Origin of the sequence: Brevundimonas sp. (assembly GCF_016463295.1) — a bacterium.
GTDB lineage: Bacteria > Pseudomonadota > Alphaproteobacteria > Caulobacterales > Caulobacteraceae > Brevundimonas.
Window position 1 is genome coordinate 1 of sequence record NZ_JAEMRO010000012.1, and the last position, 47,096, is coordinate 47,096.

Consider the following 47,096-nt stretch of genomic DNA (forward strand, 5'->3'; position numbering starts at 1 on the left):
ATGAGGAGAAGGTGGAGACCGCGACCCGAAGGGGAATTCGTTGTGGCTGCTGCCTTCCGGCCCTGACCAGATTGGCGAAACCTTCGCCCGCGATCTCCATCTCCAATATCGCGATTTCCGATGGTGGATGCAAGCGCCGCGCGGCTAAAAGGTCCGCATGCCCCTGACCGCGCTCAACACCTTCGCCGGCAATCCGCTCGATCGGGCGGGGGATCGGCGTAACGACCCGGACTGGCTGGTTGAGCAGGGCGCGCGCGACGACGCCCTGGCCCTGGTCTTGTGGGAGGGGCGGCCGCTGCTGGAGGCGGGCGATGAACCACGGCTGGCCTGGCTGGCGCTGTCGCACGCCCGGGCCGTAGTGCCGGATAGGGAGCTCTTCCTGGGGCTGTGGAAGGACGCGCCGGTCTTTGCCGTCGAGGTCGAGGGCTCGATCGATCCGACCCACGGGCCGCTGCAGGGGTTGGGGACCTTCCACGAGATGCGCGAGGCGGCGGGTCTGCTCAGCGGGCCTGACGCGGCCATGGCGGGAACGGCCAAGAGCCTGTTCGACTGGCGCAGGCGTCATGGTTTCTGCGCCGCCTGCGGAACCGAAAGCGAGAACGCCTGCGGCGGCTGGAAGCGCGTCTGCCCGGCGTGTGGCACCGAGCATTTCCCGCGTGTCGATCCGGTGACCATCATGCTGCCCGTCTACCGCGGCGGTGCCGAGCCGATCTGCCTGCTGGGCCGTCAGGCGGCCTGGCCCGAGGGGCGGATGTCGGCGCTCGCCGGGTTTCTGGAGCCCGGCGAAACCATCGAAGAGGCCTGCGCCCGCGAGATCGAGGAGGAGGCGGGCCTGACCGTGACGGCGGTTCGCTACCACTCCAGTCAGCCTTGGCCGTTCCCGTCGCAGCTCATGATAGGCCTGATCGCCGAGGTCGATTCGGACGACGCGCGTCCGGATCAGACGGAGCTGGAAGCGGTGGCCTGGCTGACGCGGTCAGAGGCCGCCGAGGTGCTGGCCGGGCGGCATCCCGCCATCAAGGCCCCGCCCCCCATCGCGATCGCGCGGACGCTGCTCCAGGCCTGGGTGGACGGGTTCGAGGTTTAGACCCTGCTGGCGGCGATCGCCCGCGCCGCCGCCAGATCATCCGGATTGTCCACCGACAGCGGAGCCTCCTCGATCACGCTGGCCCAGATCTGCAGGCCCATTTCCAGCGCCCTGAGCTGCTCTAGCTTTTCGCGCGTTTCCAGCGGCGAGGGCGGCGCGGCGCAGAAGCGCTCCAAGGCCTCGCGCCGATATCCGTACAGACCGATATGCCGCCAGACAGGCGCGTCGCCGTACAGGGTCGAGCGGGTGAAATACAGGGCGCGGCCATGATGGTGGCCCGGCGTCAGGGCGACGACGGCCTTGACCACATCCGGATTGCTGCGATCCGAAGCGTCAGCCTCCGGCGCGATCAGGGTGGCGATGTCGCAGGACGGCTCACCATGCAGCAGGGCGGCGCAGGCGGTGGCCAGACCGGGATCGGCGAAGGGCATGTCGCCTTGCAGGTTGATCACCGCGTCATGGGCACCGTCAGGATCGAGCACATTCAGGGCTGCGCGAATGCGGTCGGAGCCGCTGGGCAGGGCCGGATCGGTCAGGACGGCGGTGCCACCCGCGGCCTCGATCACGTCCACGATGGCCTGATCTCCGGCCGCCACGGCGACGGGCAGGCCGGACAGCATGGCCTGCTCCCAGGCCCGCACGATCATGGACTTGCCCCCGATGTCGGCCAGAGGCTTGTCGGGCAGGCGGGTCGCCGACATGCGAGCGGGAATCAATATCAGGGGATTCATCGGCCTGGCCCTCTGGTCTGCGCTATCGGGTCGCTTCAAAACCGGCTTTGCGCCCGTTGCGAAGGCGGCGCTAGCGTGTCAGAGACGGCCACGCAAGAATACGCCGGATCGCATGCGCCCTCCGGCCGTTGTCAGAACGTCTAAAAACAGGATGCGACCCCACGCATGAGCGGCAATCTGGAGTGGAACAAGATCTTTGGTGCCGGTCTGGCGACCGCCCTGGTCATCATCGCGGTGCCGCAGATCGCGGGCGCGATCTATCATCAGGAAGCGCCCGAGAAGATGGGCTATTTCGTCGATGCGCCGGAAGAGGTCGCGGGCGGAGCCGAAGAAGCCGAGCTGCCGCCGGATTGGGGTACCGTCCTGCCGACGGCCGATCTGGCCGCCGGTGAGGCCGCCTTCGCGCGCTGCCAGGCGTGTCACACGATCGCATCGGGCGGTGCTGACGGCATCGGTCCGAACCTGTGGGGCGTCTTGGGCGGCCCGGTCATGCACCGCGCAGGCTTCGCCTATTCCGATGCCATGGCCGCACACAAGGCCGAGGCCCCGACCTGGGGCTATGACGAGATGGATCAGTTCCTGACCGCCCCGGCCCGCTATGTGCCTGGCACCAAGATGTCGTTTGCCGGTCTGCGCGATACCCCGACCCGTATCAATCTGATCGCCTATCTGCGCTCGCAGGGTTCCAGCCTGGGCATCCCGGCCCCCGATCCCTCGCGTCAGCCGGGTGCGGCGGTGCCAGCCGACGGCGCGGCCCCTGCCGAGGGCGAAGCGTCGCCGGCGACAGGCGCCGATGCCGCGACGGGCGCTCCCGTGACGGGCGCTGCTGCCCAGCCGACCACAGAGGCCACGCCTGCCGCACCGCCCGCCGCGACCAGCGAGCCTCCCGGCAACTGAGCCGGACAGCGTAGAAAGACATGAGGCCGCCGGGCAGATCGCCCGGCGGCCTCTTTCGTTATGGGTGGATGCTTTCGCCGTGCTGGGTGTAGTCCAGCCCCTCGATCTCGTCCTCGCGGCTGACGCGCAGGCCGGTCGTGAACTTGCAGATCATCAGGATGATCCAGGTGCCGATGCCGCTCCAGGCGATGACGGCAACCAGGCCGATGGCCTGATTGAGGATGTTGGCCCCTTCGCCGACTGGGTTGATCGCGGCCGAGGCGAAGACGCCGGTCAGCAGGGCCCCGACGATGCCGCCGACGCCATGCACACCGAAGGCATCCAGGCTGTCGTCATATTTCAGCGCCCGCTTCAGCCAGACCGCACCGGCATAGCAGGCCGGGCCCGACAGGATGCCGATCAGGAAGGCGCCCTTGGGATCGACGAATCCTGCCGCCGGCGTGATGCCGACCAGGCCCGCCACGATGCCGGACAGCATGCCGAGCAGGGTGGGACGCTTGTGGTCGAACCATTCGATCGCGGTCCACCCGATGGCCGCCGCCGCCGCCGCCAGTAGGGTGTTGAAGGCCGCCACCGCCGCGATCCCGTCCGCCGCCCAGGCCGAGCCGCCATTGAAACCAAGCCAGCCGACCAGCAGCAGGCCTGTGCCGATGGCGGTAAAGGCCAGATTATGCGGAGCCATATTGTCCCGCCCGAACCCTTGGCGCGGCCCCAGCACCAGGGCGCAGACCAGCCCCGCGATGCCCGCATTGACGTGCACCACCGCTCCGCCCGCGAAATCCAGCACGCCCAACGACCCCATCCAGCCGCCGCCCCAGACCTGGTGACAGATCGGCGCATAGACGATCAGGTGCCACAGCACGAAGAACAGGATGGTCGCCGAAAACTTCATCCGCTCGGCAAAGGCCCCGGCGATCAGGGCCGGGGTGATAATGGCGAACGTCAGCTGATAGGCAATCCAGAGAAACTCCGGCAGGCCAGGGGCGAGGCTGTGCGCCGTGCCGGTGCCGACACCGTTCAGCAGCACCGCCTGAAAGCCGCCGACAAAACCGTTGGTCGCTTCCGGCCCCGTACCGAACGAGAGGCTGTAGCCGACAGCGAACCAGAGCACCGTCACGATGGCCAGGGCGGCCGTGGACTGGGCGATGGTGGAGATGACGTTCTTGCGCCGCACCATGCCGCCGTAGAACAGAGCCAGCCCCGGCAGAGTCATCAGAAGGACTAGTGCCGTCGAGGTCAGGATCCACGCCGACGACGCCTCGTTCAGTACGAGCGGGGCCTGGTGGTTCAGCAGGGGCGCGGCCACGGCAGGCGAGGCGAAGGCCGCAGTTCCAACGAGAGCCAGACAAAGGGTGCGAGGATTGATGATCGGCATGCGCGTGTCCGGACGGTTTGGAGCGACGTGGATGCGCCCCGAACCGCGTTCGTGGCCGCGGGTAAGGATAGGAGCCTATCGCAGCGCAACAGGCAAATCATTTCGTGTGCGGCGCAATAATCTGTGCGCGATTGCAATAGAGCCGTCCGCCTGCGCTATTGGCGCATGATCGCACCTGATGGGTTCGCGGCTGCGTGAGCGTGGTCGGCGACATTACGAAACTGCAACAATTACAGTCTTGCGCGGACGGTCGTCGCGGTTACCACTTCCGCACCGCGTTCTTTCAGATCGGGCCACAGGGGATCATTTTCATGCGCAAAACCCATCGTTTCACCTTGCTGGGCGGCGTCGCTGCCGGCGTCATCCTGGCGGCCGGCGCCGTTTCGGCTCAGACCCTGCCCGCCAGCGCCGCCGTCGCCGCGCCTCAGTCGCGTGGCCAACTGGCCCCTCTGCCCGATGTGGACATTCCCTACACCCGCTATGTGCTGGACAACGGCCTGACCCTGATCGTGCACGAGGACCGCAAGGCCCCGATCGTGGCGGTCAACATCTGGTACCACGTCGGTTCGGCGCTGGAGCCCGAGGGCCGCTCCGGCTTCGCCCACCTGTTCGAACACCTGATGTTCAATGGGTCGGAAAACTTCAACACCGACTTCTTCAAGGGCACGGAGCTGTTGGGCGCGACCGATCAGAACGGCACCACCAACACCGACCGCACCAACTATTTCCAGAACGTGCCGACGACGGCGCTGGACTCCTTGCTCTGGCTGGAAAGCGACCGGATGGGCCATCTGCTGGGCGCCATCGACCAGGCGCGTCTGGATGAGCAGCGCGGCGTGGTCCAGAACGAGAAGCGTCAGGGTGAGAACCAGCCCTATGGCCGCGTCTTCAACGCCATCACCGACGCCACCTGGCCCGACGAGCACCCCTATGGCCACACGGTCATCGGCTCGATGGACGATCTGAACGCCGCCGATCTGCCCACCGTGCAGCAGTGGTTCCGCGACTACTACGGTGCCGCCAATGCCGTGATCGTCCTGGCGGGCGACATCAGCCCCGAAGAGGCCAAGGCGAAGGTCGAACGCTATTTCGGCGACATCCCATCTGGTCCGCCCGTCACCCAGCCCCGCCGCATGATCGTGCCGATGGTCGGCGAGCAGCGCGAGGTCATGTTCGACCGCGTTGGCCAGCCGCGCCTGTACAAGGTCTGGAACACCACGCCGGTGGGTGACGCCGACAGCGACTATCTGAGCATGCTGGGCGACGTCCTGTCCTCGGGCCGCTCCTCGCGTCTGTACAAGCGTCTGGTCATCGACGAGCAACTGGCTACCAACGTCTCGGCCAGCCAAGGCAGCCGTCAGATCGCCGGTCAGTTCCTCGTCGTCGCCACGGCCAAGGCCGGTGGCGACCTTGAACGGATCGAGGCCATCATCGACGAGGAAATGGCCCGCCTGCTGCGCGATGGTCCGACCGCTGAGGAGCTGGAGCGTGTCCGCACCCAGACGGCCGCCGGCTATATTCGCGGTCTGGAGCGGATCGGTGGATTCGGCGGCAAGTCCGACCGTCTGGCCGCCTCGCAGGTCTTTCTCGGCGACCCCGGGGCCTGGCGCGAAAGCTATCAGCGCGTGGTCGCCGCACGACCCGCCAATCTGACCGAGGCCGGCCAGCGCTGGCTGACCGACGGCAGCTATTCGCTGGAGGTCCAGCCCTTCCCCGACTTCACAACGGCCCAAACGGGCGTAGACCGCTCCGCCGGCGTGCCGCCTGCACCGCCCGCGCCTGCCGCCGTCTTCCCGACGGTCGAGCGGGCCCAGCTGTCCAACGGTCTGAAGATCATGTTCGTGCGCCGCGACAGCGTGCCGACGGTGACCATGAATCTGGTCCTCGACGCCGGGGCCGTGGTCGATACGGACGCTCAGGCCGGTCTGGCCCAGCTGACGCCGCAGGTCATGACCAACGGCACCGATGACCTGACGGCCATCGAGATCAGCGACCGGCTGCAGCTGCTGGGCGCGACCCTGGGGGCCGGATCGGGCACCAATGCCACGACAGTGTCGATGACGGCCCTGTCCTCGCGTCTGGACCCGTCGCTGGACCTCTATGCCGACGTCATCCTGAACCCGGCCTTCCGTCAGGAGGACTTCCAGCGCTCCAAGGTCATGCAGGTCGCCGGCATCCAGCAGGCGAACCGCAACCCCGGCGCCATCGCCTCGCGCATCCTGTCGCAACAGCTTCAGGGGCCGGGCAGCCCCTATGGTCGTCCCGCCTCGGGTACGGAGGCGACGGTCAACACTCTGACCCCCGCCGATGCCGAGGCCTGGCACAGCACCTGGGTCCGTCCTGACAATGCCACCCTGGTGGTCGTCGGCGACACGACCCTGGCCGAGCTGACGCCCAAGCTGGAGCGGGCCTTCGCCGACTGGCGCGCGCCCTCCACGCCGATGCCCGCCAAGCCGGGACCGGCCGATGCGCCCGAGCCGGGCCAGCCACGCATCCTCATCGTGGACCGCGCCGGCCCGCAATCGACGATCCTGGGCGGCCGCATCGTTCCGGCCTTCGATGCCGCGACCGAACCGGCCATCGAGACGATGAACACGGCGCTGGGCGGCTCCTTCACCAGCCGGATCAATATGAACCTGCGTGAAGACAAGGGCTGGTCCTATGGGGCGGGCGGCGGCGTGCCCTATGCCCGCGGCGAGCGCATCTATTCCGTCAGCGCGGGCGTCCAGTCCGACAAGACGGCCGAGAGCCTGGCCGAACTGCGTCGCGAACTGACCGAGGTCGTGGGGTCGCGTCCGCTCACCGACGCGGAAATCTCGGCGGCCCGCTCAAACATGGTTCAGGGCATGGCCGGCAACTGGGAAACCAATGCCGCCATCGCCGGCGAGCTTCAGAGCATGGTCGTCTGGGGCGTGCCGGAAAACTACTACGAAACCTACGGCCAGCGGGTCGGGTCGATGACGGCGGCCGAGGCAGCCCGGGCAGCTCAAGGCATCGTCGGCGACGGCCCCGATCTGTGGGTCGTGGTCGGCGACAGGGCGACGATTGAGCCCAAGATCCGTGCCCTCGGTTTTGCCGACGTTCAGGTGGTAACGCCGGAAGGTGTGCCGGTCACCCAGTGACCGGTCTGTCGATGTGAAGGCTAACGGGGCGGTGTCGGCGACGGCACCGCCCTCTTTATTGGCCTCAGACGCCGTAGAAGTCGCGGTACCAGTCCACGAAGCGGCCGACCCCGACCTCGATGGGCGTGGAAGGCGCATAGCCCAGGGTGGCGCGCGTCTCGGTCACATCGGCCTCGGTACGGCTGACGTCGCCGTCCTGGACCGGCATCAGGTTCAGTGTCGCCTTCACACCCAGTGCCTCTTCCAGCACCGCGATATAGCGCATCAGCGGCTCACGCCGCCCGGCCCCCAGATTCAGGACGCGCCAGGGTGCGACTCCGGAGGTCGAGGGGTTGGGGCTTTCGGCCTGCCAATCGGGATCGACCGCCGCAGGACGATCCAACGCCGCGATCACGCCCGCGACGATGTCGTCCACATAGGTGAAGTCGCGCTCCATCTGGCCGTGGCCATAGACGTCGATAGGCTGGCCCTCGAGCATGGCCTTGGTGAACTTGAATAGGGCCATGTCCGGGCGTCCCCACGGCCCATAGACCGTGAAGAAGCGCAGGGCCGTCGAGGCAAAGCCGAACAGGTGGGAATAGCTGTGCGCCATCGCCTCATTGGCGATCTTGGTCGCGGCATAGACGGTCAGGGGGTGGGCCACGCCCTGACGCACCGAAAAGGGCAGGGTCCCGTTGGCCCCGAAGGCCGAACTGGTCGAGGCATAGACCAGATGCTCGGCGCCGACCGCCCTGGCACCTTCCAAGATGGTCAGGAAGCCGACGACGTTGGAATCGACATAGCTTTCGGGGTTCTCGAGGCTGTAACGCACGCCCGCCTGGGCCCCCAAGTGGACGATTCGACGCGGCGTGTATTCTGCAAACAGGGCAGCCACGCCCTCGCGATCAGCCAGATCGAGAGTGTGATGACGATAGCCGGGAAGGGCCTGCAACCTCACCAGCCGTGCCTGTTTCAGCGCCGGATCGTAATAGGCATTCAGGTTGTCCACCCCGATCACCTGCTCGCCACGCGCCAGCAACTGCCGCGCGGTATGAAAGCCGATGAAGCCGGCGGAGCCGGTGACGAGGACGGGGCCTTTGGCGCTCATGGTCCAGCGATAGCGCCGACGGTCGGGGACCGCCACACCCGAATCAAACGCCTCAGCGGCCGGCCTGACGTTCAGAGGGTTGTCCGGCCTTTTCGAGCAGGGCAGCGCAGACGGCGAACAGTACGGCCAGGGTCGCGGTACGTAAGGGATAGTCGACCGCCGAATGGGCCAGCATCATCAGTATGCCGACGGAGGCCGCGCGTTGCAGGTCGCGTTCACGTGAGGTTCCGGCCCTCCAAGCCGCCCATGTGCGCCGCCCGTACCAGATCAGAAAAGCGATCAGCAGGGCCGCCGCGGGCCATCCAGCTTCGAGCCAAAGTTCCAGGTAGTCGTTGTGCGCGTGGTTGAAGAAGGTGGGGTCCAACGTTTCGAGTGGCTCCACAGAACGGAAGACGGCGTCGAAACTTCCAATCCCGGAACCCAGCGGCAGATAGGCATCGGAGGCACCGGCCACAATCGGCCAGTTCTCGAATCGACCCTCGGGAGCCGATTGACTGTCGAATCTCTCGAGGATCGGAGGCAGGGCGACAATTGAGACTGCACCGATAGCGACCACAAAGGCTGCCGCCAGGCCGATCAGGGCCGGACCTGGCCGTCCGCGACCGGCTGCGATCCAGCCCGCCAGCAGGCTGAGCACGATCGACGGGCCCAGAAGGATGACACCGGCACGTGACCGGATCGCGGCCAGGCCGATGACGACGATGCCGATGAAAACCGCGCCGAACCAGAGCGGCAGGCGACGGTCGTCGTGCCGACGTCTCAAAGAGGCGGCCCCCATGGCGACCGCGAAGGGCAGCATCACGACCAGCAGGGTCGCCAGATGGTTGCGGTTGGCAAACAGCCCATTGACGGATCCCGCTGCTGTGGTGGCCCAGACATAGAGTTGCTGACCTCCGCTGGCCAGTTGCGCTGCGCCCAGGAGAACGCTGAGAACAGCGGCGATCAGGTATACGGCAATGATGCGTGTCGCTGTTGCCTGGTTGAGAGACAGCATGCCGACAAAGGCGGCGATCGGTGGCAGCAGGGCGAGGAAGGCCTGCCAGGTCAGGTCCGGGCTGAGCGTCACAGGCGCTAGCCCGGGCTGAAGCCCCGCCAATTCCAGAGCCAGCACCATCTCCGACCGACCTGCAAGCCCGGTCCAGATGGCGGGTGGTAGCGGAATGAGCTGAACAAGAGGCACGGCCGCGATAAGCGCCGTCAGTCCAAGAGCGAACCGGTGATTGCGCCATTGGCCTGTGGTCAGCAGTCGAGAGAGACCAATGACGAGAAGGGGGAGGGCTGCGAGCTCCACCATCGCCAACCTCAAGGCATGCTCGCGGCTGGCTCCTCCGAAAACAAAAGAAAAAGCCAGCAGAACAAGCGCTGCAATCGCAACGCCGTCCCACTGGCCTTTCAAAACCCTATTTGTCACGCGAACGTCGGCTATTCAGCTGTCGTGCGCGATCCCGTCCGGATTTAGTCGCTTTCCGAATCGTCGTCCGTGGCAACCACGACGGTCGCGACGATGACGGCTGCGCCGATCAGCAGGACCGGCAGCGGAATGCCGGCGAACTCCGAGCCGGCGTCGGCACGAGCGCCCACGCGGTCACCAACGCGGGCAGCGGCGGTGTTGTTGGCGGCGGCGGCTTGGCCGGCGACGAGCAGCAGGCCGGCGGTGACGGCGGCGATGGTTTTACGCATGGATAATCCCCTTATGTACTCGTTTATGCAGGCGAACCCGCGTGGCACGTGTAACTCGTATAGTCGCCGGAAGTTGCCAAATCAATACGATTTCGGCTTTCAGGAGAAACTGTCACAAATCAAACAGAGCAGATTCCGCTTACGGAACAATGCGAGAGATCGCCAGACGATCGAACCATGTGGTCGTATTGGACCGGCGCTCGTCGGGCACGGATTGCAACGTCAGCCACTGTCCGCGACAGTCTGCGGGGACGGTGAACTGGGCTGCACCGGCCGTCCAGACATCGGCTTGTGCAGGTGCGGCGGGGGCATTGAGCACCCGTCGGTCCCCAGGGACGCAGACGACCGACCATCTCAGAGATCGGGATGCATCGCCGGTTTCGTTGCGCGCTTCAAAGGCCAGGCGATAACGTCCAGGTGAGAGAAACAGCAACTGCTCGGCAATCGTCTCTTCGGTGTACCCGTCGAACGAAACCCTCAGCGCCGGATCGTCGGCTCTGACGTCGTCGTTCAAAATCTCGGCCACGATTCCGGCACCTTGCGCGATTCGCCATTGGAACGGCTCGGGCGACGAGGCGTCGTCGAAACTGCCGTTCGCAACGGCGGCGCTCATAGCGGGTCGGTTCAGGCGCTCGCGCACGGTGCGGGCACCATCCAGCAGGCCTCGATCGACCAGATAGAGGTAGAGCTGCCTAAGCTCTGCGTTGGTTAGCGGTGCGTCACCGGCCTCCAGAACGATGGCCAGGTTGATTGCGACCCGTAGTCCCTCATCGCTGGCGTACAGACTGTCGAGATAGTCCTGTCTCCAAGGTGGTTTGGCCGCCAGCAGACTGGCGATGACGGGCAGGGCGCGTTGGGTGTCCGCCGTCGCGGCTGTCGTGAACAGCCGGAAGATGCCGGGTCTCAGTGCTTCCCGGCGACGGGCCAGGGTATCGGCATGGGCGAAGGACGAGACATAGTCGCCACGTCGCAGACGATAGTCCACCAGCCAGGCATGGGACGGATCGTCTCTCAATGACCAGTTTCCAGCCAGAGTCAGCAACTCGTCCGCTTGGGCTTCCCGCCCTGCCCTTGCCTCGCTCAGACCCACGACACGCAGCGAAGCCGCATTGAACGGGGCTCTGGCCAAAGCGTCCCGGCCCAGGACGCCGGCATCCTCATTGGCCCGGGCGATCGCTTCGGTCGTCTGACCTGCCCGGTCCGCTGCCATCTGCCGGGCCTCGGCGGCACGGCGCATGACCGTCGGCGAGCCGGGTGCGACCCGGATGGCCAGCTCCGGCGGTGCGCGTTGGATCACCGGCTGCAACACCACCTGCCAGCCCAGCCAGACCGCGCCGACTGTCAGTGCGTACGGCAACCACCCGCCAGTCTTGTCACCTCGTCGCGAGCGTGCGCGAGGTGCAGGCGACGGCGCGGCCACCCCGTCCCTCAAGGACGCTTGTCCTTGGAGGGCCTAGCGTCACCCTCTGCGGAATTACCGCCGTAGTTGTAATCGTAGGCGTAATCGTATCCGCCGTAGACCGTAGCCTTGGTATTGAACTTGGTCAGCACGGCTCCCAGCAGGCGGGCGCGGCCGACGCGCAGACGCTTCAGGGCACCGCGCGCCTGCCCACGCCGGGTCCCGCGCGACTCCAGGACGAACAGCGCCCCACCGACATTCGCGGCCAACAAGGGGGCATCGGCAAAGCCGAGGACTGGAGGACCGTCGATCACCACATGGTCAAAGCTCTGGGCGCATTCGGCCAGGAACTCACGGACACGATCGCCGCCCCACAGTTCGGCCGGATTGGGCGGCAGGGGTCCGCAGGGGATGAAGAACAGCGTGTCCTGGCGGGTGCGTTGCACCACCGAGGCCAGATCGGCGGAACCCGACAGCAGGTTGCTCATGCCCTTTTCGTTGTCCACGCCGACGACCCTGTGCATGGACGGATTGCGCAGATCGCCGTCAACCAGCAGCACGCGCTTGCCGACCCGCGCGAGATTGAGCGCGGTGGCATAGGCGGTCGTGGACTTGCCCTCGGCCGGACGGGCGCTGGACACCATGATGCTGGTCGGAGCGCCATCCGGGGTGGAGAACTGCAGCGCCGTTCGCAACGAATAATAGGCCTCGGAGAATCCGGATCGGATATCGGCCATGGCGGCGGCCGGCGTTTCGCCCTTGGCCAGCAGGGGCACGACGCCCAGCACCGGCACGCCCAGCTTGCGTTCCACATCGTCCGGCGTGGCCACGGTCTCGTCCAGGGCTTCCAGGGCGATGACGGCAACGGCACCCAGGCCGATCCCGAACAGGGCCGCCAGCGCCAGATTGATCAGTAGATCCGGCTTGGACGGCTTTGTCGGGGGCACAGCGGTGTCGATGATGGAGATGTTGTTGGCGGTGATGTCGCCGGTGATCCCCACCTCCTTGTACCGCTGCAACAGCCCCTCATACAGGGTGCGGGTCGTGTCCAGCTCGCGCTGGAGAATATTGTACTGAATCGACCGGTCGCGAAGGTCCAAGACGTCGGTCTTCAGGCCGTTGACCTGAGCCTGCAGCGCGCGCTCGTTGTTTAGCGCGACGGTGTATTCATTCTGGATCGATGCCCGAATGCTGTTCGCGATCGACTGCAGTTGACCATCCGCTTCGGCGATCTGGGCCCTTAAACGCACCATTTCAGGATAGTCGGGCTGAAACTGACCCAGCTTCTGTTGATACTCCGCGGTCAGCGCAGCCCTTTGCTCGAACAGGCGCTGAGCGGAATTGTTGGCCAGAACCTGCGGCAGGTTCAGAACCGGGGTGGAGCTGGCGGTGCGCCAGCGCTGTTCAGCGGCAGTGCGGGCCGCCTTGGCCTGAGCCAGGGCATTGTTGATCGCCACAAGGTCGTTTGACGCCAGCGACTGGGTCGCGCCTGTACCCGAGCCGTCCTCATTGTCGCCGACGTTGATGATCTGTTCTGCGGTTGCATAATCGACCAACTGACGCTCGGCATCTTCCAGCCGCTCCTTGGTCTGGGCAATCCGCTCTTCCAGGAATTCGCGCGCGTAGGACGAGCTCTCATATTTGCGATCCAGATTGGCCTGGATGAAGTTTTCCGCAAAGCCGTTGGCGATCCGGGCGGCGACCTCGGGGTTGGGGCTGTCATAGCCGACCGCAACCAGGCGCGAGCCGCGAATAGGGGAGACGCTGAGGTTCTGCTGGATCGTACGAATAGCCAGTTCACGCCTGGCACGGGCCCGTTCCGCAGCGGTTCCGTCACCATCGGGCAACGAGACATAGAGGCTGGTCAGAGCTGCGTCCGAACTGGCCAGGCCTAGACTATCGACCACGCGCTCCGTTAGCGACCGACTGCGCAGCAGGCCGTACTGGGTCTGATAGAAGTCCTCACCTTGTGTCATGGTTTCGCGCGGGGTGACGTCTTCGGAGTTGAAGACCCGGGCCGCTTCACGGTCGATCTGCAGGGTCGCTTGAGCCGTGTAGATAGGCGTCATCAGCAGCGTGAGGGCCGTACCGACCGCCAGTGCACCCAGGAAACAGGCGATCAGCAGGATGCGGTGCTTCTGCGCCAGACGCCAGTAGGCGGCCAGGTCGAAGACCGGCGCGCTATCTTCGTCGGCCGACCATCCCCCCTGATCAAGGGACGGCGCGCCTGCGGGGGCGAAACCGGCCGGGCCACGAGATGTATTGCTGATGCGCTCGTCAACGAACGGGTTGTCGGCCGGCATGGGCTATCCGCTTACACTGGCGCGATCGTCGACCGCGCATTGAAACTGTCGGGCTGATAGCCCAAGGACGCTCGCCGCGCACACGAAATTCGTTCTTTGGGCGTTCGCGCGAGGCGAGCGACTTGTGCGGCAGTGCCGACGGGATGACAAGACGCCGACCCTCTACGTGGTATCGGGCCGCAGAGAAATGGCAGGTATGAGCTGATGTCTCTGAAGATTCCGCGCGTTGATCATCGACTTTTTCGCCTGGCAGCTGTGGCCGCCGGCTTGATCGTGGGCTGGTTCGCTTTCAGACCGGCCATGGAGGCCGAGGGCGGTCTGCCATGGGACAAGGCCAATCACGCCCTGGCGTTCCTGATACTGACGGTTCTGACTGGGCTGGGATGGTCACGGATGTCGTGGCCCTGGCTGATGGGGCTGATGTTGATGTCGGGTGTGGGAGTGGAACTGATCCAAGGGCTCGAAGAAATCGGGCGCGACGCGGATGCGATGGACGTGGTCGCGGATGGCGTCGGCATTCTTGCTGGCCTGGCCATCCTCCGCGTTCAGGGGATCAACGGCTCACGCGCCGCCTGACGTCGGGCGATGTCGGCGATGACCGGCTCCAGGGCGCGACGGCGGTCAGGGATGGACCGATAGACGCCCCGCAGATTGACTTGGGGGTAACGCGACCCCGGCGCGGTTGCCTCATAGGCGCTCAGGAATTGAACCGCGCGGCCGGGGTCGAAACCGGCGCGCGCCAGCAGATACAGACCTAATGTGTCTGCATCGCCCTCAGAGGAAGACGACAGTCCCCGTCGCAGGCTTAGCTGCGCATTGGCTTCACCCCGCCCGCCTTGCACATCCGGCACGGTCGCATGCTCCAGCACCGCATGCGCCAGTTCATGCGCGAGCAGGAAGGCCAGCTGGTCGTCGTCCTGCGCGATATCGACCAGGCGGGCCGAAACGAAGATCGTGCGTCCGTCAGAGAGCGCCCGCAGGTCATCCCGAACCTCGACCTGGGTGTCATAGGCGCATGTTCTTTCCGGGGTCACGGTAACCGATCGCTCGATGCCGTCACGGCGCACCGTCAGGGCCATCGGACCCAAGGTGGCCGCGCTGTTCAGGCGATCGATATTGGCCTGGAGTCCGTCGTAGGTCTGGTCGCGCGCGCGTGCGGCGATGCCGGTGCTCAGAGGCTGGCCATCGACGGCCACAATGACATCGCCGGGACGCAACCCCGCTTGTTGAGCAGGACTGGCGGCGGGGGCCGAGAGGATGCCGGGCAGATCGCCCTGCAAGCCATAGGTTCGTTCGGCGACGGGTCGCAGTTCTGTGCCGTACTGGCTCGCGGCGTGCAGGGTCCAGCCCGCCTTGAGCCGCGTCGCGGGGCAAAGGTCGGCATTGTCGACTGTCAGCCGCCAGGCGACGGCGGCGACCCTCTGATCCTTGGCCACCAGGGCTGTCAGGCGAGCCTCGGCATTATTCTCGGCCACGCGGCCCGTGTCGGCCGGTGTGGCAGCGGGATGGCTACAGCCCGCCAGTCCGGCGGCGATCAGGCCGGCGGCCACCGGGACGCAGAGGCGGCGGGACAGCCGCATCATGCCTCAGTAGGGGCGGAAGACGGACAGGCCGGGCAGGGCGGCGATGACGTCACGCATGAACACACTCATCTGCGAGGTATCGACCACGATGATGTCGTCGCCTCGGACCGCCGGATCGTCGGCGCGACCCTGACGGATGGCTCCCAGATCGAACAGGGCCACGGAACGCTGGCCGTCGACGGTGCGGAACACGGCGACCTTGCTCAGGTCGGCGACGCGGGTCGGACCCTCGGCCATGGCCACGGCCTGAAGCAGGGACGTCGTGCCGCGCATCTCGTAGACACCGGGCTTGGTGACGGCACCATCGATGGTGATCTTCTGGCTGGCGGCTTCCAGAACCACCACGCTGACCTGCGGATTGCGCAGATACTGTGTGCCGAGACGACCGGCGATGTCCGTCGACAGTTCGTTGGGCGTGCGACCGGCCGCGCGGACTGTTCCAATCAGGGGCATCTGGATTTCGCCAGAGGTGTCGACCACGATTTCCTTGAAAGACAGATCCTCGACCTGAAACACACGTACGTCCAGCTTGTCCCCCGGCCCGATGCGATACTCATTGGCCTGACCCAGCGGAGAGAACAGCGCCGCCTCCACGGGTTGGGCCGCCGTCATCTGCGAGATATCCATCTTGGGCCCGCCACCGCAGGCGGACAGCATGACGGCGGTCAGAGACAGAACCAGCGGGAGCGCACGCAGCATGGGAGACATGACGTAGAAACCTCAGGCGGCCTTGAACAGCCGTTTGAAAAAGCCCGCGCGAGGGGCCGGGCGCGCCTGTCCTACAGCAGCCAGGACAGAAGCGGGAGAGGCGTTTTCCAGCACGGCCCGGGGCCGCGTCAATACCATGTCGTCGGCGGCCGGCTGGCCCAGTCGTTGCGCGACGGCATGGACGGCCTCGGACAGAACCGGTGCCCGACTACGCAGATTATGGGCGTCGGTCGCCAGAATATGCACCAGGCCCTCATCCAGCATTCGCTCGGCCCAATACTGGGTCCGCTTGCCGAAGCGACCGGTGACCGAGCCAGCGGTCAGCTGCATCCAGGCCCCCGCCTCGACCAGTTGACCCACCAGGGCATAGTGTTCCTCGATCCAGCGCAGGCGCTCCGGGTGGGTGATGATCGGGTGGAAACCGGCGGCCATGCAGTCGAAGACCGCCTCGGCCATACGCGGCGGGGCGGTGTTGTGGGGCGGTTCGAAGAGAAAATAGCGCGTATCGGCCAACGTCAGACGCTCGTCGCGTTTCAACGCACCGGCCAGCCCCGTAATCAGATGAACGTCGGCCCCCGTGACCAGGCACAGGGGGATCTCGGCCTTTACAAGCTCGGCCTGCAAGGCTTCGACGGCTGTGCGGACACCCTCGGACGTATTGTCGTAATAGCCTGGCATCATGTGCGGCGTGCAGGCTGTCACAGTGATGCCGTCGTTGACCGCGATCCGCGCCATCGCCAGCGATGTCTCGAGGTCTGGTGCACCGTCGTCGATGCCGGGCAGGATATGGCAATGCAGATCGATCAAGGATGTAGTCCCGACAGCCAACGACGACGGCTTAGAGCCTGATTTTGGGGCGCAAGCGTGGCTTGGCGGCGCCGGACGTCAAACGCGCCACATCGGCCCAGGTTCAGCTCAGGTCACCGCAGGCGTCGTCCAGCAGACCGTTCCGGGAAGCCGCCGCGACCTCGTCCAGTGCGCCCATGATGTGGTACAACGAACTGGCCGGGGCGGGTTCGGGCAGAAAGCGACCGTGTTCGTCCAGCTTGTCGCGCCATGTGCCGTTTGGTGACAGATACCGACGCAGGGCCCGTAGGGCTTTCGCGGCATCGTCCATACGCAGTTCGCGCGTTTCGCCCTCGCTCATCGCCGCCATGTTCAGTGCGGCCCGCAGCCATTCCGACTGGGGCCACAGGCGTGCCCGCCCCGTCGCCATGGTCAGGTCCGCATTCAGCGCATCGACGGCAACCAGACGGCGAGGATCGACACCGCGCATGCCATGGTCGTAGAGCACCCGAGCCGCCGCGATGGCCCGCGCGTCGCCCCGCGTCCGCCCGTGTTGTGACAGAAGCCAGGACCATTCGAACTGATGTCCCGGTTCGATCAGTCGTCCGTCCTCGCCGGCCGCGGGTTTCCAGTCGACATCGAAGAACTCGTGAAGCGCCCCTGTCTTCGGATCGATCAGGGTCGTCAGGGCCAGGTCGGCGATATGGTCGGTGATCCGGCTCCAGCGCGGATCGACACCGCGCGCCTCCCAGGCCTGGGCCGCCTCGAAGAGATGCATATTGGCATTGGACTGCCACGGATGGTTGCCGACCTCGGTCCAGCCCCGGCCGGCCGGCGGCTGACTGGCCAGCAAAGCCTCCAGCATGATGGCCGCCTGCGCCTGGCAGCGCTCGGCCATCACGTCGGCTTCGTGCGCGGCGGCCAGGCTCAGCAGACCGAATGCCTGCTCATACAGGGGCGCGCTGTCGTCAAGCACCGACCCGTCCAGCTCCAGCATGTTGCGAATGGCCCCGTCGGGTCGGACATAGGCCTCGAACAGGCGGTTCAGGCCCGCCTCGACCCGCGCCCTCCACGGCCCGGTCCAGCCCAGTTGCCCTGCGCGGCAGAAGACGAAAATCTGGCGGGTCTGAACGCGCGCCCGTCGCTTCATTTGGGCGGCTCGACCCTCCAGATCGAGGGCCTCGACGAAGCCGCCGCGATCGTCCACGCCCAAAGTCGACCACAGGGGCAGGGCGGCGGTCCGCATCCAGTCGGCGAATCGCACATAGGGTCGGCCCTCGCGCAGGTCGGGCGCATCGGCATGGTGCGGGGCCTCGGCCTTGATCCGTTCGACCAGGCTCTTGATGTCCTGCGACCGGCCCAGATCGGCGACCAGGACGGCGTCCGGCTCGACGATGACCGCCAGGTTTTGCAACCCGATGGTGGCCACGACCATCCCTTCGGGCGCGCGCACCAGGCAGGTTTCGCTGTCTATGCCGATATGGAGGCCCGCTGCGCCCGACCCTGTGGCAAGCACCGAATCCCAGGCCCCGAGATCGGACCAGGCGAAGCTGACCGGCAGCACGCTGGTTCGGTCGCTTTTCTCCATCACCGCATAGTCGATGGACAAACGCGGGGCCGCGCGGAAAGCTTCTGTCAGGCGCACGGTCTCATGATCGGGCTCGGGCGGTAGCGAAGCCCGCGCGGCGGCGACCATCTCGGGCGCATGGATCTCCAGCTCAGCCAGCAACGTCCGTGCACTGACGATGAAGTTACCACTGTTCCAGAGGTAGCCCTCTGAGACATAACGGGCGGCGGTCTCGGCATCCGGCTTTTCAACGAACCGCTCGACCGGGGCCAGTCCGGGCCTGGAAGGGCTGATGTAGCCATAGGCCGAGGACGGCTCTGTCGGTGCGATGCCCAGCGTCACGATCCGGCCTGATGCGGCCTCCTTTGCAGCAGTTTCCAGAGCCGCTCGGAACGCCTGATCGTCCGGAATGTGATGGTCCGAGGCGATGATGGCCATGATCCCGTCGGGATCGCGCCGGGCGACCAGCGCCGCCGCCGCCGCCATCGCGGGCCCTGAATCGCGCGGCTCCGGTTCCAGCAACAGGGTCGCCGAAGTTTCGAGTTCGGCCAGCTGTGCGGCAATGGCATCTGCATAGCCGGTGCCCGCCACCACGATCAGCCGACGGGCATCCTGGCCCTGTGCGATCATCGGGGCGACGCGCAGAACGGTTTCCTGAAACAGCGACCGGCTGCCGGCCAGTGCGAGAAACTGCTTGGGCCGTCGGGGACGGGACGCCGGCCACAGACGCGAGCCCGCGCCGCCGCACATGATCACTGGATAGAAGGTCATCGGCACTCCACGCCCGTTCACGCGGATGTCTCTAGACCATAACTGTTTCAGCTCGAATCCCGGGCGGGAAAAAAGTTACGGTTCTTGGCCGCCGACACCTTGAAGGCGGCAAGTGACACTGTGCCGCGAACGCACTAGAAGGCCGGTTGGCTGGCCGCGCTTATACCGGGGCGTATCGGGCCGCCATCGCCGTAACGACGACCGGAAGACCGTATCTTGAGTAAGTTGTCTCTCCTGCTCCTTCGCGGCCTCAAGATCGGTGCGCGGGCTGCGATCCGCTTCGCCGCGGTGGTCGGCGGCTATATGATCGCCTCGGGTCATGCCTTCAGCATCGTCACGACCCTGAACGCCTTGCAGGATGCGGCGCTCTATGCCGGTCTGTTCGCCGTCCTGGGCTTTGCGCTCGACAATCTGTTTCGTACCGACAAGGCCTTGTGGCGCTATGTGTCCATCGTCGATGTCGGGCCGATTATCCGCACGTCGGTGCTGTCCACCCTGATCTTTCTGGCCCTGACCTTCCTGCTGGATCGTGGCGAGGCGCTGCCGCGTTCGACGCTGCTGTTCGTTCCCGTGCTGGACGTGGGCATGACCCTGGCACTCGTCCTGGTGAGACGCATGATCCACGACAAGGAGGCGCTGGTCGCCATCGCGCCCTTCCTCAGCGGTGCGTCCCGGCGGACGCCGCTGATCGTGCTGGGCCACATGGGGCGGGCCGACACCTTCCTGCGTGAGCTGGCGCGGGGCGAACAGACCTATCAGCCCATCGGCATCGTGACTCGCACGCCGGGTGCCGCCACACGACAATTGCGTGGCGTACGGGTGCTGGACTCGGTCGAGGTCGCGGCGGACCTTATGGACGACATGCTGGGGCACGGCTTGACCCCCGCCATGATCTTTGTCGACGACCAGCTTCAGCCGTCCGATTTCGGAGCCGAGCGGCTGGGGCAACTGCGTCTTCAGGGCGTCAAGCTGCTGAAGGTTTCCAGCCTGGTCGAGGTCGGCGGCTCGGGCGAGGAGACCGCCCTGCGCGAATTCGCGCTGGAAGAACTGCTGGCCCGCCCGCCGGTCCAGCTGGACGATGCCCCCTTGCGGGCGCTGGTTTCGGGTCGGCGCGTGCTGGTCACGGGCGCGGGGGGTTCGATCGGCTCGGAGGTCTGTCGTCAGGTCGCCGGCCTGGGCTGCGCCCATCTGGCGCTGCTGGACAATGCGGAGTTCAGCCTGTTCTCGATCGATCAGGAAATCGGTCATCGCTGGCCGGAGCTGTCGCGGGCCGAATATCTGCATGACGTCCGTAATGCGGCCTTGCTGACCTCCTGTTTCGCAGCCGAGAAGCCCGACATCGTCTTCCACGCAGCCGCCCTGAAGCACGTGCCGATGATGGAGCGGCATCCGTGCGAAAGTGTGCTGACCAATGTCGTCGGCACCTGGAATGTTGCCGAGGCGGCCAATGCCGCCGGCGTCCAGCACATGGTCTTCATCTCCACCGACAAGGCCGTTGATCCGCCAAACGTCATGGGGGCCACCAAACGCCTGGCCGAGGGTGTGATCCGGGCGCAGCAGACGGGCGCGGGCAACACCCGGTTCAGTGTCGTCCGCTTCGGCAATGTTCTGGGTTCGGCCGGTTCGGTGGTGCCGACGTTCCGGGCCCAGATCGAGCGCGGGGGCCCTGTTACCCTGACCCATGCCGAGATCGAGCGCTACTTCATGACCATCCCCGAGGCGGTGCAGCTGGTCCTGCACGCGACGGCGCATTCGGCGCAGCAGCCGGATGGTCCGCTGGGGGTGTTCGTGCTGGACATGGGCAAGCCTGTGAAGATCATCGACCTGGCCCGCCAGCTGATCGGCCTCTACGGCAAGGTAGCGGACAAGGACATCGCCATCCAGATCACCGGCCTGCGGCCCGGCGAAAAGCTGTTCGAGGAACTGGTCGATTCCAGTGAGGTATCAGAAGCTGCCGGTCCCAGTCTGATGCGGGTCACAGACCGCATCGCCGGTGCCAGAATGACCGAAGCGACGGTGCGGGCGCTGGAGCAGGCCGCACGATCCGGCGACAATGCCGCCGCCCGGGCCCTCGTGTTCGACGTCCTGGCGAAGGTGCGGGCGGTGGAGACAGGATCTGTCTCGCCTGCACAAGAGCCGGTCATAGGAGCCTGAGGCGCAGACCTTCGATGCCGAAGGCCTAGTGCGATATGTCTTTGGCGTGGATCACCTTGCCGATGGTCATCCAGAGGATCCGGATGTCCAGGCCAAGCGTCCAGCGCTGCAGATAATAGATGTCCAGCACCACCTTGTCCGGAATGGGCAACTCGTCGCGACCGTTGACCTGGGCCCAGCCGGTCAGGCCGGGGCGCAGTCGGTGGACACCATGCTCGGTCCGCAGTGCAATCAGGTCGTCCTGGTTAAAAAGGGCGGGACGGGGACCGACGACGGACATGTCGCCGACCAGTATGCTCCAGAGCTGCGGGAGTTCGTCCAGGCTGGACTTGCGCAGAAAGCCGCCGATAGGGGTCAACCACGACGTGGTGTCGGCGAGCAGATGGGTCGCCACCGCAGGCGTATCGATCCGCATCGACCTGAACTTCGGCATGCGAAACAAGCGATTGTCGCGTCCAACCCGGTCCGACCAGTAGAGCGCCGGTCCCGGCGACGTCAGCCGCACGGCCAGGGCGATGATCAGCATCGGGATGGCGAAGACCAGCAATGCTCCGCTTGCGAGCAGCAGATCGAACAACCGCTTCATGGCTTAGCGGCCCTTCAGAATGCCGCGCATGACATCAATGATCCGCGCGATCTCGGCAGGGCTCATGTTTGAGCCGGACGGCATGCAAAGTCCGGCATCGAAAATCTGGTCGGCAACCGACGTGTTGCCGTGCGCGAAATGGCGGCAGCCTGCGAAGACAGGTTGCTGATGCATGGGCTTCCATACCGGGCGGGCCTCGATCATCTCTTCGGCCAGTCGGGCGATGACCTGATTGGCCGATATGCCTGCCACCGCCGGATCGATCGTCAGGGCGGATAGCCAGCGGGTCGAATAGCTCCAGTCCGGTTCTGGCATCCATTCCAAGCCGGGGATATCCGCCAGACCGTCGCGGTAGGCCTCAAACACACCACGCCTCGCCTCGACGCGGTCACCCAGTACCTGAAGCTGTCCTCGCCCGACCCCGGCCAGGATGTTGGACATCCGATAGTTGAAGCCGATCTGGCTGTGCTGATAGTGTGGGGCGGGATCGCGCGCCTGGGTCGCCAGGAACCGCGCCTGCTTGATCAGATCCTCGTCGTCGGACACCAGCATGCCGCCGCCCGACGTGGTGATGATCTTGTTGCCGTTGAACGAAAAGATCCCCATCCTACCAAAGATACCGGACGGTTTGCCCTTGTATCGTGCGCCCAGACTCTCGGCGGCATCCTCGATCACCGGAACGCCATGGCGGTCGCAGATTTCGACTAGGGCATCCATATCGGCGCTCTGGCCGTACAGGTTCACCACAATGACGGCACGCGGCATCCAGCTCTCTGCCTGCGCTGCATCGAAAGCTCTTTCCAGCGCGACGGGCGACATGTTCCAGCTGCCCGGCTCGCTGTCGATGAACACCGGCTCGCCGCCTTCGTAGACGATCGGATTGGCCGAGGCCGCGAACGTCAGGGTCGAGCAGAAGACCCTGTCCCCCGGCTTCACGCCCAGCATGCGAACGGCCAGATGAATGGCGGCGGTGCCGGACGACAGGGCGGCCGCATGGCCGACGCCGACCAGATCGGCGACTTCCCGCTCGAACGCATCGACGTTGGGGCCCAAGGGCGCGATCCAATTGGTGCGGAACGCTTCCTCGACGAAATGCAGTTCTGCCTCGCCCATATGTGGCGTGGACAACAGGATGGGGGTGCCGATGTCGCGTCGGTTCAACACGCGGACAATCCGACCGTCGGCGTCGATCAGCGGAAGATGATTGATCTCGTGCTGATCCATCACCGCCAATGCAGCCTTGCGACTGATACCGTCGGGTGCGGTAATCGAAGCGAGGGGAGGCAGCTGTGCCAGGGTGTCGCCCATCTCCGCGCCGTTCAACAGAAGGCGACGCAGGTCGCCGTCGGTCACGGTCCGCTCGAACCGGTCCTGGGCATCGACCAGCAACAACATCTGCATGCCCGAGGCGTTGATGGTCTCCATCGCCTGCCGCAACGTCGTCGAGGCGCGGGCATAGAATTCCTTCACGTCGATCATCATTTCAGTACCGGTTGACCTTCATCAGCAGGTCGTTGTCGATGACGACCTCGGCCAAATGAGCCGCCACGCGGTTCGCGGCCGTACCCTCTGGCAGGCTGTATACATTGCCCGCCGGATAGCGGCCACGGGACAGCAGATCCTGGACGCCCGCCGCGATCGCGTTCGGCTCGATTTCGACGTCGGTCGTATTGGCGTTTCGTTCGCGCAGGTTCTGACGTCGCCCGACATTTAGCACCGGTGTGCCGAAACTGGCTGCCTCGGTGATGCCTGAGCTGGAGTTACCGACCATCAGATCGGCGATGGCTAGCACGTCCAGAAAATCCTCGCGCGGCAGATGGGTGCGCAGCTGGACATCGGTCTGCCCCACGGCTTGTTTCAGCGCCTTCAGCACGCCGTCGCTGCCCGCATCCGCATTGGGGGCCAGAGCCACGATCTGGCATCCGGCCGCAAGCAAGGTGTCGATCAGCAGCATCGTGTCCGCCTCGGCCCGCGCTGCTTCCTGCAGGACCGGGTGATAGACCATCAGGGCGATGGGCCTGGCAGGATGCAGCCCGTGTCGGGCGGCGACCAGCACGCGATCCGCCAATGGCCTGTCGTCCAGTCCGTCCAATCCGGGGGCTCCCACGACACAGACGTGTTCCGGGGCCTCACCCATGCGGATAAGCCGCTCGCGGGCCCCCTCGGTTGCCGTGAAATGCAGATGTGACAGCTTGGAAATGGCATGGCGCACCGGTTCGTCCACCGTCCCCGACCGCTCACCGCCGCAGACATGCGCCACCGGGATGTTCAGGTGGATGGCGGCCAACGCCCCTGCCAGCATCTCTCCACGATCACCCAGCACCAGCAGGATATCGGGTCGGTCCGCCTCGAGCGCGTCGACAAACGCCCCGATCATGATGCCGATCCCACGCGCCATGGTCGCCCCCGTCGCGGGTTCCAGCGCAACGGGAACGCGAGCGGAAATCGCCAAACCGGCCGCTTCGATCTCTCGCACCGTGTCGCCGTGCATGGGCGACAGATGCATTCCGGTGGCGATCACCGACACCTCCAGGGCCGCATGATCGCGGATGGCCTGAAGCGTGCGCCGCATCAGACCGAAGTCTGCCCGGGTGCCGCTGATGTAGCGCACGCGCCGCACGGTCAGTTCAAGTCCGACCATTGCAGGGGCTGGCCTGCGGGAATGGCCGTCTTGATGACGCGCCCCACCACCTCGTCCAACTGCTTGGCCGGAATGCCGCTGGCGGGACGCAACAGCATCAGGTCGGCCTCGCTCAGGGTCTCGCCGACGGCCAGATCACGGCCCGCAGTCACGGACCGGCGCACCACAGCACGCACGGGGATTTCGGAGGCGGTCGGGGCCTTGATCGGTGAGCCGAGCGCTGCCTCCACATCGCGGATCTGGCGCACCAAGGCGGTCAGTTCGGCTACGTCCAGCGAGGCAGTGTGGTCCGGCCCGCTCAGGCTTTTGTCCAGGGTGAAGTGCTTCTCGATCACCACCGCCCCCATCGCCACCGCCGCTGTCGAGACCGCGATCCCCAATGTGTGGTCCGAATACCCGACAGGCAGCCGGATCGCGTTGGCGATGGTCTGCATCGCCCGCAGATTCACGTCCGCACATGCGGCGGGATAGTTGGAGGTGCAGTGCAGGACCGTAACGCGCTCGGCCACCGGCGTGGTCAGGCCCAGGCTGGCGCGCGTCTCGGCGATGAAGGCGACGGCCTCTTCGACCTCCTGCAGGGTCGCCATGCCGGTCGAGACAATCAGCGGCAGGTCCTGTTTCACCAGATAGCGCAGGAACGGGAAGTTGGTGATTTCGCCCGAGGGCACCTTCATCCTCTTCATGCCCAACCGGACCAGCAGGTCGACCGAGCCGTTATCGAATGGCGTCGACATGAATTCGATGCCCCGCTGAAAGCAGCGCTCGACCAGCCGCTCGTGATCGGTGTCTGACAACTCCAACGGTCGAACCATATCCCGCTGGGTTCCTTCGCCGGTTTCGCGTTTCTGGTACTCGGCCTTGCCTGCGGTTGGACCGATCACAAGATCGGTGGAGAAGGTCTGAAACTTGACCGCGTCAGCTCCGGCGGCGGCGGCGGCATCCACCATCGCCAAGGCCCGCTCGGCGTCGCCGTTATGATTGACGCCAGCCTCGGCGATGATGAAGACGCTCAATGGGTATTCCTCGTTCTCGGACCCAGACCCGGCCCGGTCGATGCCGCCTGACCTAACCCATCGCGCCTGTGTGCGGAAGGCTTGTGGGATGCCAGTTCAGGGTCCGACGCGTATGGGCAATGTCCAGTTCTAGGTCGCCCAGCAGTTGCGACCGCATCGCCGTCCTGCCGAGCGCGCGCAAACCGAGATCTAGCAGGAGGGGCGGCATCGGCCACAGCTTCGCGCGTCGGCCCTGCCGCGCGGCCATGTCGACCAGCAGTTGGCGGGTCGAAACAGGTCGGCCATCGCTGATCAGAAAGGTCTGCCCCCTCGCGGCCGGATGATCCAGGCAGACGCCGATCAGATCGACCAGGGTTTCACGCGACACCAGATCGCGCCGGTTCCCGGTGACCAGACCCAAGGGTAGCGGAATGCCCCGGTCGATCCAGCGCGCCAATGTGCCCAGATTGCCCTTGGCATCCGGTCCCGTGACCAGCGGCGGACGAATGACGACCAGCTCCATCATCCCGTCGGCAGCTATCTCTGCCAGCGCCAGTTCAGCCTCATACTTGGACACCGCATAAGGGGACTGCGGACGGGGCGCGTCATGGGCCGTGAAGGGTTTGCCGGTCGTCTCGCTGCCATTCACACCAATGGAGGAAATGAAGACCAGCCGTTGCACGCCGGCCGCTTTCGCCTGCCGGGCCAAGGCCGCCGCCCCTTCGGTATTGGCCCGACGAAACGCGGCCAGCGGATCGTCCGCGGTCTCCCTGAGCACATGGGCGCGGGCGGCGCAGTGGACGATCACCTCCACATCCCGCAAGGCCAGTGACCAGTCCGTGTCGGGCCCCAGCTCACCGACGCGGACCACCTCTACCCCGGGGTGCCAGTTACCCGGGTCGTGACGCACAGCCGCCCGTACGCTCCGGCCCTGGGTCGCCAAGGCGCGCACTACGGCCTCGCCCAGAAACCCGGTCGCCCCGGTGACCAGCACGCGTTCCCCGCCTTGCGTCATTTGAAGGATCCGTCCTGTTCCGATGCGCGATGGCCGACAGCCTATTGGCCGGATCGCGCGGTCCGTGCAAATGTCCGACGATGAAGATCGCGATCTATGGACCCGGCGGCTTTGGTCGCGAACTGGTGCAGGCGGCGCGGGATGCCGCAGGCGACCATGGCGATGTCGTCTTCGTTTCCGACAATCCCGGCGAAGTGGGTCAGGTCATCTGCGGCGTGCCGGTGATCGGGCCGGACGCATTGGACTGCCCGGCCGTGATCACCATCGGCGATGCTGCCATCCGGCGCCGGATCGCGGATCGAATCACCGGGGGGCATCTGGCAGCCCGGACCCATCTGCGCGGGCCGGACGTGACGGTGGGCGAGGGCTCGGTGTTCTGCGACTTCACCGTGGTCACGGCGTCGGCCACCATCGGCCGGCATTTCCACTGCAACATCTATTCCTATGTCGCCCATGACTGCGTGATCGGCGACTTCGTCACCTTCGCCCCCCAAGTTGCCTGCAACGGCAATGTTCATATTGAGGACGACGTCTACGTCGGCACTGGTGCCATCCTGCGTCAGGGCACACCGGGCAAGCCGCTGCGCATCGGTAAGGGCGCTGTGATCGGCATGGGGGCGGTCGTGACTCGCGATGTGCCGCCCGGCGTCACGGTGATCGGTAACCCGGCCCGGCCGATGGAGCCCCGAAGATAAAGCCTTCAGGCTACTTTCAGATAGCTGTCGATCTGCTCGGCGCTAAAATAACCCTTGTCGCGACGCAGGGGCGAATCGAACGGCACGAAGACCAGGTCGACCTGGGCCAGGGCATTGTCCAAAGCGCGATAATGGCCCTCGAGCGTCTCGTAGCAGGCAAAGCCCAGCTCCTGCATGCGGACGACGATTTCGTTGAACTCCGGTGCGCCGTGGCGGAACTGGTGGAACGAGCATTCCAGGATAATCACATCGATCTGGTCCAGAATACCGGATGCTCCCTCAAGCACCAGCAGCTCAGCCCCTTGCGTGTCGACCTTCAGCAGGCAGGGGCGGGCGATCGGCTGGTCGATGATGCTGTCCAGGCGCCGCACCGGTACCTCGACCGTCTGGCCATCGAGCCGAGCGCCTTCCCACTGATCGAAGGTGGAAGAGCCGGAAATGTCGCTGTGAACGTTGAAGCGGATCAGACCATCGGTTGCCCCCGCCGCGACGTTGAAGGTTTTGGCCCCCAGCGTCCGCTCATACTCCGCCAGGATGGGTGCACAGGCCGGCACCGGCTCGACGAGATAAAGCTGCGCTCCTTTGGTGGACTTGTAGAGGCCCGGTGTGCCGTGGGCGACACCGACATCGACCACGGTCTTGAAGGTGCACCCCAGCCGCCCGAGGTGTGCCACGAACGCCTCGAAATCACGGTTGGGTGTGCTGGCCGGAACCAGCTTCAGCGCCGCGAGACCGAGCACACCATTGATCAGCGGCAGGATGCGCGTGCGGACGTATTCTTTAAATCGCATGATGTCTTTCGGGCCTTGCTGGGGGGCCAAGCCTTAGCAATCTTGGAGGGGCAGGGCAGCCCTTTTCGGAAGTGTTGTTCAGAACCAGCGTCGAGGGCTTGCCGCTACCGCCACAACCGGACGCACTCTGACGTTGACCGTGCACAGAACGCCGATCAGCCATAGGTGCGTGATCAGCCCATTGGAAAAGCCGACAGGCGTGCCGATAATGCTGAACAATATGCCTACGACGACGAAGGGGACAGCCAGAACCCAGCGAGGGTCCCGGCCCAGCTTGACGAGGCCATACACCTTGCCCGTCAGCCAGCCCCAGATCAGGCAGGGGATGAGGCCCAGGAACTTCAGGTCAACATACAGTGTCCCGAATGCGGACGGCAGGAAGCCATAGACGTTGATGGCCCCGAGATGAGCATAGCCATTGGCGACGAACTCGCCGTTAAGGCGTCGCATCACGGCTGAGATCAGATCGACACCGTAAACCCCATACAGCATGGGCCCGTCATAGCTGGTGAAGAGTGTGTTCGACATCACCAAGCCCTGAAGAAGATACCAGAAGCTTACGAACATCAGGTAAGCACCCTCGGAACCCAGGAGCTGGAAGATGGTGTTGGAGCCGGGACCGTTGAAGTTGACCCCCCACGACTGACCCGCGACCCCGAACATTGCGTCCACACCGCCTGAAATTTCGGCTCGCGTCAGGAACACCTGCATGAAGTAAACGAACATGACCGCGCCGAGAACGCCGATCACGGCCTTGCCGGGGGCTCCCAGCTTGAATGGGCGCCGCGCTGGGCGCCGCACGTGTCCCATCGTGCGCTGAACCGCTAGGCCCGCCGGTCGGGCCGCTGGTTTGGCTTTGGGATGCAACTGCTTTCGCAGATTGAAAGCGTAGATCATCATGACCAACGCATAGAGCAGCGGCGAACGGCCCCCCATGGCCAGAGCCGCCATGAGGACAGGCAACAGGCCGAATATGCCGATACGCCAAGGTACGGGGCGCGGTCGGAAAGCGATTTCACGTACCAGATACACATAGCCGGCGGGGTAGGTCAGGAAAGCAAGCTGGAACCAGATAGTACTGGCGGATTCGCCGCCGCTCATCAGAGCTCCGGCGGTTTCGGACCGCGCTTTGTAGGCATCAGCCAGGTCGAAGAGGTTGCGCCCTTGCGTATCCATGAAGGAGGCGAAAATGGCGATGAGCGCCGCCGCGATCAGCAGGCGGTCCGCCAGGCGAAAGTCGACGACGATGTCCGTCCGTCTGGGTTGCTGCCGCTGTGGCCGGGCGGCCATCATGGCTCCGAAGCAGAAGACCCCGATGAACAGGAACAGGATCAGGTAGCCATACAGGCTCATCACCCGGTTCTCGAGCTGGAACGGCAGGATGAAAAAGGCGACCACGCAGGTCAGCCAGACCATCAGCATCAGGGCGGCGGGATGAAATCTCACCCGATCACGCAGGTGATGACGCGGCGCTCGCCCTCGACGACCATGCCGCCGCGGTGGATGCCCTTGGTGTCGAACAGGACGATGGACCCTTTGGGGGCCTGGATGGCCCATAGTCCGGCGTTGATGTCAGCGCTGATCGGCGATGCCGGGGTCAGGTCGTTGCCAAAGGCCCCCTTTTGCCGCAGCCGGGCGGGCAGGGCGGCGAACTTGCGGCGTGCCTGAGGATCTGTGGTGCCAAGGCCGTTGCTGTCATTGACCTCGCAGATCAGATCATCCAGTCGCGAGATGCGCATGCGGTTCGACCCCAGGACATAGCTGAATGGCCCGTTCCGCTCGCCTACGTCGCTCAAATAGATAATGGCCTTCAGGTCGCCGCCAGAAGCGTCACGGTGGCAATAGGCCGTGGCTGGAAGCTGGTCGGCGCTGATGTCCGGAAAGATGTCGCGCCAGAAGCTGTCGGTGACGTCGTTGATCTGTGGATTGACGTCGATCAGTCGGGCTGGCCGACCCAGATAGGCGTCTGACGCCGCCATTACCCCAGCATCGCGCAACAAAGTCTCGATCTGTTCGAAAAGGGCCTGGGCCTCGGCGCGGCTGGCCTGCCCGCGGGACTCTTCGAAGGCGCGCTTGCCGTTGGACTGTCCTCGCCGTGCTGCCAAGGCCGCGAACTGGGGTGCGGAGGTCTGTTCCAACTGGGTGACGCGGTCTTCGGGAACCGCCACCACCATGACGCCATGCCGGTCCAGGCGGCTGCCGTCGGCCGAGGTCGTCGCGCTGGCGTGGCGCTTGCGCATGGACCCGGCTGCCATGTTCCGCAGCGCGGCACCCACAAACCGCAGGCGGCCGCTGAGCGAGCGGTCGCTGCGGATATCATACGGAATCATCTCGTAGCGGATGGTTCGTTTCAGCAGCAGCTTGGCCATGCCGGTCGCGAATGTCGTCCCGGCGCTCAGCCGCGTCTTGAGATCGACCGTCTGTGCCAGGTCGCGATAGGCCTCGTGCTTGTCGTAATCGACCATGGACGGATGCCAGGCCACATCGGGCATGGCCCGAAGGTCGGGCCCCGGGTCCAGGATCACATAGCCGGGCGACGTCATCGGACAGGCCTGTCTTTCTGCTGCGCGAGACCGCTTGCTGGCCCAAAAACGCGGGCGATACCAGACCCGTCTCCTATCCAAGCCGACCCCGTCAGGTCAAGCAAACCCGCCCCGTGGTGCGCGTCAGCGCAGGGGTGACCCGTCATGTCCACCCCCGCCCCTGGGCATGTGCCGACCGTGCCAATTCTCGCCGTCTGGCCCCAGCAGCCTCAGCCGCGCGCCCAACTGACGACCCAGTTCGGCGGTGGTCTCGTCAGGTGATCGGTCGTCGAACCCCTGGAAGCAGAAAAAGTCCGCGTCGAAACTGCCCTGCAGCAGCCGGGCAACAATCCTGGCCTGACGGCCATACAGATCGGCAGGCAGCATGGTTTCGTGCAGACGATGCGGTAGGACGCTCAGGCCGTGCCAGGTTTTCAGGACGATGAAATCCTGTTCGTTCGGTACATAATAGGCCTCCGCTGTGACCGACTTCAGGCCCAGAAGAGCTGCCTGAAGACCCAGGGTACCGGTCGCGGTCAGGCTGACGCCACATGTCGCCAGCATCTCGTTGCCGCTGACCTCATAAGGCGCAATGACGACGTTCGGCAGGGCGCTTAGGCGGCTCAGAAGCTCAGTCTGGCGAAAGCCGAATTGCAGAGGGTGATCCTTCACCACCACGATGAAGCCGTCAACGACCAGGTGTCGGGCCGCCTCGACAAGCATGTCCTCGTGGCGCACCATGGCCAGGTCGTCGACCCAGTAGTCTATGGCCGCCTCGGGCAACAGTTGCAGGCCGAACAGGACGCGGCGGTCCCGGGGAAAGGTCTGGACCCTGGCTTTCCAGTCCGCCTGGACCATGTCGATGACGCGGATGTCCGAAAGCTGCGGCTTGTGCCCCAGGCTGGACTGGGCATCCAGGTAATGCAGATTCAACGGATCACGTTTCAACCACGACACGGCCTTGAAAACCCACCCTCTAAGCCGAAACCGCCAGAAGGTCCTCAGAAACCGCGCCCGCGTGAAGGGGGCCTGGTTCTGCACATAGGTGGGGGTAAAGACCGGCGCGGCGATCTCGCGGATGCGGGTTTCGACGGCCCCCGCATCAGCCTCGACATCGCTGTTGATCAGCCGGCCGCGGTGCATCAGCATGCACATACCGGGCAAGGCGCTGGCCGTGACCTCGAAGTAGGGAATGCCTCGGGCTCGTGCGCGGCGGGCCAGTACGTCGGAAACATAGCTGTCGATCGGAAAGCCGGTGACGACGGTGGGCCGAACCGTGTCCAGCACCCTCTCCATAGCTGTCGCCATGGCCTGCGCCATCGCCGTCGCTTGATCGGTAGGCAGCCAGCGCAGAACGCGACAGCGGGCAATGATGTCGGTGATCTCGGCAGGGGCCAGCAACGCGTCCCGCGCGCCGCTATTTGTCCGAAAGTTCTCGTAGGCGGCGTAGAAATCGTCCGTCACCCACCGATCGCCCTTGCCGCGTCGGTCGGTCAGAACCACCGCATGATCGAACCCCATGTGGTCACCGATATGCCGCCACCAGCCTTCCATGCGGTGGATGGCATAGATCAGAACCGTTCCGGTCATCGCGTCTCTCCGGTCGTCCGGTCCTGTGCGATCAACCAGTCGGCGGTCCGGCGAACACCCTCGGCCATGCTGATCGTCGGTGGTCCGGCGATGGTGTCGATCGGAGTGGTGTCGTAGACATAGTCGGTCATCATATTGTCCAGCCGCCGCGAGGTCAGAGGCGTCTTCAGTCCGGTGGCGGCAGCCAGATCGCCCATCACGCCCAGCAACCGAGCCAGGGGCTCGGGCAATGTGTAAAGCCGCCGCCCGAACTGTGCCGCGAACGCGTCCGACCAGGCCCGCAAATCCACCGGCGGGCTATCGGCCAGATACATGACACGACCCGCGATTTCGGCTTCAGCGACAGTGCCGAGTGCCTCCAGCTGGGCCGTCAGGGTGTCGATGTAGGAATAGGATTTCAGACGCGGGGTCCTGCCGACATGGAAATACAGTCCCCGACGTATCAGCCGCAATATGCCCAGATAGTGCTCGCTCATGCCCGGACCCCAGATGGTGGTCGAGCGCGCGATGACCCAGGTCTTGCCGCCCCCGTTCGCCGCTCGGACGCGCCGCTCGCCCTCGGCCTTGCTGGCTCCATAGCCCCCGTCCGGATCGAAGTGAGTATCCGATGATGGCGGGCGTCCGGGACGATTGACCAATTGGGACGACATCCAGATCACGCGCTGCACGGATGGTGCGTTTGCGACCGCCTCCAGCAGGTGACCCACTCCGGCGGTGTTGGCCGCATAGCCGTTCTTTGGCGGCCCCTTCAGGTCCGTCTCGGCAGCAAGATTGTAGATCACGTCAGGCTGAAAGGTAATGAGGGCTTCGCGGATTGAGGTGGGATCCAGCAGGTCGCCTCGCAGCGTATCGTCTCCGCCCTGACGGCTGAAACCGCTGACATGATGCCCGCTATCGACCAGCCGTCGCATCAGGGCAGCTCCCACGAAGCCCCGGCTGCCGGTGATCAGGACCTTCATGCCCGGACACCTTTTCCAGTCAGGCGAAACACCCGTTTAGCGACCAATACGAGATACAGTCCGGACGTGATGACCAAGGCCGTTGCCGCGCCATAAACCCCGAACTTCCATGTCAGTATGGCCAGCACCACGGCACCGACGGCGAAGGCCATCGTTTGATAGCGGAGCACTACGCGTTCGCGATGCAGGGCGTTCAGGATCAGGGCGTTGAAGTCCGCTGCAGCCCGCAGAACAAAACCTCCCAGCATAATCGCGATCAACGGCAAACTGAGATCAAACCGCTCGGCATAGATGCCGTCTGTCAGGGTGTCGGCCAGCCAGAGTAAACCCAGCAGCAGAGGTGCTCCGATCAGGGTCTTGCCGTATTCGCCCATCACTCGCCACCGCAGGTGGGCCACATCGTGCGTATGGGCTGCGGCGAAAATGGCGGGCGTAATGCGGTTGAACGAAACGACGTTGAACAGTTGATAAGCCAGGGACACCAGTACCGTGTGCCGGAAATACAGCCCGACCTGATCCAGCGGCATCAGAGCCCCGACCGCCAGCCGATCGTACTGAAGGATCACCAGAGCGATGAGCCCCAACATGAAATGCACCCCGGACGCCCGGTGTTGACCCAGGATGTCGACGGCGAAATGAAACGGCCTTTCACGTGGCGCAGCGATACGTATGCGCAGCCACATCAGCGCCAGGGCTGCCGTGCACAGGACGGCGCCCGCCGCCCACACCGCCAGGACGAAGCCAAGGTCCAGCCCGGTCCCCGACAGCAGGGCCTGGTAAAGCACCACCCCGACCAGCACCAGATTCTTCGCCGCCACCAGCAGCAGCAGTGGATAGTAGCGGGTTGAAATCAGGGCGAAGAAATACGCCTGGTTCGACAGATGCTCGCCGATCACGATGACCACGGCGAACGCGATCAGTTCCGGGCTGACCTGGGCCAGCAGGACGATCGCGCCGATGAACAGCGGCACCATCAGAACCCAGTTGAAGGCGAAGAACCCCAGCGCCGAGGAGACATAGCGGTCAAACACCTCATAAGGCTGACCGGCGGTGCGCCTCTGGATGTCGATGTGGCGCTCGAAGTTGAATCCGAAGGCGAACAGGCCGACCAGGGTCGTCAATAGCCCGAACTGCCCCGCCTGGCTGATGGGCAGGGCATAGGTCGCGGCCAGGATGAAGCCTGCGCGTGCCGCTACATCCAGCAGCTTGACCACGATCAGATACAGTTGGCCCCGCCTTTGGTCTGTAATCACCAGGCGGTCCATCCGCCGTCGACCATCAGCACATGGCCGGTGACATAGCTGGAGGCTTCGCTGGCGAGGAACAGCAGCGGCGGCACCATCTCTTCGGCTCGCGCCATCCGGCCCATCGGTACCCGTGCGGAATACAGATCGTTGAATACACCATTCTGACCGCTGGAAACGCCACCGGGCACGATGCAATTGACCCTAATGCCCTTGTCGGCCCAGTAGGTGGCCAACCATTTGGTAAATCCGACCACGGCCGCCTTTGATGCTGAGTAGACCGCCGGCGTATTGATCGGCCCGCCCAGATAGGACGAGCCTTCATAGATGCGATTGTCGGGGCCCACGACCCCGTAGATGGAGGCCGTCTGGACGATCCGGCCCTTGATGCCGCCCGCCAGCATGGTCTTTCCGACCGCCTGGGCCATCAGGAACATGCCGTCGATATTGACCGACATGATCTCCCGCCAGGTCTCAATGGAATAGTCCTCGAAAGGAGCCATACAGGCGCGCACGTCATCGGTTTTGGTCGCAGCGTTGTTGATCAGGATGTCGATCCGCCCGAACCGTTCCATCACTGCCGCAACGCAAGCTTTAACCGAGGCGGCATCGGACACGTCGCAGGCAAATCCCGCCGCGCTTGCGCCCAGTTCGGCGGCGGCCTCACCGGCGGCGTCGCCGAACAGGTCCACGACCGCGACGCTGGCCCCGGCCTCAGCCAGTCCCTCGCAGAAGCGTCGACCCAGAATGCCCGCGCCTCCGGTCACCAGCGCCACCTGGCCATCCAGTCGCGAGACGTCAGCCATCAGTTGTGGGTCCTGAAGACGGGCTTGATGACGTGATCGTCTTTGTAGCGATCCAGGCCTTCGTCCAGCGCGGCGGCATAGACTTTCAGGGCACCATCCAGCGCCTCCAGCGTCATCTGAAGCTCGGTCTCGCCGTGCGCCTGACAGGTGCCGAGCCAGGGCATCATGACGCCGCGCGCGATCATCTCTTGCGACAGCAGCGTCCGCATGGCCAGCGACGGCTGTCCGTCCCGGTCGCGGGTAACGTAGTTCATCAGAATCTCGGGACCCTCGGTGACGAAGTGGTCCTGCAATCCGCGGGCAGCGGCGACCTGGGCAAACCCGGCCCTCAACTTGCGTCCGTAGGCCCACAGGCCCAGCGGCACCTCCTCTTCAGCATTGATGCGGGTCGCTTCGACAAAGGCGCCCAGCGCGGGCATTTCGCCGCCATGGGTGGTGGACAACAGGAAGGTGCGTTCCATGCCGGGCTGATCGGTCGCGCCGACCTGCATGTATTCGCGCTTGCCCACTACAGCGGCCAAGGCAAAGCCGTTGGCCATGGCCTTGCCGAAGGTGGCGATGTCCGGTTCGATCCCAAAAAGGTAAGACGCCCCTTTCAGATGCCAGCGAAAGCCGGTGATCATTTCGTCCAAGATGAACAAGGCCCCGCCCGCATGGGCTACGGCCTTGGCTTGATGTAGAAAATTGCTCTTGTTGTTCGGGCAGGCCGAGCACGGTGTGGCAGGCCAGTCGGCCTGCATCGGGCAGGTGCCGCAGGGGGTGATGTGCGTCGCGGGCTCCAGCATCACCGCCGCGATCTGGCCGGGATAGGCGTCGAAATGCGCTTGTAGCGAGGCGACGTCGTTATAGTCGAACAGCAGCGTAGACTCCGCGTGGTCCGGCAAGGTGCCGCGCTTGACGGCGGTCGAGCCGATAAACCAGTCGTCGAAAGAGAAAAACGGATGCTGGCGCGGCACGCAGACGTAGCGGCGGCCGGTATAGGCGCGTGCGATCTTGACGGCGGCGCTGGTTGCGTTCGAGCCATTCTTGGCGAACTTGACCATCTCGGCACAAGGCACGGTATCGCAGATCAGTTCGGCGGCCTGAAGCTCGATCTCGGACGCGCGGGTCAGATTCACGCCGTTCTCGATCTGACGGATGGCGGCAGCGTTCACCCTGTCGTCCGCATAACCTATCGATATGGCCCGCAAGGCCATGCCATAGTCGAGGTAGCGGGTGCCGTGCGTGTCCCAGACATATGCCCCTTTCCCCCGCGCCAGCACCGGCGGTGCATTGGTTGGAAATTGGTCATCGCCGCGCGAATAGGTGTGCGCTCCACCCGGAATCGCCTTGTGCAGCCTCAGCCGCAGAGCGGCGAAATCCGCCGCCGAGTTCGAGGCGATCTTCAGGTCGTCAGGCATGATCTCAGGCTCCGTGGGTCCGCCAGATCGGCAAGGGGCCGTCTTGACGTCGAACGATGGCGGTCTTCGGGCCTCCAATATAGAGGCTGTTGTCCGGCAGGTCGCGGTCCAGAACCAACGATTCCGTGGCGATGTGGCAATAGTCGCCAATGACGCATCGCCCCAGCACAGCGCTGCCAGGCCGCAGCGTCACGTGCCGGCCAAAGGTCGGGTAGAGGTCCCGGTTCGACCCGACGCCGCACCGCTGATAGGCGATGAAATAGTCACTGTAGGTGCCACGCCCCAGAACCGTCCCCAGCGGGTGCACCAAAAGGAAGATGTCGGGCAACTGCACTTCGTAGAAGGCGTCCAGCCCGTGCAGGGCCTTGTTCAACAGGAACAGTTTAGAGCAGACCGAGGCGGGCCCATCCTGGCGATGCAGTTCATTGGCCAGCAGATACAGCCACATGGCGTATTGATCGCCGTGCAGATGGTTGAACACGACCTGTTCGCCGTCGAAGAAATAGCGATTTTCAACATGGCTGAAGCAATGTTCAAGCCGAGCCAACGCGACCTGAACCGCAGGCATCAGCGTGTCGAGGCCGACCGTTTCGCCATCGGGAAAGCTGGCATTGCACTGAGCGGCGGCATAGGCGGCCAGGCCCCTGGCGTCCAGACTGGCGCGAACCCTCAGGCTCACGAGCGGCTTCCTTTCTGGCTGCGGACATTGACGCCGTTGGTGCTCAGATAGGTCCGCACCTTGATCGGGCTGTGGTCGGTGAAGATAAACATCGACGAGATGGTGATCGCCGATGCCCCGGCGTTCAAGGCCCTGATACAGTCGTCCAGACTGCCCGCGCCTGAGGACGCGATCAGGGGAATGTCCAACCGATCCGACAGGGCCGCGATCATGTCCAGGTCATAGCCGTCCATCATCCCGTCGTGGTCGATGGACGTCATCAGGATCTCGCCCGCATGCAGGTCCTGCATGCGCAGGGCGAACTCCACCGGATTGTGGGTCGTAGCGACACGGCCGCCGTGTCCGAAGACCCGTTTGCGACCGAATTCGTCAGCGCGATAGTCGATGGAGACGACGATGCACTGGTCCCCGAACCGGCTCGCGGCCTGGGTGATGAAGTCGGGGTCGTCGATAGCTGCGGAGTTGATGCTGACCTTGTCCGCCCCGCTTTTCAGCAGGGCCTCGATCTGCGCCAGGGTCCGTACGCCACCGCCGGCGGTCAGGGGCACAAAGACCTCCTCGGCCACGCGCTCGATGATCGGTCCGGCCACCGTGCGGCCTTCAGCAGAGGCGTCGATGTCGACGAAGATCAGCTCGTCCACGCCATAGCTGTCGTAAACCTTGGCGGTCGAAACGGGGTTGCCCGCCTCGCGCTGATCGTCGTGAAAGCGGCGCATCTTCACCAGACGGCCGTTCCGTATAAGGAATTTTGGGATGATCCGTTTCTTGAGCATCAGAAGTCGTGCGCCAGCCAGTTCTGCAGAAGCTGCAGCCCGTTGTCTTGGCTCTTTTCCGGGTGGAACTGCGTCGCGGTCAGGTTTCCACGCCGCACTGCAGCCGTCACGACACCCCCGTGATCGGTGGTAGCGATCAGGTCCTGCGGGTCCCGACAGGCCATGTGGAATGAGTGCACGAAGTAATAGTCGCTCTCGCCCGACGGCAGGCCGGCGAACAGCCATTCGTCCGGCGCGAACGAGACGGCATTCCAGCCCACGTGCGGCACCTTGGCCGGCGGGGCCACATCCAGCGGCAGGATTTCCGCATCCAGCCAGCCCAGGCCCCGATGCGTGCCGTGCTCATGGCTGACCCGGGCGAATAGCTGCATCCCCAGGCACACACCCAGCACCGGCTTCTTCTCCTCCAGCGCCAGCCTGTCCAGCGCATGTCTCAAGCCCGGCTTGGCTTCGATCGCCTTCATTGCATCGCCGAAAGCGCCTACACCGGGCAGGACCAGCCGATCGGCAGCCTCTAGTTCATCGACGTCGGCAGTCACCACCGCGTCCTCGCCGATGTACTCGAAGACGTTCATCAGCGAGCGGACGTTGCCCATGCCGTAATCGACGATAGCGATGGTCATCGCTTCCGTCCCTACTCGACCTTGGCCTTCGGCGGCCCCACTGGAATGTGGCTCAGGTCCGTGCGGTCCCATTTGTCGAAGTCCGGCATGACCGGCCCGGTTTCCATATTCTTGCGGTCGAACTTCCAGGGATGGACCTGATGCGGTTCCAGATAGGCGTAGAACTCGTCCTCGGTCATCTGGATCTGTTCCAGAAACCAGTCCATCGAGGCGGGGCGCTTGCCGTCGTATTTGGCCTCGATCTCCAGCGCTTGCTCACGCGTCTTGCGACCGTTGCGGATGTCGATCGACAGCAGGTGGTTGGCCCGGCCATAGCCGCGCTTCACGAATTTGGACCAGTCGCGCATGCCCTGGAAGGTGCATTCGATTTTTTCGTAGTCATATTCGGGAGGCACGCCCTCGACCGGTTGGCCTTTCCAGCCCAGTTCCTTCTCGATCAGGGCGACGTTGTTCTTGGTGTCCCACTCGATGTAGTTGCCCAGGCAAATGGAGCGAACCTTTAGCTTCAACAGGTCCTTGCGCTTGGGATAGTCGAACATCCACAGGTCGCGGCGTTCCACCCGCCCCTGCAGGAATTCATACATGTCGTCGGCGGTGATGCCCTGGTTCATCAGGCGGTTGAACCGTTTCTCGTCGACCTCCTCCATCTCTTCGAAGGTGTACCAGCTATGGTATTCCGCCGAGGTCTCGCCCCAGAATATCAAGGGGATGCCAAATCGCACAGCCATATGCATGACGCCGGAATAGATGCCGGTGTGGCAATGCCAGCAGAAATCGCCCCGTCGCTTGAAGCTCTCCAGCATCAGCTCACGCACGACGTGGAAGTTCGGCGTGAATTCGACGACATCGACGCCCAGCTGCTTGAATACCGAGGTGTTGTTTTCCTCCACCTTGGGCCGATAACCCCAGTGGTTGTAGCGGACCACGAGCGGCTTCAGCTTCAGCGTCTTGACGATGTAGTAAAGTTGAAAGACCGAGTCCTTGCCGCCTGAATAAGGCACGATGCAGTCGTAAAGGTCCTTGTCCTTGTATTCGGCGATTATATCATCCAGCTGCCGCTGACGGTCAGCCCAGTCGATCTTGTCCTTTTTTGCTTCTATCTGGCGACAGACCGAGCAGACGCCTTCTTCATCGAAGGTGATGGTATCGACGGTCTCCGGGACCAGGCATTTGGTGCACTTACGCATATTCTATCTCTCGCTGGACGGTATGGTCCGGCTTTCTTCTTTCAAGATGGCGTCCAAATTCTCGCTGATCGCCTCGATGCAGATGAAGTCGATCAGATCGTCCACCTCATAAGCCTTATGGCGGGCGGTACGGTACCCAAGCGTGCGGCTGTGGCAGAAGCCCAGCTCGCGGCGCAGCGCATCCACGCTGGATATATACAGGCTGCCGTCCAGGCTGAAAACTGGTTCCAGGTCCTGTCGGCGCGGCATGGCGGCGAACCCGCCGGGTTGCAACGGATGGATCGTTCCATCGGTCGCCTGCCGAACCGCATAGGCCGGATGGGTCGTCTCCAGCAGGGCGATGCCGACGATCGCATCCGCCTGATCGCCCGCCTGGATCAGCTGCGTCAGCGCCGCATCGACGTCGCTGCCTTCTGTCAGCGGTGAGGTCGGCTCCAGGAGGACGATATAGTCATAGACTTCGCCGCCCTCGGCCAGGGTGTCCACCGCATGCAGAATGAAGCCCAGGCTGGGTGCGGTATCGCTGGCCAGCTCGGCCGGTCGCAGGAATGGTGCGTCGGCTCCGTGCGCCACGGCTATCTCGGCAAAGTCCTGGTCATCGGTCGAGATGATGACACGGTCCACATGGGCCGAGGCTTTCGCCGCCGCGATCGGCCAGGCCAGCAGGGGCTTGCCGGCCAGGGGGCGGATGTTCTTCAGCGGCAGGCCCTTGGAGCCCTTGCGCGCCGGGACGATGGCCAGAACCCGCTTGCCGTCGATCATCTCGACCCTGCCTGGTCGGCGATCAGATCGGGAACCTTGACGAAGGGGGCGCGCGCTCTCTGGATCGAACGGTCCACCACCTTATGTGCCAGGAACAGGGCCTTGGGATAGTTCAGTCCGTGGGCCATCTGGCTGGCGCGGATTTCGTCGTTCTGGCGCATGATGCTGGAGGCCGATCCTCCCGTCGCGCCACCAGACCGCATCCGCACCCAGATGTGAGGCAGATAGACCGACTTCACCCTGGCCACATAGAAGGTGCGCAGCAGGAAGTCATAGTCCGCAGCCAGTCGGTAGGTCGTATCGAATGTGCCGACCTTGTCATAGACGGACCGCCGCAGGAACACCGTGGGGTGGGCGGGAATGAAGCCGCGGCGCAGGTTCTCGATCGTTGCCGGCCGCGACTTCCAGTGGCGCTCGATCTTGGCGGTGTCTTCGGGGCTGACATAGACCAGATCGGCGTGGACCGCCTCGACGGACGGGTCTTCGAAGGCCGCCATCACCTGCTCCAGCACATCAGGCGAGCAGTAATAGTCGTCGGAGTTGATGAAGCCGATGATGTCGCCGGTCGCCCGCGCCAGGCCCTTGTTATAGGCGTCATAAATGCCCTTGTCGGGCTCGGAAATGGCCGAGGTCACACGCGCGCCGTCGCGCGCAACGATCGCCATCGTATCGTCCTTGGACCCGCCGTCGACGATCAGATATTCGAAGTCAGCCAGGGTCTGGGCGTTCACGGATTGCAGCGTGTCGGCAATCGTTTTCGCGCTGTTCCAGCAGGCGGTGATCAGCGAAAGCCTGGTCATGCGACGCCTCTTGCGGAAGACAGGGGTGGGGCCGCGCGGTCCTTGTCGGACAGGATAACAGTCGTCACGCCCAAAAGCTCTGGCAGCCGGTCGGCGATGGACCAGGCCTGCTCCGAGGCCTCATCATACCCGCCGTCGCAGGCATATTCGAACACCGTGTCCTCCAGGGCGTAGAAGCCGTGGGCATATTGCGCCTCGATCCGAACCCAGCCATCGGCGGGCGTCAGTGTGGTCGTCTTCAGTTCGAGCGCAGGATCAGCCACGTCCACGACCACGTCGATGATGCTGCCGGATACCACGCGAATGACCTTGGTCTGGGCCGAGGGGGCCATCTGCACATGAAGCCCCCGAAACACGCCCTTCCTCGAGAACGAGCGCTTCAGGACCATGCTGTCGCTTTCGTACAGCACCTCCAGCCAGCCGCGATTGTCTTCGCGGCGATGGGCCGTCTGATCCAGGCGAACGAACGGGTCCACGATGATCAGCCCCAGTCCGCGTTCTTCAGCAAGACGGCCTTGCGGGCCGCCAGCAGATCGGCCTCCATCATCTCGTCGACCATGGCCTCGAAGGTGATTTCTGGCTCCCAACCCAGCCTGGCCTTGGCCTTGGCCGGATTGCCCAGCAGGGTCTCGACCTCGGTCGGACGGAAGTAGCGGGGATCGACACGCACGATGGTCGCGCCGGCCTTGATCGCCGGACAACGGACCTCGGCATGGGCCGGATCAACGGCCTCGACGATGCCGACCTCATCGACCCCCGTGCCTTCCCAGCGCAAGGTCACGCCGATACGGGCCGCCGACACCTCCACGAATTGGCGCACGCTGTACTGCTTGCCGGTGGCGATGACATAGTCCTCGGGCTCGTCCTGCTGCAGCATCAGCCACTGCATGCGGACGTAGTCCTTGGCGTGACCCCAGTCGCGCAGGGCGTCCATATTGCCAAGGTAAAGACAGTCGCTGAGGCCCTGCGCAATCTCGCCCAGACCCCGGGTGATCTTGCGGGTCACGAACGTCTCGCCCCGCCGCTCGCTCTCGTGATTGAACAGGATGCCGTTGCAGGCGAAGATTCCGTAGGCCTCGCGGTAGTTCACGCACATCCAGTAAGCGAACATCTTGGATACCGCATAGGGGCTGCGCGGATAGAAGGGTGTGGTCTCCGACTGGATCGGTTCCTGCACCAGGCCGTACAACTCGGATGTCGAGGCCTGATAGAATTTCGTCTTCTTCTCCAGCCCCAGGAGCCGGATCGCCTCCAGCAGCCGGAGCGTCCCGAGGGCGTCGACGTCGGCGGTATATTCAGGAGTCTCGAAACTGACTGCCACGTGGCTCTGGGCACCCAGATTGTAGATCTCGTCCGGCTGAACTTCTTGGATGATGCGCACCAGATTGGAAGTGTCGGTCAGGTCGCCGAAATGCATCTGAAAGCGCACGTCGCCCTCGTGCAGGTCCTGATAGATGTGATCCACACGATCGGTATTGAACAGCGACGAACGACGCTTGATGCCGTGAACGTGATAGCCCTTGTCCAGCAGAAATTCGGCCAGATAGGAGCCGTCCTGGCCGGTGACGCCAGTGATCAGCGCGGTCTTGGTCATACGGGTCTCCAGCACCGAAACAGGCCGTCGCTCAAGGAAATAGCCAGATCGGCCCGGGGTCAGGCGCGATTGGACGACCGGCGCGTGGTCCTATCGCACGCGGCCCATCCTCGACAAGGGCGCATGCGGCCAGCGTCGCACATAGCACGGTTACGCTTGTCGCCCGTCACCGGCACGCTAGTGTGCCGTCGACGAATTTCAACGGGGACGACCAATGTTCGACACCTTTGCCTCCAGCCGCTTCGCCACGCTGGACGATACGCTCTCTGAAACCGGCTCCGGCGGAGGGTCCGGACGGTTCCGCGAAGGTGACGGACCGGCGACCAATCCGTCCTTCGGGGCGATCGCCAGCTATCAGATCTGCGGATGCTGCGGCGTGTTCCGCGGACCAACCGACGGGTCAGACGGCGGCGGTCAGGGCATCATCCTGAACGGCGATGATCGTGGCGACGTCGGCAGCAATGGCAAGATCTCGCTGCTGACGGGCGACGCCGGTGCGCAGATCACCCGCTCGAACCAGAGCTGGGCGACCGCCCTGGGTACCGCAGCGACGGTGACCTATTCCTTCCGGGCTTCGGCTGCGACCATGCCGACCGATACCCAGGGCTTTACCCAGTTCAGCGCGGGACAAATCGCCGCCACCTTGCAGGCTCTGGCCGCCTGGTCCGATGTGGCCAACATCACCTTCACGCGTGTCAATGACGCGGGGTCGGAATATTCCAACAACGCCACCATCGTCCTGGGCAACTACAGCTCGGGTCAACAGGGCGCTGCAGCCTTTGCCTATCTGCCGGGCGGACAGCCGGGTGCAACCGGTGCAAACGCGGTCCAGGGCGATGTCTGGATCAACAGCTCGCTCAACTATAATGCCAATCCGGTTCAGCAGGGTTATGGTCAGTTGACCCTGCTTCATGAGATCGGCCACGCCATCGGCCTCAGCCACCCGGCGGCCTACAACGCGTCCGCAGGCTCCTCGATCACCTACGCCAACAACGCGGTCTATTTCGAGGACTCGCTGCAGTACAGCGTGATGAGCTATTTCGAGGAGACGCAGACGGGGGCCAACTACCGCGTCAATAACGTAGGCTCGACGCGCTACGCCTCTGTGCCGCAACTCGACGACATTTCGGCGGCGCAGCGTCTGTACGGCGCGAACATGAGCACGCGCACGGGTGATACGACCTACGGCTTCAACTCCAATGCGGGCCAGGTCTGGTTCAGCGCCTCGAGCGCCAGCTCTGCCTTGATCTTCGCCGTTTGGGATGCGGGCGGTGTCGATACGTTCGACTTCTCCGGTTACACCTCCAACAGCGTCATTGATCTGCGCCAGGCGGCCTTCTCCAGCGTCGGCGGTATGGTCGGCAATGTGTCAATTGCTCTGGGGGCCGTGATCGAGAACGCCATCGGAGGCACGGGATCGGACACAATCCGCGGCAACTCGGGCGACAACCGCATCACAGGCGGCGGGGGCAACGACACGATCGACGGCGGGCTGGGGACCGACACCGTCGTCTTCTCCGGTGCCCGCTCCAGCTATACCATCACCTGGAATGGCCAGACCGGAACCGTGACGGGACCAGGCGGCACCGTCACGGTCCGCAACGTCGAATTCCTGGCCTTCTCCGACGGTACCATTGCCGCAGCACCGACCGGTGGACTGAGTGTCGCTGGTGATATCACCAATGAGACCATCAGTGGTTCGGCTCTGGGCGACCTGATCGGTGGTCTCGGCGGCAATGACACCATCAACGGCCTGGATGGAAACGACACGCTGGACGGCGGCTCGGGTGCCGACATCCTGAACGGCGGTAACGGCGACGATATCCTGGTCGGCGGGCTGGGCAATGACACGCTGAGCGGCGGAGCCGGAATCGACACCGCAGACTATTCGGGAGCGGCCGTCGGCGTCGCCGTCGATCTTTTCGACGGAGTCGCATCTGGGGGAGCTGGCGTCGATACGCTGACCTCCATCGAATCCGTCACTGGTACAGCGCTGGCCGACACGATCACGGGAGATGCCAACGCCAACATCCTGCGCGGTGGCGGAGGCATCGACGTCCTTAGCGGCGGCGGCGGCGACGATCAGCTCTTCGCCGGAGCGCCGGGCCTCTCCAGCGCGGCCCCCGACATCGTCAAGGGCCCCACCACGGCGAACAGCACGATCGCCACGGCGGTTTCACTTAATGGCGCATTCGACCTGCTTCCGAACGCGGATATCGCCAACGCCACGACTATTCCGCATGCCACCGTCGTCGCCACGACGCATGGAGGTGTCGAATATTATGCCATCACGGTCCAGGCAGGCGAAACCGTGGCCTTCGATATCGACGGTGCCTCTTTCGATACCACGCTCAGGCTGTTCGACGCTGCGGGCAACGAACTGACGTCGAACGATGACTCGTCGGCGGATGCAGGGGCCGCAGGAACAGATTCGGCCCTGACCTTTTCGTTCGGCGCTGCCGGCACCTATTATATCCAGGTTGCCGAATGGGCCGCCAATGGCGGCGGCACTTTTACGTCCAAGGCTCCTGCAATCGGCGGGCGTTATACCCTTCACATCTCGTCACCGGATCAACCGGCCGCTCCGACGATACAGACGGGATCGACGTTGAACGGCGGCACCGGTGCAGACCGACTGGAAGGGGGAGCCGGCGTCGATACGATGAATGGGGGTGCCGACAATGACACCATCATTGGTGCAGGCGGAAACGACGTAATCGACGGTGGTGCCGGTACCGACACGGCTGTCTTCACCGGCAATTTCTCGGCCTATACGATCACCACGACCAACGGCGTCACCACGGTCACTGGCGCGGACGGAACGGACCGGCTGACCAATGTCGAACAGCTTCAGTTCGCGGACGGCCTGCGTGACATCAACGGCAACACCATCGTGGGTGGCGGGCCGATCAATGGCACCTCCGGTAACGACACCCTGTCCGGTACGACGGCTGGGGACACCATCAACGGCGGTGCCGGCGACGACGTCATCACAGGTCTGAGTGGGAACGACACGATCGACGGGGGCGAGGGCACGGACACGGCCGTCTTCAGCGGCACGATCACCACCTCGACCGTCAGCACGGTGAACGGCGTGACCACGGTCACCGGTCCGGACGGTACCGACACCCTGACCGGCGTCGAACGCCTGCAGTTTGCAGACGGCACGCTGATTGTCGGGGCTGGCGGCGGGCAGTACTTCGGTGGCACCGGGGCCAACGACATCACGAATGGGACGGCATTTGCGGACGAGCTGTTTGGCCAGGCCGGCGACGACATTCTGAATGCTCTGGCAGGGAACGACCTGATCCGCGGTGGTGACGGCAACGACCGGATCAATGCCGGAACGGGCGTGGATCAGATCTACGGTGACGCGGGAGACGATACCCTGGTGGTAACGTCTATTGCCTCTGGCCAGCCCTTTTCCACCTTCGATGGTGGGACAGGCTCCGACACCTTCGATGCAAGCGCGATCTCTACAGCCATGAGCGTCTCGGCCACACCGGCAGGCGGCTTGCAGGTTGGCAACTACACAGCTTCCAGCGTCGAACGCATAATCGGAGGCAGCGGTAATGACACTTTCAACCTCAGTGCAGCGGTTGGGGGTGTCGAAGTGTCGGGTGGTGCCGGCAACGATGCCATTCAGGGCGGTAACGGTATTGACCGTCTGAATGGAGGTGAAGGCGACGATCTCATCACCGGTCTGGCTGGTGATCAGTTGTTCGGAGATAATGGCGACGACACTCTGGTCTTCGTCGCGGGTGCCAATGTTGCAGGCACCCTTATTGCAGGTGGGGCCGGTACCGACACGGCGATTCTCAGGGGCAGCTCAGCTTCGGTCGATCTTGCGCAAGGGACGGCTTCGGTCGGATCGAATTCGGCAGGAATTTTCGCTGTCGAGAACGTCGTCGTAGAGGGTATGGGCGCAGGCCTGCGCACTGTTCTCGGCAATGGTGGCGACAACAGGTTGGAAGTGGGCAACCTCGGCAATGATGGCAGCTTCGGTGTCAACTTCGATGGCCGCACCGGCAATGACACCCTCTTGGGCGGGCGCGGTTCCGACACTCTGAATGGTGGAGACGGCAACGACGTCCTGCGCGGAGGAGCCGGCAGTGACACCCTGATCGGCGGTGCCGGGGTCGACACGGCGGACTATGGCGGCGCGGCGGGTGGCGTGGTGGCCAGTC

General features: G+C 64.4%; 39 protein-coding genes and 1 other RNA gene. 7 read left to right on the forward strand and 33 right to left on the reverse strand.

The genetic code is table 11. The features are described from left to right. Positions 1 to 6: 6 nt before the first annotated feature. An RNA gene (ffs, locus tag JHC81_RS05060) (signal recognition particle sRNA small type) lies at positions 7 to 102 on the reverse strand. A 55-nt stretch (positions 103 to 157) separates the two neighbouring features. Here ffs and nudC point away from each other — a divergent pair. Next, on the forward strand, positions 158 to 1,087 hold the full coding sequence (gene nudC, locus JHC81_RS05065) for an NAD(+) diphosphatase (protein WP_292171513.1): 930 nt from the start codon (positions 158 to 160) through the stop codon (positions 1,085 to 1,087). Here the strand turns inward: nudC and JHC81_RS05070 are convergent. After that, complete coding sequence (locus JHC81_RS05070) at positions 1,084 to 1,818, reverse strand: 3-deoxy-manno-octulosonate cytidylyltransferase (RefSeq protein WP_292171516.1); 735 nt, start codon at positions 1,816 to 1,818, stop codon at positions 1,084 to 1,086. The genes nudC and JHC81_RS05070 overlap by 4 nt on opposite strands. A gap of 165 nt (positions 1,819 to 1,983) precedes the next feature. Here JHC81_RS05070 and JHC81_RS05075 point away from each other — a divergent pair, with 165 nt between their 5' ends. Next, complete coding sequence (locus tag JHC81_RS05075) at positions 1,984 to 2,715, forward strand: cytochrome c family protein (RefSeq protein ID WP_292171518.1); 732 nt, start codon at positions 1,984 to 1,986, stop codon at positions 2,713 to 2,715. Between the two features lie 58 nt (positions 2,716 to 2,773). Here JHC81_RS05075 and JHC81_RS05080 read toward each other — a convergent pair whose 3' ends face one another. Further along, entirely contained in the window at positions 2,774 to 4,090 is a 1,317-nt protein-coding gene (locus JHC81_RS05080; protein WP_292171521.1) for an ammonium transporter, read from the reverse strand. A gap of 311 nt (positions 4,091 to 4,401) precedes the next feature. Here JHC81_RS05080 and JHC81_RS05085 point away from each other — a divergent pair, with 311 nt between their 5' ends. Continuing rightward, the gene (locus JHC81_RS05085) at positions 4,402 to 7,212 is read left to right on the forward strand and encodes a pitrilysin family protein (protein ID WP_292171523.1); all 2,811 of its coding nucleotides are present in this window, start codon (positions 4,402 to 4,404) and stop codon (positions 7,210 to 7,212) included. A gap of 64 nt (positions 7,213 to 7,276) precedes the next feature. Here JHC81_RS05085 and JHC81_RS05090 read toward each other — a convergent pair whose 3' ends face one another. The 5 genes from JHC81_RS05090 to JHC81_RS05110 all read right to left on the reverse strand — a co-directional run bounded on the left by JHC81_RS05090 (position 7,277) and on the right by JHC81_RS05110 (position 13,681). After that, the gene (locus JHC81_RS05090; RefSeq protein WP_292171526.1) at positions 7,277 to 8,299 is read right to left on the reverse strand and encodes an NAD-dependent epimerase/dehydratase family protein; all 1,023 of its coding nucleotides are present in this window, start codon (positions 8,297 to 8,299) and stop codon (positions 7,277 to 7,279) included. A gap of 52 nt (positions 8,300 to 8,351) precedes the next feature. Then, the gene (locus JHC81_RS05095; RefSeq protein ID WP_292171529.1) at positions 8,352 to 9,695 is read right to left on the reverse strand and encodes an O-antigen ligase family protein; all 1,344 of its coding nucleotides are present in this window, start codon (positions 9,693 to 9,695) and stop codon (positions 8,352 to 8,354) included. A 59-nt stretch (positions 9,696 to 9,754) separates the two neighbouring features. Beyond that, positions 9,755 to 9,979 carry a hypothetical protein gene (locus tag JHC81_RS05100; RefSeq protein ID WP_292171532.1) on the reverse strand — a complete coding sequence of 75 codons (225 nt, stop codon included), beginning with the start codon at positions 9,977 to 9,979 and terminating at the stop codon, positions 9,755 to 9,757. Between the two features lie 139 nt (positions 9,980 to 10,118). Beyond that, positions 10,119 to 11,336: a hypothetical protein gene (locus JHC81_RS05105; RefSeq protein ID WP_292171536.1), complete on the reverse strand. Its 1,218-nt coding sequence runs from the start codon at positions 11,334 to 11,336 to the stop codon at positions 10,119 to 10,121. Between the two features lie 71 nt (positions 11,337 to 11,407). Further along, the gene (locus JHC81_RS05110) at positions 11,408 to 13,681 is read right to left on the reverse strand and encodes a polysaccharide biosynthesis tyrosine autokinase (RefSeq protein ID WP_292171539.1); all 2,274 of its coding nucleotides are present in this window, start codon (positions 13,679 to 13,681) and stop codon (positions 11,408 to 11,410) included. A gap of 204 nt (positions 13,682 to 13,885) precedes the next feature. Between JHC81_RS05110 and JHC81_RS05115 the strand changes: the two genes are divergently transcribed. After that, entirely contained in the window at positions 13,886 to 14,257 is a 372-nt protein-coding gene (locus tag JHC81_RS05115; protein ID WP_292171541.1) for a hypothetical protein, read from the forward strand. Here JHC81_RS05115 and JHC81_RS05120 read toward each other — a convergent pair. From JHC81_RS05120 to JHC81_RS05135, 4 genes are all read right to left on the reverse strand, one after another. Beyond that, a complete protein-coding gene (locus JHC81_RS05120; protein WP_292171544.1) occupies positions 14,227 to 15,261 on the reverse strand; it encodes a M48 family metalloprotease in 1,035 nt (344 codons plus the stop codon). The two genes, JHC81_RS05115 and JHC81_RS05120, sit on opposite strands and share 31 nt — an antisense overlap. Positions 15,262 to 15,267: 6 nt before the next feature. Then, positions 15,268 to 15,963, reverse strand: coding sequence for a polysaccharide biosynthesis/export family protein (locus JHC81_RS05125; RefSeq protein ID WP_292171547.1), 696 nt, complete (start codon positions 15,961 to 15,963; stop codon positions 15,268 to 15,270). A gap of 21 nt (positions 15,964 to 15,984) precedes the next feature. Then, the gene (locus tag JHC81_RS05130; RefSeq protein ID WP_292171550.1) at positions 15,985 to 16,779 is read right to left on the reverse strand and encodes a CpsB/CapC family capsule biosynthesis tyrosine phosphatase; all 795 of its coding nucleotides are present in this window, start codon (positions 16,777 to 16,779) and stop codon (positions 15,985 to 15,987) included. Positions 16,780 to 16,882: 103 nt separating this feature from the next. After that, positions 16,883 to 19,096, reverse strand: a complete 2,214-nt coding sequence (locus JHC81_RS05135) for an AGE family epimerase/isomerase (protein WP_292171552.1) — start codon at positions 19,094 to 19,096, stop codon at positions 16,883 to 16,885. A 216-nt stretch (positions 19,097 to 19,312) separates the two neighbouring features. On the opposite strand from JHC81_RS05135, the gene JHC81_RS05140 reads away from it, so the two are divergent. Continuing rightward, the gene (locus tag JHC81_RS05140) at positions 19,313 to 21,250 is read left to right on the forward strand and encodes a nucleoside-diphosphate sugar epimerase/dehydratase (RefSeq protein WP_292171554.1); all 1,938 of its coding nucleotides are present in this window, start codon (positions 19,313 to 19,315) and stop codon (positions 21,248 to 21,250) included. Positions 21,251 to 21,275: 25 nt separating this feature from the next. Here the strand turns inward: JHC81_RS05140 and JHC81_RS05145 are convergent, their stop codons facing one another. The 5 genes from JHC81_RS05145 to JHC81_RS05165 are packed head-to-tail and all read right to left on the reverse strand — an operon-like array spanning position 21,276 to position 26,484. Then, the gene (locus JHC81_RS05145) at positions 21,276 to 21,836 is read right to left on the reverse strand and encodes a sugar transferase (RefSeq protein WP_292171555.1); all 561 of its coding nucleotides are present in this window, start codon (positions 21,834 to 21,836) and stop codon (positions 21,276 to 21,278) included. A 3-nt stretch (positions 21,837 to 21,839) separates the two neighbouring features. After that, positions 21,840 to 23,318 carry an aminotransferase class I/II-fold pyridoxal phosphate-dependent enzyme gene (locus JHC81_RS05150; RefSeq protein ID WP_292171557.1) on the reverse strand — a complete coding sequence of 493 codons (1,479 nt, stop codon included), beginning with the start codon at positions 23,316 to 23,318 and terminating at the stop codon, positions 21,840 to 21,842. Position 23,319: 1 nt separating this feature from the next. Next, positions 23,320 to 24,477, reverse strand: coding sequence for a UDP-N-acetylglucosamine 2-epimerase (gene neuC / locus JHC81_RS05155; RefSeq protein WP_292171560.1), 1,158 nt, complete (start codon positions 24,475 to 24,477; stop codon positions 23,320 to 23,322). After that, the gene (gene neuB, locus JHC81_RS05160; RefSeq protein ID WP_292171564.1) at positions 24,459 to 25,490 is read right to left on the reverse strand and encodes an N-acetylneuraminate synthase; all 1,032 of its coding nucleotides are present in this window, start codon (positions 25,488 to 25,490) and stop codon (positions 24,459 to 24,461) included. Before neuB ends, neuC begins: the two co-directional genes overlap by 19 nt. A gap of 52 nt (positions 25,491 to 25,542) precedes the next feature. Beyond that, positions 25,543 to 26,484 (reverse strand): NAD-dependent epimerase/dehydratase family protein, encoded by a 942-nt coding sequence (locus JHC81_RS05165; RefSeq protein ID WP_292171567.1) that lies wholly within the window; start codon positions 26,482 to 26,484, stop codon positions 25,543 to 25,545. 80 nt (positions 26,485 to 26,564) lie between these two features. Here JHC81_RS05165 and JHC81_RS05170 point away from each other — a divergent pair, with 80 nt between their 5' ends. Beyond that, positions 26,565 to 27,179 (forward strand): NeuD/PglB/VioB family sugar acetyltransferase, encoded by a 615-nt coding sequence (locus tag JHC81_RS05170; RefSeq protein ID WP_292171570.1) that lies wholly within the window; start codon positions 26,565 to 26,567, stop codon positions 27,177 to 27,179. A 5-nt stretch (positions 27,180 to 27,184) separates the two neighbouring features. On the opposite strand, the gene JHC81_RS05175 is transcribed toward JHC81_RS05170, so the two are convergent. From JHC81_RS05175 to gmd, 16 genes are all read right to left on the reverse strand, one after another. After that, entirely contained in the window at positions 27,185 to 27,970 is a 786-nt protein-coding gene (locus tag JHC81_RS05175; RefSeq protein ID WP_292171572.1) for an FkbM family methyltransferase, read from the reverse strand. A gap of 78 nt (positions 27,971 to 28,048) precedes the next feature. Next, entirely contained in the window at positions 28,049 to 29,392 is a 1,344-nt protein-coding gene (locus JHC81_RS05180) for an oligosaccharide repeat unit polymerase (RefSeq protein WP_292171574.1), read from the reverse strand. A 20-nt stretch (positions 29,393 to 29,412) separates the two neighbouring features. Then, positions 29,413 to 30,513, reverse strand: a complete 1,101-nt coding sequence (locus JHC81_RS05185; protein WP_292171577.1) for a hypothetical protein — start codon at positions 30,511 to 30,513, stop codon at positions 29,413 to 29,415. A gap of 123 nt (positions 30,514 to 30,636) precedes the next feature. After that, on the reverse strand, positions 30,637 to 32,082 hold the full coding sequence (locus JHC81_RS05190; RefSeq protein WP_292171579.1) for a hypothetical protein: 1,446 nt from the start codon (positions 32,080 to 32,082) through the stop codon (positions 30,637 to 30,639). Continuing rightward, on the reverse strand, positions 32,079 to 33,041 hold the full coding sequence (locus tag JHC81_RS05195; RefSeq protein WP_292171582.1) for an NAD(P)-dependent oxidoreductase: 963 nt from the start codon (positions 33,039 to 33,041) through the stop codon (positions 32,079 to 32,081). Before JHC81_RS05195 ends, JHC81_RS05190 begins: the two co-directional genes overlap by 4 nt. Beyond that, positions 33,038 to 34,306, reverse strand: a complete 1,269-nt coding sequence (locus tag JHC81_RS05200; RefSeq protein WP_292171585.1) for a hypothetical protein — start codon at positions 34,304 to 34,306, stop codon at positions 33,038 to 33,040. Before JHC81_RS05200 ends, JHC81_RS05195 begins: the two co-directional genes overlap by 4 nt. Continuing rightward, a complete protein-coding gene (locus JHC81_RS05205; RefSeq protein ID WP_292171587.1) occupies positions 34,291 to 35,091 on the reverse strand; it encodes an SDR family oxidoreductase in 801 nt (266 codons plus the stop codon). Before JHC81_RS05205 ends, JHC81_RS05200 begins: the two co-directional genes overlap by 16 nt. Continuing rightward, positions 35,091 to 36,491, reverse strand: a complete 1,401-nt coding sequence (locus JHC81_RS05210) for a glutamate-1-semialdehyde 2,1-aminomutase (protein ID WP_292171590.1) — start codon at positions 36,489 to 36,491, stop codon at positions 35,091 to 35,093. Before JHC81_RS05210 ends, JHC81_RS05205 begins: the two co-directional genes overlap by 1 nt. 4 nt (positions 36,492 to 36,495) lie before the next feature. Beyond that, positions 36,496 to 37,170, reverse strand: a complete 675-nt coding sequence (locus JHC81_RS05215) for a hypothetical protein (protein WP_292171593.1) — start codon at positions 37,168 to 37,170, stop codon at positions 36,496 to 36,498. After that, positions 37,167 to 37,943, reverse strand: coding sequence for an imidazole glycerol phosphate synthase cyclase subunit (locus JHC81_RS05220; RefSeq protein WP_292171594.1), 777 nt, complete (start codon positions 37,941 to 37,943; stop codon positions 37,167 to 37,169). Before JHC81_RS05220 ends, JHC81_RS05215 begins: the two co-directional genes overlap by 4 nt. Further along, positions 37,943 to 38,566 (reverse strand): imidazole glycerol phosphate synthase subunit HisH, encoded by a 624-nt coding sequence (gene hisH / locus JHC81_RS05225; protein ID WP_292171597.1) that lies wholly within the window; start codon positions 38,564 to 38,566, stop codon positions 37,943 to 37,945. The genes JHC81_RS05220 and hisH overlap by 1 nt, the downstream gene beginning before the upstream one ends. An 11-nt stretch (positions 38,567 to 38,577) precedes the next feature. Further along, positions 38,578 to 39,753 (reverse strand): N-acetyl sugar amidotransferase, encoded by a 1,176-nt coding sequence (locus tag JHC81_RS05230; protein ID WP_292171600.1) that lies wholly within the window; start codon positions 39,751 to 39,753, stop codon positions 38,578 to 38,580. 3 nt (positions 39,754 to 39,756) lie between these two features. Continuing rightward, positions 39,757 to 40,515 carry an acylneuraminate cytidylyltransferase family protein gene (locus tag JHC81_RS05235; protein ID WP_292171602.1) on the reverse strand — a complete coding sequence of 253 codons (759 nt, stop codon included), beginning with the start codon at positions 40,513 to 40,515 and terminating at the stop codon, positions 39,757 to 39,759. Further along, positions 40,512 to 41,315, reverse strand: coding sequence for a glycosyltransferase family 2 protein (locus tag JHC81_RS05240; RefSeq protein ID WP_292171604.1), 804 nt, complete (start codon positions 41,313 to 41,315; stop codon positions 40,512 to 40,514). The genes JHC81_RS05235 and JHC81_RS05240 overlap by 4 nt, the downstream gene beginning before the upstream one ends. After that, positions 41,312 to 41,791 (reverse strand): dTDP-4-dehydrorhamnose 3,5-epimerase family protein, encoded by a 480-nt coding sequence (locus JHC81_RS05245; protein WP_292171606.1) that lies wholly within the window; start codon positions 41,789 to 41,791, stop codon positions 41,312 to 41,314. Before JHC81_RS05245 ends, JHC81_RS05240 begins: the two co-directional genes overlap by 4 nt. Before the next feature lie 5 nt (positions 41,792 to 41,796). Beyond that, the gene (gmd, locus tag JHC81_RS05250) at positions 41,797 to 42,909 is read right to left on the reverse strand and encodes a GDP-mannose 4,6-dehydratase (protein ID WP_292171609.1); all 1,113 of its coding nucleotides are present in this window, start codon (positions 42,907 to 42,909) and stop codon (positions 41,797 to 41,799) included. A 214-nt stretch (positions 42,910 to 43,123) separates the two neighbouring features. Here gmd and JHC81_RS05255 point away from each other — a divergent pair. Continuing rightward, on the forward strand, positions 43,124 to 47,096 hold a 3,973-nt coding region (locus JHC81_RS05255; protein WP_292171611.1), incomplete at its 3' end, for a M10 family metallopeptidase C-terminal domain-containing protein.

Excerpts from the sequence above, each read along its gene's own strand:
- nudC (WP_292171513.1), top strand. The coding sequence starts at position 158 with ATGCCCCTGACCGCGCTCAACACCTTCGCCGGCAATCCGCTCGATCGG.
- JHC81_RS05070 (WP_292171516.1), bottom strand. The coding sequence starts at position 1,818 with ATGAATCCCCTGATATTGATTCCCGCTCGCATGTCGGCGACCCGCCTG.
- JHC81_RS05075 (WP_292171518.1), top strand. The coding sequence starts at position 1,984 with ATGAGCGGCAATCTGGAGTGGAACAAGATCTTTGGTGCCGGTCTGGCG.
- JHC81_RS05080 (WP_292171521.1), bottom strand. The coding sequence starts at position 4,090 with ATGCCGATCATCAATCCTCGCACCCTTTGTCTGGCTCTCGTTGGAACT.
- JHC81_RS05085 (WP_292171523.1), top strand. The coding sequence starts at position 4,402 with ATGCGCAAAACCCATCGTTTCACCTTGCTGGGCGGCGTCGCTGCCGGC.
- JHC81_RS05090 (WP_292171526.1), bottom strand. The coding sequence starts at position 8,299 with ATGAGCGCCAAAGGCCCCGTCCTCGTCACCGGCTCCGCCGGCTTCATC.
- JHC81_RS05100 (WP_292171532.1), bottom strand. The coding sequence starts at position 9,979 with ATGCGTAAAACCATCGCCGCCGTCACCGCCGGCCTGCTGCTCGTCGCC.
- JHC81_RS05110 (WP_292171539.1), bottom strand. The coding sequence starts at position 13,681 with ATGCCGGCCGACAACCCGTTCGTTGACGAGCGCATCAGCAATACATCT.
- JHC81_RS05115 (WP_292171541.1), top strand. The coding sequence starts at position 13,886 with ATGTCTCTGAAGATTCCGCGCGTTGATCATCGACTTTTTCGCCTGGCA.
- JHC81_RS05120 (WP_292171544.1), bottom strand. The coding sequence starts at position 15,261 with ATGCGGCTGTCCCGCCGCCTCTGCGTCCCGGTGGCCGCCGGCCTGATC.
- JHC81_RS05125 (WP_292171547.1), bottom strand. The coding sequence starts at position 15,963 with ATGCTGCGTGCGCTCCCGCTGGTTCTGTCTCTGACCGCCGTCATGCTG.
- JHC81_RS05135 (WP_292171552.1), bottom strand. The coding sequence starts at position 19,096 with ATGACCTTCTATCCAGTGATCATGTGCGGCGGCGCGGGCTCGCGTCTG.
- JHC81_RS05145 (WP_292171555.1), bottom strand. The coding sequence starts at position 21,836 with ATGAAGCGGTTGTTCGATCTGCTGCTCGCAAGCGGAGCATTGCTGGTC.
- JHC81_RS05150 (WP_292171557.1), bottom strand. The coding sequence starts at position 23,318 with ATGATGATCGACGTGAAGGAATTCTATGCCCGCGCCTCGACGACGTTG.
- neuC (WP_292171560.1), bottom strand. The coding sequence starts at position 24,477 with ATGGTCGGACTTGAACTGACCGTGCGGCGCGTGCGCTACATCAGCGGC.
- JHC81_RS05165 (WP_292171567.1), bottom strand. The coding sequence starts at position 26,484 with ATGACGCAAGGCGGGGAACGCGTGCTGGTCACCGGGGCGACCGGGTTT.
- JHC81_RS05170 (WP_292171570.1), top strand. The coding sequence starts at position 26,565 with ATGAAGATCGCGATCTATGGACCCGGCGGCTTTGGTCGCGAACTGGTG.
- JHC81_RS05175 (WP_292171572.1), bottom strand. The coding sequence starts at position 27,970 with ATGCGATTTAAAGAATACGTCCGCACGCGCATCCTGCCGCTGATCAAT.
- JHC81_RS05180 (WP_292171574.1), bottom strand. The coding sequence starts at position 29,392 with ATGCTGATGGTCTGGCTGACCTGCGTGGTCGCCTTTTTCATCCTGCCG.
- JHC81_RS05185 (WP_292171577.1), bottom strand. The coding sequence starts at position 30,513 with ATGACGTCGCCCGGCTATGTGATCCTGGACCCGGGGCCCGACCTTCGG.
- JHC81_RS05190 (WP_292171579.1), bottom strand. The coding sequence starts at position 32,082 with ATGACCGGAACGGTTCTGATCTATGCCATCCACCGCATGGAAGGCTGG.
- JHC81_RS05195 (WP_292171582.1), bottom strand. The coding sequence starts at position 33,041 with ATGAAGGTCCTGATCACCGGCAGCCGGGGCTTCGTGGGAGCTGCCCTG.
- JHC81_RS05200 (WP_292171585.1), bottom strand. The coding sequence starts at position 34,306 with ATGGACCGCCTGGTGATTACAGACCAAAGGCGGGGCCAACTGTATCTG.
- JHC81_RS05205 (WP_292171587.1), bottom strand. The coding sequence starts at position 35,091 with ATGGCTGACGTCTCGCGACTGGATGGCCAGGTGGCGCTGGTGACCGGA.
- JHC81_RS05210 (WP_292171590.1), bottom strand. The coding sequence starts at position 36,491 with ATGCCTGACGACCTGAAGATCGCCTCGAACTCGGCGGCGGATTTCGCC.
- JHC81_RS05220 (WP_292171594.1), bottom strand. The coding sequence starts at position 37,943 with ATGCTCAAGAAACGGATCATCCCAAAATTCCTTATACGGAACGGCCGT.
- hisH (WP_292171597.1), bottom strand. The coding sequence starts at position 38,566 with ATGACCATCGCTATCGTCGATTACGGCATGGGCAACGTCCGCTCGCTG.
- JHC81_RS05230 (WP_292171600.1), bottom strand. The coding sequence starts at position 39,753 with ATGCGTAAGTGCACCAAATGCCTGGTCCCGGAGACCGTCGATACCATC.
- JHC81_RS05235 (WP_292171602.1), bottom strand. The coding sequence starts at position 40,515 with ATGATCGACGGCAAGCGGGTTCTGGCCATCGTCCCGGCGCGCAAGGGC.
- JHC81_RS05240 (WP_292171604.1), bottom strand. The coding sequence starts at position 41,315 with ATGACCAGGCTTTCGCTGATCACCGCCTGCTGGAACAGCGCGAAAACG.
- gmd (WP_292171609.1), bottom strand. The coding sequence starts at position 42,909 with ATGACCAAGACCGCGCTGATCACTGGCGTCACCGGCCAGGACGGCTCC.